This window comes from Alkalimonas mucilaginosa, assembly GCF_036327005.1.
Lineage (GTDB): Bacteria > Pseudomonadota > Gammaproteobacteria > Enterobacterales > Alteromonadaceae > Alkalimonas > Alkalimonas mucilaginosa.
Map to the genome: position 1 here is coordinate 54,696 of NZ_JAUGZK010000010.1, position 57,671 is coordinate 112,366.

Sequence of the window (57,671 nt, forward strand, 5' to 3'; positions counted from 1 at the left end):
CAGCCAATCCATGGCTTGTTCAGCGCTAAGTGGCCTGGCAAACCAGTACCCCTGGCCGTAATCGCAACCAAGGCGCTGTAAAACCTGTTGCTGGGCCTTGGTTTCAATGCCTTCAGCTACCACACTCAGTTGCAAACCTTTCGCCAGAGCAATGATGGTATTCACAATGGGATGATCGGTTGCATCATCCGTCATATTACTGATAAAACTACGATCAATTTTTAATACATCCAGCCTGAACTCACTCAGGTAGCTCAGACTGGAATAGCCAGTACCAAAATCATCCAGCAGAATACGAATACCGCGCTGTCGCAGCTGCCGCAAGCTGTCTTTGGCCTGGCTGATATTTTCGATCAGCGACCGCTCGGTCAATTCCAGCGCCAGGCAACTGCATGGAATGCCATATTGTTGAAACAACTCATCTAACCAGGTCACAAAGCCCGGCTCCGAGAGCGTGGCACCACAGACATTCACACTAAGGTAAAAGCGCTGACCGGCAGCAAACCAAAAAGCCGCCTGACGCAGGGCTTTTCGCAAGACATAATGATCGATGCGAATAATCAACCTGCTTTGCTCTGCAATAGGAATAAAATGATCAGGAGCAATCAATCCCCGCTCCGGATGCTGCCAGCGGATCAAGGCTTCAAAGCCTTGTATTGCCATGCCCTGCAAAGCAACAATGGGTTGATACATCAAATGAAACTGATCATCCAGTAAAGCAATGGTCAGCTCCTGCTCTATACTCCAGCCAGATGCAGTCTCCGCTTGCATGCTCTCATCGTACACACGGTAGACGCCACGCCCATCTTTCTTTGCTTGATACATAGCAATATCAGCGCGGCGAATTAACTCATCCGGTACCAACCCCGGTGCATCCAGCTCGCAAAAGCTGATACCAATGCTGGTCGAAGCCAGCAAAGACAGGGTGCCAACCTGCACCGGACATTGCAGTGCAGCCAGGATCCGCCGGGCAACTTCTTCGATGGTCGTCAGACCCTCTACATCTTCCAGCAAAATAGCAAATTCATCCCCTCCCAACCGGGCTAAAGTATCACTTTGACGCATGCAACTTTTTAACTGCTTGCCAACCGCAATTAGAAATGCATCACCGATGGTGTGACCATAGGTATCATTGACTGCTTTAAATTTATCCAGATCCAGATACATCACCGCCAGTTTTTGCTCCGGGAAACGTTGCATCCGTAAAAACGCATGATTCACCCGATCCAGAAACAGCGCCCGGTTTGGTAAAGCAGTCAGGCTATCGTGCAAAGCCTGATGTTGCAATTTTCGCTCGGAAAATACCCGCTCTAAGGCGTTGGAGATATGCTGTGCCACAAAGGTCAGAAGCTCCTGATCGCCGTGATCATAGTGAATTTGTTCAATGTAACTTTGCACTACCACCACACCATGCACACTATCGCCGGAATGAAAGGGAACGCCCAGCCAGCAAGCCGGCATTTTGCCGTACACTTTCAGCTGATGTTGTTGGTAAAAAGTGATCAGTTCATCCCGGTTGATCCGTAAGGGACGATCAGTGCGAAATACATAGCCGGTCAGGCTGCTCTTGAGGATCTCTTTGGGATACACCTTGTTAGGTGTTTCATCACCTCGCGTATCAACAAAGTACGGGAAATGCAGTTGATCTTTTTCATCATCGTACAAAGCGATAAAAAAGTTCGGTGCATACATCAGGGCGCTCACCACCTGATGAACATGACTGTAGAATTCGGACAAATCCTCTGCCAGGTAGGAAAAAGCGGCAATCTCATACAAGGATTTTTGCAGCTTTTCGGCATACTCCAGCTTATCGACCGACTCTTCCAGTTGCGCCATAGTGTGTAAGCTGCGCAGTTTACTGGCTAGAATGGAAGCTATGCTTTCCAGCAACCGTTGGTGACGCACGGTAAAGTAGTTTGCTTGCTGGTGTTCGGAATCAATCACCGCCAGCACCAAGCCTTCATCCACCACAGGGACAGCCAGCTCCGACAAACTGGGAGTAACATCCAGTAAATAATGCTCATTTTGACGCGTGTCATGGGCCAGAATAGTCCGGCGCTGCCTGGCGCAATAGCCCACGATGCCCTGTTGCATTGAAAGCTTGCGGTAACCACCATCATCGGTCAGGTTGCGCGAACCTGCTGCAGCGTAACGTACCAATTGCTGCTGGCTTGCATCGATCAGATAAATGGCGCAATCTTCAAAACCGAGCTCAAAAGCAAGCGTGCTGGCGACATAATCCGTCACCGCCTGCACATCATTTAGTTGATGCAGCTCTATGGCAAGCTGATTAATAATTTTGAGCTCATGATTTTGCTCAGTTAACTGAGCTAACTGGTGGTTTAGCTGGGTGACTTCAGGAGTATCCTGATAACGCTTCGTCATAGCTGCAGGGTCATCGCTCGCCGTTTCATTATTCTTTGTCTCGCTTATAACACAGAATAATGGCTTCATACCAGCGTAAAACCATGCCATGCACTACGTAAACCATGCTATGCACTAAAGGTGGCGCACTTTAGAGAAAAATTGGCCATCTGGCAAAGACGGCCAAACACACAACCTTTGCTTTAAAATGCCGCCCGATTTGCAGGCTTACTTAGCACCAAATGCACCGTGCTGGTAGCGCGCTCTAAAAAGCCGCCCTCACAATAACACAGGTAATAATGCCACAGACGAATAAAGTCGCGATCATAGCCAAGCTTTTGAACTTCCTCTTTCTGCTGTAAAAAGCGTTCACACCAGTGGTTCAGGGTTTTGGCATAATCCAGACCAATATCCTGCAGTTGGCGAATCACCAGGTCAGTCCGCTTAGTCACTGCCTCCGACATGCGGTGAATGGATGGCAAGCAGCCGCCCGGGAAAATATAACGTTTAATAAAATCGACTTCCCTGACGTACTGGCGGTAACGTTGATCGACCATGGTAATGGCTTGCAGTACCATGATTCCATCAGGCTTTAACAAAGAAGAACATGCCTGAAAATAAGTGTCCAGGTACTCATCCCCTACCGCTTCGATCATTTCTATCGACACCAGTTTATCGTAACTGCCAGTAAGATCGCGGTAATCCTGCAGCAAAAGAGTAATCTTATCTTGCAAGCCTGCAGCTTCAACCTGGCTTTTTGCATACAGGTATTGCTGCTCTGAAATAGTGGTGGTCGTCACTTTGCAGCCATAGTGCTGAGCCGCGTAAATTGCCATTCCCCCCCAGCCGGTGCCAATTTCCAGCAAATGATCATCAGCACACAACTGCAAGCGCTGACAGAGTAATTCCAGCTTGTGTTGCTGTGCTTGTTCCAGGCTTGCATCTGCAGTCGGGTAAACCGCGCTGGAATACATCATGCTCTCATCCAGAAACAAGCGGTACATAGCATTACCAAGATCATAATGGGCCGAGATATTTTTCCTGGCTTGCCGTTTCGAGTTGCTGTTACGTAGGTTTAATAATTTTAGCCAGGGGCGGCTAAGGCGGGTCCAGTTCGAGTCCATTTGATCAAGCACCGTCAGGTTACGGGCAAAAATACGAACCAAATCGGTCAGTTGATCGCAGCTCCAGGCGCCTTCAACATATCCCTCTGCCGCGCCAATAGAGCCACTGCTAAGCATTTTGCGGTAAAAAGCAGGGTCCTGCACCCGAATGGTTACATGCAAATCGGCTGACTTATCACCAAATTCAAGCAGTTGCGAGCCTTCAGTGATACGAATAAAGCCATGCTGAAGTCTGGCAATGAAGTTCAGTACCACACGACGGCTTAGTTTATCCAGCCAACTCAATTTACGGGCAACCGCCCCCTCCGTCAACGACATTGTCATTGGCATTATCCTTTTTTGCTATGGGCATACACTGGGGTTCTTTTCAGAAACAGCTTCAGTGCATGCCAGTAAATTCGTATTTTTACCAATACGTTAGGCCAGGGATTGCGGATCAGTACTTTCCATAGCTGTTTGCTGCACAGCAGCTGTCGCCGCAATGTCATCCAGGCACAAAATACCTGCTGCTCGTCTTTGTAATTCTGAATAGAGCAGCTCAATTGCTCTGCTGGTGCGTTAACACGCCAGTGATATTGCATGGCAATCGGATTAAATGGCGACACATGAAAAGTCTTGTCGTGCTGGAAACGACCATCAGGCCCGACCGGGATCAAATAGTGATGCCGTTCATTCCAGGGGGTATTGCTCACTTCAGCCAACAGATAGATCAACTGCTGGCTCTGATTGTAACAATAGTACAGAGTAAGCGGGCTGAAGTAATGCCCCCAGTTGGCCAAAGGGCTCAGCAAATAAACATCTGTAATGGCAGTTTGCCCACCCAACTGCTGCACTTTATCGCAGACCGCCTGGTACAAACAGGCAGCCCCTGTCAGGTAATCCTTGCGCCGGTAACTAAAAGCAGCAAAACCTTCGTACTTCAATAACCAACTACGGCCGAGGCTGGGTAACTGCTTGCTATTAAGCCAGAAGTAATGCACTCCATAACCAAAGCCATGTGATTTAGGTACGAAACGCTTGTGTCCTAACTCGCCCAGGTAGAAGGCGTGCCCGCAATCAGTCATCACCAAAAGGTACTCCCAGCGCCCGCGCCACATCAACAGCACTACGCACCCCGTCTTCATGAAAACCGTTGTACCAGTAAGCACCACAAAACCAACTGCGATTAACACCATTAATTTCAGCCCGCCGCTGCTGAGCAGCCATGCTGTAGCTGTTGAATACCGGATGATCGTATTGGAAACGTCGCAGGATCTTGTCACTGGCAATGGCAGCCGTATTATTCAGTGTCACACAAATGGTTTGCTTCGAATCCAACTGTTGTAAGATATTCATATTGTAGGTTAAGGTGGCTTTTTCGCTAGCATCCGCCGTCAGATTGTAGTTCCAGGCTGCCCAGGCAGCACGACGCTTTGGCAGTAAGGTACTGTCGGTATGCAACACTACGTCGTTGCGCTGATAAGCAATAGCCCCCAGCACCGCCTGCTCAACCGGACTGGCATCGGCCAGCAGCTTCAAAGCCTGATCGCTGTGACAGCCAAAAACTACCTGATCAAAGCATTCAATAGAGCCATCAGGCATCACCAACTCAACACCCGTGCTGGTGCGACGCACCGATTGTACCGGGCTGTTTAAGCGGATACTCTCTGCGGGTAGTAACTGCTGCAATCGACGGACATACTCACGTGAGCCGCCACAGATCACCGACCACTGCGGCCGGTCACTGACATTCAATAAACCATGGTTATTGAAAAAGCGCAAAAAGAACCGCACAGGAAAAGACGGCATATCGGACAACCCCGACGACCAGATAGCGGCCCCCATCGGCAGTAAGTACTGCTGCTGGACTGCCTCGCCAAAACGATACTTGGCTAAAAAATCTCCCAAGGTCAACTCCAAATCGGCATGATCATCAGCCAACAGCTTTTTCCCAAGCTTGTTAAAGCGCACAATATCAAGCAGCATGCCCCAAAATGAAGGGCGAAACAGATTACGTTTTTGGGCAAACAAAGTGGCCAGGCTATTGCCATTGTATTCCAGGCCAGATTGTTGATGTTTCACCGAGAAACTCATCTCTGTCGGCTGAAATGGCACAGAGAGCTCTGCCAAAAAACGGTTGAACAATGGATATGTCCAGTTATTAAAGACGATAAAACCAGTATCCACCGCTAGTGTCTTTCCTGCTACCTCGACATCCACGGTCGCAGTATGACCGCCCAGATAATCATTGGCTTCAAACAACACCACCTGATGCTGACGCTGCAACAAATACAACGACATCATACCGGCGATACCACCACCTATTACCGCAATTTTCATAGGATCCCTTCTCAGGCTTGCGCCATTCGTTGCTTTACTTGTTTGGTTGCCCAGCCAATCACTGGCAAATGGCGGTATACCAACTCAGTTAAATCATAATAGTCCCGATGAAAAACAATGCGCCCATCGGCATGCCAGCGCAGCTCTGTGCAACCATCGACTTGAATGGTCTTACCCTTGCCAATGGCTGGGTGAGCGAAGGTCATTTGCCAGCTGATAAAGCCACAATCCCCCTGTTCGCAGTGAGCTTTGGCTTCGAACTTGCAAAAACTCAAACGAGCGTAGGCGTGACTAAAGTAGCGCTCTAGTGCGGTACAGCCCTCCACCTCATGGACCGGATCGACAAAACGTATCTCCGGGTGATACAGATCCGACAGCCGGTGCAGTTCACTGCTAGTTAAACTATTATAAAAATTTAAAAAAGCTTCCAGTCGCTTCATACTATTATCCGTTCTGCTGCCTGGCTTGTTGAAACAATGCCAAAGTAACTTGCCGTGCCTGCGCATGGTCCACCACCGGTTTTGGATAGGACTTCACCATAGTGTCTGAATGCGGCCAGTGGATGTGTTTTGCCGGGCAAGCGGCCAGTGCCGGTAGCCAGGTACGGATAAAGGCACCATCGGGATCAAAGCGCTCACTTTGACTGACCGGATTAAAAATCCGGAAGTATGGTGCGGCATCGGTTCCGGTTGAAGCAGCCCACTGCCAACCGCCATTATTGGCAGCAAAGTCACCATCAATTAATTTGGACATAAAGTAACGCTCGCCCCAACGCCAGTCGATATGCAAATCTTTCACCAAAAAGCTGGCGACGACCATGCGCAAACGATTATGCATCCAGCCGCTTTGGTTCAGTTGCTGCATGGCTGCATCAACTAAAGGATAACCCGTTTTGCCATCGCACCAGGCCTGAAACAAGGCAGGATCATTGCGCCAGCGAATGGCTGCGGTATCAGCCTGAAACGGCTGGTGCTTGATAAGATCAGGCCAGGCTACCAAGACATGCTTGTAAAAGTCCCGCCAAATCAGCTCTGATAACCAAACCGAAGCACCTGAGTCAGCCTGCTGCAAGCTATCACCAGCTTCAAACTGCAACCGCGCAATGCATTGACGTACCGAAAGAGCACCTAATGCCAGATAAGGAGACAATCTGGAAGTGGCATCCAGGGCTGGAAAATCACGCCTCTTTTGGTAATCTTGCACACGTTGCTGGCAATAGTTACGCAATTGCGACAACAAGGTGTCTTGCACCACTGGCCAGGCGGCAGAACTGTGATCACCAGGCTGCATCACAGCCAGTGCTAATGAGGGTATGCGAAGCGTTGGCTGCGCCTTGGGCCTGGGCAGTACTGTGACACCTTGTTCGGCAAAACGCTGCAGCCAACGTTTTTTAAACGGAGTAAACACCTGATACATAGCACCACTACCAGTGACAAAGCTGCCCGGTGCAAAGCCACACTGACGATCGCACTGCCACCAGCCAACACCCTGCTCTGCCAGCCATTGCTGCAGCATCTGATCACGCTGCTGCTCCCGCAGTTCGTATTCCTGCTCACTGTATACGGTATCAATTCCCAGTGGTAATAATGCAGTAAATACCGATTGCAATGCCCGATAATCGGTACCCTCAACCAGCAGCAAAGGTACTCCCAAAGCTGCCAGTTCGAGCTTTAATGCCTCTGCGCGGCGCCGGATCAGATCTTGTTTCATCGGAGCCATATCATGCTGCTGCCAACTCTTGGGGCAAGCCACAAACAGGGCCATGGTTGGCCCCTGCTCCATTGCTGCCAACAGCGCAGCATTATCGTAGGTACGTAAATCTGAGCGAAACCATACCAACTGCACGTTTTGCGTCATATTACCCCCGCAAACCTAATGCTTCCGGATAGGGCTGCAAGTAGGTTTGCGCAGCCAGATACGGGTGTTCAAAACGAGTCAAATGGTGTTGTAACAATGTCAAGGGTGCCATCAATGGCAGATGACCTACTCGGAAGCGATCAATCAAACTGCTCAACTCCTGTCGCTCTTTTGCGGTTAAGTGCTTTTTAAAAAAGCCCTGCAGGTGCTGCAGCACATTGGCATGCGTTTTTCGACTGCAAGGCTGTTTCAAGGCATGCATCAAATCCAGCAGGTAACGTTGTTTCAGCGCTCCGGGTTCAAACAGCCGTGCCTGAGCGACCAAGCGACCAAGCTCACGGTAAGCTGAAGGGCTGTGCGCCATAATCAGGAACTTGTATCGGCTGTGAAAGGCCACCAGGGCACCGACGCTAAAGCCACTTCTGCACAGCTGCTGATAATCATGACAGGCAAAAATACGGGTGATAAAACTCTCTCGTAACTCCGTATCGTGCAAGCGACCATCTTCTTCCACCGGCAACCAGGGATAACGCTGCATCAGCTCACGGGTAAACAAACCTACCCCGGCTTTTCCCAGTTGATGGCCTTCTTCAGTGAATAGACGTACCCGCTCCATACCACAGCTAGGCGATTTAGCACAAACCACAAAGCCAGATAGCTGCTCCATCGTCGGCAGCACCTGATCGGTGTAGTCAAGCATAGCCTGGGTGTAATCACGACTTGCGTCTTTGACCTGTACCAGGTGAATATCACCGTGGCTTTTTTTCAGCAATCGAATAGGTGGCCTGGGTGTGCCAAGACCAATGGCATTTTCCGGACACACAGCCTGGTAACGCACAAACGGCTGCAACTGAGTCAAACAAAAATCTGAGGCTTTATGACCTCCGTCATATCGAACCTTTTGCCCCAACAGACAGGCACTGATGCCAATGGCTAATTGCATGCAGATTTCTCACTAAATTGGATAGATTTTGATACAGCACTGACCAAGTATTGGATCAGCGGCCCGGGAAAAAGAATAGCGACTGCTCAATCATTCAACAAGAAGGGAACTACCGTGACCAGCAACATAATCTCAGCCCAAATGATGAACATGCTGGCATAAAGCAAAGCCCTGATGAGTCAGGGCTTTGTGATGGAATACAATCAGAGCTTACTGGTACCTTCTTCAACCCTGGACTTTAACTTCTGTCCGGGACGGAAGGTCACCACACAACGGGCTGAGATAGGAATATCTTCACCGGTTTTCGGATTACGACCAGGGCGCTCATTCTTGACACGAAGATCAAAGTTACCAAAGCCAGACAACTTTACTTGCTCACCGGCTTCCAGAGCCGAGCGGATCTCTTCAAAAAAAGCTTCTACAATAAGTTTGGCATCACGCTTGCTCACCCCATATTTGGTAAACAATCGCTCTGCGATATCTGCTTTGGTCAGTGCCATGATTAATCCCTCAGCGTTGCATTGAACTCATTTTTCAGCGCTGCTACCACCTGATCAACAACCTGCTGGATGTCTTTGTCTTCAAGGGTTCGCGCACTATCCTGTAACGTCAAAGCGATGGCGAGAGACTTGTAACCATCGGCCACACCCTGCCCGCTATACACGTCAAATAATTTTAGGCCAACCAGTTGATTTCCGCCAACTTTTTTTATAGTAGCAAGAATATCAGCAAAACGCACATCCGATTTTACCACTACAGCCAAATCACGGCGGTTCGCCGGGTAACGGGAAAGCTCCTGGCTTTGCACGATGGCACGCCCACCAAGCGCGGACAGCTCAAGCTCAAACAGGTAACACTTGCCTTTCACACCCAGCTTTCGCTCGGCTTCTGGATGCAAGGCCCCAACCCAGCCAACATGCTGGCCCTGACAACGGATCTCGGCAGTTTGGCCTGGGTGCAGTGCCGAATGCTCACCCGGTACAAATTCAAAGCGTTCTGAGGCAGAAGTGCTGGCCAACAAAGCTTCTACATCGCCTTTGGCATCATAAAAGTCGTAAGGACGCTCCGTCATATTCCATTGCCCTTGACCGACAGAGCCCACCAGCACAGCACCCAGCACTGGTACCTGACGGATGCCATTTTCCGCAGCTGCATCCGGCACAAACTTCAGGCCTGATTCAAACAGCCGCAGCTGCAGTTGCTGCCTGTTTTGGTTTGCTAACACAGTTTGCAGCAACCCAGGCCAGGTGCTTAATCGCATCGCAGACATATCGACTGAAATAGGATTTGGCAGCACCAGGGCGCTGACCCCGGGATACAACAGCTGCTGCACTTTGGGGTCAACAAAACTGTAGGTGATGGCTTCCTGATACCCTCTGTCAACCAGCATCTGCCGCAACTGACTGAGTGAAATCTCAGCTTCAGAGAAACGGCGCATAGTTAAACGAGCATTTGGTGCCTCATTCGGGATCTGATTGTAACCATAGACCCTGGCTACCTCTTCAATCAGATCTTCGGCTATCGCCAAATCAAAGCGCCAGGATGGGGTCGAAACCTGCCAGCCTTCAGCCATAGTCTGAACATCAAGCCCCAACTGACGTAAAATACGTTCAACAGTGCTGGCTTCAATGGCAATACCCAGTAACTTGGTAAGGTGGGCAGCAGTCAGATTGATCTGATTAGCAGCTGGCAGATGCGATTCACTGACGGCCTCCACCACAGGACCGGCTTCACCGCCCACGATCTCAAGCAGTAAGGCGGTAGCACGCTCCATCGCCTTGCGCTGCAGCTGTGGATCAACACCGCGCTCATAACGGTGTGAGGCATCGGTATGCAAACCATATTGACGCGCTTTACCCGCCATCGCTGCAGGCGCAAAAAAGGCACTTTCTAAAAATATGTCACGGCTGTGTTCGGTAACACCGCTATGCAAGCCACCAAAAATACCAGCCATCGCCAGAGGCTTGTGCTGATCGGCAATCAGCAGCGTACCGGGCAATAAGGTTACTTCAGACTCATCCAGTAAAACCAGTTTTTCATCAGCCTTGGCATAACGGACTTGAATATCCCCTTCGATCTTGGCTAAATCAAAGGCATGCATCGGGTGTCCAAGTTCCAGCAGGACAAAATTGGTCACATCAACCACAGGGTCAATTGAGCGCACACCGCAACGACGCAATTTTTCTACCAGCCAGAGCGGGCTTTGCACTCCTGGATTGATATTGCGAATCACCCGGCCCAGATAACGTGGGCAGGCTTCCGGCGCCAACAGCTTGATCTGACGCTGCTCATCATGAGCTGGCGCCACTGCGTTGTACTCAGGAGTCTGAAAATCCAGAGCATTCAGCACCGCGACTTCCCGCGCCAAACCAAGTATCCCCAAGCAATCTGCCCGGTTAGGCGTTAAATCCACTTCGATGCTGACATCATCCAACTGCAGGTATTGGCGAATATCCTGGCCAATAGGCGCGTCGGCGGGCAACTCAAGAATGCCATCAGACTCTTCTGCCATACCCAGCTCAGATAAAGAGCACAGCATGCCCATGGATGGCTGACCACGCAGTTTGGCTTTTTTAATTTTAAAATCACCCGGTAATACAGCACCTACTTTAGCCACCGCGACTTTCAGGCCAAGTCGGCAGTTGCTGGCGCCACAGACAATATCCAGCAACTCCTCATCGCCGACATTCACCTTAGTCACCTGCAGCTTATCGGCGTCCGGATGCTGCGCACAGGCCACAACCTCGCCAACTACCACACCGCTAAAATCTCCCGCGACCGCAGTAACCGCATCCACTTCCAGCCCGGCCATCGACAACTGTTCAGACAGCAGCTCCGAACTCACTGCCGGATTGACCCATTCACGTAACCAACTTTCACTAAACTTCATGTCAATCGATCCTGCTTATCTGAACTGTTTAAGGAAACGTACATCATTTTCGAAGAACGAGCGCAAGTCTGTCACACCGTAGCGCAACATGGCTAAACGCTCTACGCCCATGCCAAAAGCAAAGCCACTGTATTTAGTTGGGTCAATGCCAACCGACTTTAGTACATTCGGATGGACCATGCCGCAACCCAGCACTTCCAGCCATTTGCCATTTTTGCCCATCACATCCACCTCTGCCGAAGGCTCGGTAAAAGGAAAAAAGGATGGCCTAAAACGTACCTGCAATTCTTGCTCGAAGAAGTTCTGCAAAAAGTCATGCAAAATACCTTTCAGCTCGGTGAAACTAACATCGGTATCCACCATCAAGCCTTCCACCTGATGGAACATCGGGGTATGGGTTTGATCGTAATCATTGCGATACACCCGCCCCGGTGAAATGATGCGCAGTGGTGGTGCTTCAACTTCCATCGTGCGAATTTGCACACCTGAGGTCTGGGTACGCAGCATTAATTTTGGATTAAAATAAAAGGTATCATGATCAGCACGTGCCGGGTGATGCTCCGGAATATTCAGCGCGTCAAAGTTATGAAAATCGTCTTCAATTTCGGGGCCTTGCTTGACACTGAATCCAAGCTCAGCAAAAAAGCTTTCAATGCGCTGAATGGTACGGGTCACCGGATGCAAACCACCCATCTCCAGGCTTCGGCCCGGCAACGTTACGTCGATGCGCTCATTGGCCAGCTTCTCGGCCAGTTGAGCTTGCTGCAACTGATCACGTTTGTCGTTGAGCGCCTGCTGCACTTGCTGTTTTAACTCATTAATGTGCTGACCGGCAACTTTACGCTGCTCTGGATCCATAGCGCCTAACGACTTCAGCAGCTCGGTGATCCGGCCTTTTTTGCCCATATAATCCACCCGCACCTGCTCCAGGCCAGCAATATCCTTGCTTGCCTGAATGGCCTGGGTGGCTTGTTCTAACAATGCATTCAGCTCCATCGTTTCCTCAGCTCACTCAAATCAAAATGGTTTCAATCGTCATCGGCCAGTACCGTCTTGACGAATGGAATAGTAATCTTACGTTGGTGCACAATGGATGCCTGATCAAGCTGATCCAAAATTGCCACCAAAGCACGGATGTCGCGTTGTTGCCGGTTTAGCAAATAACGTGCTACTTCACTGGGTAGTTCGATACCCCGCACATGAGCTTTCAGCTGCAACAGCCGTTGCTTTTCGCTGTCACTCAGCAACCGCAACTGAAAACTGGTGCAGGCCTGTAGTCTGGAAACCAAATCAGCCAACCGGAACCCCAGTTGCATCGGAGGCTCATTTGCTACAATAATCAGACACTTACCTTGCTCTGCCATCCGGTTGTACAAATCAAAGACTGCCGTCTGCCAACTCAAATCGCCGGCAATAGCCTGAATGTTGTCCAGACAGACCAAGTCCAGATGCTCCAGATCATCCAGCACCCTGGCATCCAGTTGCTGCACATGCTCCAGTGCCAGCAACTGGCTGGTTAAGCCCATCTCTTGCGCCTGCACACAGGCAGCATACAATAAATGCGATTTGCCACAGCCACTGGCACCGAAAAGGTACAAGGGGGCTTTACCGGCCGGTTCGGCCAAATAGTGACGAATGTAATCAACCGCCGGATGCGCTGTACTGCTGTAAAAGCTATCCAGTGTTTCATCTTCCGGCAAAGTGACCGGCAATGTAAATTGGGTTGGCTGCATCTATGGGGATTCAAACCGTAACAGAATCGCATCGGACGATTGTACCGCTGGCGGCAACAAACTCATGGCACCTGAAGCCGGGGAAGGTGTCAGCAGCGACAGTCTCGGCTCAAGCGCTAGTAACGCCATAAACTCCGGTCGTGCAATGGCTAATTGCAACTCCAGCTGCAACCACTGTCCGGACCACTGCTGCAAGTCCAGTCGTTCAACTCCTGGCAGCCGGCTCATTAGCCGCTGCAACTGCACCCAATCGGCCCAGCTTGCTACCCCACTTACTTGCAGGTTAAGCAGCTCACTTTGCTCTGTATAGCGCACAGCATAGCGCTCTGCCAATTGGTTGGCTAAATCATCTACCCATTGCTCAGCCAGATCGGTTAGCTCGGTAGCTTGCAACTCAAAGCGATCCACCCGCCCTTGCTGGTCCAACTGCCAGTACAGTTGGTACTGCACTCCAGATTCACCTTGCTGCTCACTCAACTGAGCTGTAATAATAAGATCCGCTTGATAACGCACACTGGCACTGCGTATTTGTTGCCAGAAGCCTGCCCAGACATCGGTTTCATTCAGGCTAAGTAAGTCTTCCATATCGTACAAAGGCCAGACCAACGGCAGCATCCGCTCTGTGGCCTGCTGCTGTACCGCAACAATCAATTCATGCTGACGCTGATTTACAAACTGTCGGCCACGACTATCCTGCGCCACTAACCAAATCAGGCTCTGTGGCCGCCGGCTGTCCCAAATAGGTAATTGATGTTCGCGAAACAGCTGCTGAATTTTTTGTTGATCTATCAACACCCGAACTCCAGCTCCCTGCTCTGTCCGTATGGCCTCAAATTGTTTCACATAGGTGTTAGCACGCTGACGCTCTTGCTGTATGGCCGGGTGAGACAACACCTGAGGATCCACCGAAACTCTTCGTACCACTTGCTCGAAAGCGGCCCGTTGCCATTGCTGGCGCGACTGCTCAGCAGAGACATCAGCACTGTACAGATGGTTTGTTTGCTCAGCCCAGGCGCTGCCATACCCTAGGCCTGACAGGCACAATAAGAACACCAGAGCCATGGTACGCCATCCACTGCGCTTTGCTTGAAACTGCATTGCCATTGGCTGCCTCATACGTGATAAAGCCACCAGACGGTGGCTTACGAATTAATCGAGTGGCACACCCAGGCGCTGGGCCACTTCTTCGTAGGCTTCTACCACCCCACCCAGACCTTGCCTGAAACGATCTTTATCCAACTTTTTGCGGCTGGCTTTATCCCATAACCGGCATCCATCGGGTGAGAACTCATCTCCCAGCACCACCTTGCCGTGGAACAGGCCAAACTCCAGCTTAAAATCCACCAGCATTAAACCCGCATCATCAAACAAACGACTTAAGACGTCATTTACCCGCAAGGTCAGTTGCTTCATCTCAGCCAATTGCTCTGCGGTAGCCCAACCAAAAGAGACCACATGCGAATCGTTGATCATCGGATCGTGCAACGCATCGTTTTTCAGAAACAATTCGAAAGTAGGCGGTGTTAATGCTTGGCCTTCCTCCACCCCGAGCCGCTTCACCAAAGAACCGGCAGCAAAGTTACGCACAACGCACTCGACCGGGATCATCGCCAGCTTTTTCACCAGCACTTCATCGTCACTGAGCAAAACTTCTGCTTGGGTCGGAATACCGGCTTGTTCCAACTTCTGCATGATAAAGAAGTTAAATTTATTGTTGACCATGCCTTTGCGAGCCAACTGCTCGATGCGTTCACCATCAAAAGCAGAAGTATCGTTACGAAAATGCAGGATTAGCTTGTCTGCATCGGTGGTGTGGTACACAGTTTTAGCTTTACCACGGTACAATTCGGTTGTTTTTTGCGCCATCTGCGACTCCGGCCTGAGCGAAAATTCAGGGCGCAAAGTATACGAGTCTTTGCGCCATTCTCAAATCTCTTTTTTGCAATCCTGCTTACGCTACAACTCCAAACGTATCTGGCTCACAACATCCACCAGTACTTGCTCAATGTCTGCCACTGTCTGCTCAGGCAACACCTGGCCACTGTTGTCACGGAAACTGATGCTGGTAAGCTGATCGGCCCGGCCAAGAACAACCTGATAATCGCCATTAGCCAATGGCAACACCGGCATGGCTTTGCGGCGGAATAAACGTGACAGCATGCCTTGGGTTGGACGCTGATAACGCAGGTAGTAAGTACTGGTTGAGCGGTTCAGATCGGTTACATCCAAACTAACCTCTTCAAACAAGGTTTCCAGCTGTGACCACACTACTTCTAAACTCTGCTCTGAGAGCAAAGCAGGCTGGCCCTGTGCATCGGTACCCACTTGCAGGCTGGTATCGGCAGGTCTGTTGCGTTGAGCCTGGGCTAGCTGAAACTCGTAGTCACCAACGAAGGCGGTAAAACTATTCAGAAAAGACGTTTCTTCCCGTTTAATGCCGGTTGCCAACAGTTGGCCATCCCGATGAAAAAACTGATGTTCGAGCATCTCTACCAAAACCGCAACGCTCCGGCCATGGGGTCTAGGCTCCATACTTACCCGAAAACGCGCTTGATCGCGCGGCTGCTCAGACTTCCAGAACCACATGCCTTTGGTGTCGGTTTGAACCACCCAGTCCGTTAGCCAAACCAGCTCGGACTCTTGCTGATAATTGATACGGTTGTCGGCAAAAAATTCACCCAGTTTTTGCTCTAAAAAAGGCAATAAATCACCCGTGTAATCGTTACGATCAAACCAGACTCTGGCACGAGTTTCTTCTTCATCGACCCGGCTGCTGCTGGATAAGGTCAACACCAGGCCCGGCGGTCGGGTGTCTACCCTCTGACTGGTGCCACTGAGTTGCGGAATGTCGTATTGCGCCGGCTGTGGCGGCGCTGTTAAATGTGCGGGCACTTCCAGTGCCTGCCCCGCCACCGCTTTAGGCTCTGACTTTGGTGATGAGAAAAATGAACAGCCGCTAAGCAGCAAACTGGCAATAACACAACTGGTTACCGAATAATGCACCTGGTAAACTCCTAAAAATCGATGGTGGCGTGATGTAATGCTTCTTCGATACCGGCCTGGTGAATTGGTTCCAGTGTCGTTAAAGGTAAGCGAACAAAATCAGAGGCTATTAAGCCTATTCGGGCCAATGCCCATTTCACCGGAATTGGATTGGCCTCAACAAACAACTGCTTATGCAGTGGCTGCAAAGTCGCATCAATGGCTCTGCAACGTTCATCCTCACCAGACGCCGCCGCTTGCACCATCTGGGCAATCGCAGCCGGGGCTACATTGGCTGTGACCGAGATCACGCCATGCCCACCTGCCAGCAAAAACTCCGTACTGCTGCCATCATCACCACTGAACAGTGAAAATTCAGCTGGGCAGCAGTCTTTTAGATCCTGCAACCGCTCCAACGAACCAGTGGCTTCTTTAATACCAACGATATTGGCAATTTTGCTCAGCTCAGCCACAGTTTCCGGCAGTAAATCTACCGCAGTACGGCCAGGAACATTGTACAGTAGAATGGGCTTATCCGTAGCTGCTGCTATGGCTTCAAAATGCAACCGCATCCCTTTTTGCATTGGTTTGTTGTAATAGGGTGTCACCGTTAAAAAACCATCGACCGGCAGGGTGGCAAACAATTTGGTTTTTTCAACTGCGGCTTTGGTCGAATTCGCTCCATTACCAACAATGACCGGCACCGCACCAGCGACTTGCTGACACACTGCCTGAATAATGGCCAGTTGCTCTTCTTGCTCCAGGGTGGCTGCTTCAGCCGTGGTTCCCAGCACGACCAGACCTTCAGTGCCCTGCTCAAGCTGAAAGCGAACCAAACGATCTAAGCTGGCATAATCCACCTCACCCGATGCAAGCATGGGGGTAATCAATGCCACATAACTGCCTTTCAACATGCGCAAACAATCCCAAATTCATTCCGGCCGCCTATGTTAAAGATTGCGTCTGCTAAACACAAGGTTCGCTTGTAAAACAAGTTTGCCCACTGTGTTGGCCACATGACAGTCCCGGGCAATATGCTACAATGCGCAGCAGTTTCTCAGTACAGGAATTCATATGACACAGCATTTAGTGGTTACCGCCATAGGCACCGACAGAACAGGGCTGGTCAGTCAGCTGGCCCGGCTGGTAACCGATTGTCATTGCAATATTCTCGACAGCCGTATGGCTATTTTTGGTCATGAGCTCACGCTGATTATGCTATTGGCCGGTGATCCATCCGCTATTAGCCGGGTAGAACACCTGCTACCCAGCCTGGGGCTGGAGCTCGACTTACTCACCATGATGAAACGAACCCCTGCTCACGAGCTACCTGCTGTGGCCAGCCATTATGTGTTGAGCTACCAGGGGCCAGATAAAGTTGGCACTTTACGCGCCATAACTGCCCTTCTGGCCCAGCATCAGGTATCCATAGCGGCACTGCGCTCAAAAACCATTACTAAAAATGGCACTCAGTGGATGGAAGCCAGCATGACATTGCAATTTCTCCAGGAGCAATCCGTCCCCGATGTTGAGCAAGCAGTATCCACCTTGCTGGCAGAGCTGCAACTAAGCGGCGAATTCAGCGCCCAAAATTAAGGAGCCTTTGATGATCCCCGCCCTACCTAAGTTGAATTTGCACGGCAAGGTGTCTGAAGCAGAATGGCAACTGCGGTTGGATTTAGCCGCCAGTTACCGATTGGTCGCCCACTTTGGCTGGGACGATTTAATCTATACCCATTTATCAGCCCGCCTACACGGTACCGATCACTACCTGGTCAATGCCTTTGGTCTGGCTTTTGACGAAGTCACTGCCTCCAACCTGGTAAAAGTGGATTTGCAAGGGAACATTCTGGATGACACCCCTTTTCAGATCAATCCAGCAGGCTTTACCATTCACAGCGCCATTCATGAGGTGCGCGAGGATGCTCACTGCGTGATCCACTTACACACCCCAGCCACCATCGCCGTAGCCAGTATCGAAGGTGGTTTACGCCCTTACAGTCAATACTCCATGTTTTCACTGCCGTCGTTGTCTTACCATCAATACGAAGGCCTGGCGGTGAATGCTGAGGAGAAAGCCAGGTTGCAGAAAGATCTGGGCCAGAACAATCATCTGTTATTGGTCAATCATGGTGGATTAACGGTAGGGCCTACAGTAGGCGATGCCTTTATGCGGATGTACGATTTGCAACGTGCCTGCGAAATTCAGTTGTTGTTGCAAAGCAGCGGCCAAAAAATCATCGAAGTCCCGCAAGCCATTCAGGATGGTATTTACCAGCAGGCGAAGGTAGTGCATAGTGGCAGTACAGGCGGCCAGAAGGCCTGGCCTGCCATGTTACGCAAAGCCTGGCGACTGGATCCTGGCTTTGCCCGTTAATCTGGTTTCTGCTTTAAAAGGAAGCGCTATGAAAGTTACCCGTGTTGAAGTGTTTGATATCCACTGCCCTGAGCGTCCGGCCTGGACCCCGGTCTTTGTGCGCATCCACACCGACGAAGGCATTCATGGCGTCGGTGAAGCGGGCCTGGCCTACGACTTGGGCCACAGCGCAGCAGCAGCCATGATCAAAGAAATGGCCGAAGCTTTTTTGATTGGTCACGACCCTTTCCAAACCGAAAAGCTCTGGTCGCGGATGCTGCGCGAAAGCTTCTGGGGCTTAGGCGGCGGCCCTGTGGTGTATGCGGCCATGTCGGCCATCGACACCGCCTTATGGGACATCAAAGGCAAAGCCCTGGGCGTACCGGTGTACCAATTGCTGGGTGGTAAGGTCAACGACAAGCTGCGTACTTATGCCTCGCAGCTGCAATTTGACTGGGGCCCGGAGTTCAAGGCCTTAGTTCACCCAGAGCAATACGCCGAAGCCGCTTTAAAGGCCATTGCCGAAGGCTACGATGCGGTCAAAGTAGACCCTATTCAGTACGACAAAGACGGCAACACCTATTACGATCGCACCAACATTATTTCCCGCGCCGAGATGAAACTGTACCGGGCCCGGATGCAGGCCATTCGCGAAGCTGTGGGCGATGAAGTCGACATTATTTTTGAGTGTCACAGCCTGCCCGGTGCTACCAGCGCCATTCAGATTGGTGAAATTGCCGAAGAGTTTGACTGCATGTACTACGAAGAGCCGGTCAATTACCTGAACCATTCTTTGCACGACAAAGTCGCCCGTAAAGTCAAAGTCCCGATTGCCGGTGGTGAGCGTTTGTACAACCGCTGGGGTGTGCGCCCCTATTTTGAAGATCAAAGCATCGATGTGCTGCAACCCGACATCGGCCTTTGTGGCGGCTTTACCGAAACCAAGAAAGTCTGTGATTACGCCGATATCTTTGATATCCGTATTCAGGCGCATGTCTGTGGTGGTCCGGTGGCAACAGCGGCTTCTTTGCATTTGGAAACCGCCATCCCCAACTTCCTAATCCACGAGCACCATACCTATGCATTAAAAGCATGGAACCGTGAGCTCTGCCTGCAGGATCCGCAGCCGGTGAATGGCTTTTTCCAGGTCTCCGAAACCCCGGGCATCGGCATTGAGCTGAACGATGACGTGGTGATGCGCTCGCAACGGGTTGAGATTAAGTAAAGCAATTGGATTTTCAGGAATGAAAGGCGCTGCGGCGCCTTTTTTATTGGCAAAAGCGTCAGGTGCGGACTTGGCATAACAACCACAGCTTGCTACTCTGATGCTACATGTAATTAGCACCGATGAACTTCTGTGACCTACGATGCATTCAATCAATTTTGTGGCGCTTTGCCTGCAACCACTTATGTGATGCAGTGGGGCGACGCTCATGTTTGGAAAGTTGGCGACAAGGTGTTTGCCATTGGTGGCTGGAGCAAGGATAAGCAACCTGCCTTCACCTTTAAAACCTCGGACCTGAACTACGAATTCCTCTGCCACAAGGATGGCTATATCCCAGCGCCCTACTTTGCCAATCGTGGAATGAAATGGATCCAGCAAATTGACACCAGCGGTGCTTTGGATGAGGAGCTTTGTTATTACCTGACCGAGTCTTACCGCTTAGTAGTGGCCGGCTTAAGCAAGTCCAAACGTCTGACGCTGGGGCTGATGACACCCTAAATGCCCTTGCAATGGTCAAAAAAAGCCCAATAACCGCAACTCAAACACAGAACGAGGCCTTATATGCTCACTAAGTCAAACATCTGGTGTCTGCTCCCGCTTTTAATCGCTGGCTTTTATCCAGCTACGGCAGAGGCCTGTCGCTGCTCCGATGTTACAGCACTGGACATGTTGAATGATTCCTATACCGCCTATATTTTCACCGGATTGGTAACAGAAGCCCGCTTAGAAAAGGTGAATGGCAACTACGTGAGCATTGAAATAGAGATTAAAGTAGAAGAGCGCTTTAAAGGCATTAGCGCAGAAACCCTGACATTTACAGCTGGTCAATCAAAGTTCACCGCTTCCTGCGGTGGCCCTATCTCCGTAGGTAGCCGCTATGTATTTGCCAGCAGTAAAGAGGGGGCGATTTTCTCTTGCACCAGTCGCCCCATTGATCGCTATGAAATAGACAACCATACCCGCAGATTATTGCAGGACTACCGTAATTTCGCCTCACTTTACAATTAATAGGCAGTCAGCCCATGCAGTGGTAAATAGTGCTAATGCTGCATGGCTGACATGCAGCGCTTAGCGCTGCATAAAACGATGGTTCAGTACCGGCAGTACCAGCAGCGTCAGCAAGGTCGCGCTAACAAGCCCGCCCAGCACCACCACCGCTAACGGGCGCTGAATTTCACTGCCTACCCCGGTTGCCAAAAGCAGTGGCAAGAGGCCCAGTGCCGTGGTACTGGCGGTAAGCAGCACCGGCCGTAAGCGCTGACTGGCACCAGCAAGCACTGCCCGTTTAATCGCCATGCCGCTGCCTTGCTGCTGATTCATCGCATCCAGCAACACCACTCCATTGAGCACCGCCAGGCCAAACACCATCATCAGGCCTATCAAGGCCGGCACCGACAGATACCAGTGCCCCAGCCAGAGCGCCAGCACCCCACCAAACAGTGCCATCGGAATAGCCGTTAGCAACAGCAGCAACTGCCGCACCGAGCGCACACTGGCGTAGAGCAGCAAAGCCATTGCCAGCAACGACAATGGGATCAACCATTGCAGCCGCTGCATCGCCTGTTGCTGCAGCTGATACTGCCCACCCAACTGCCAACTGTAACCGGCCGGCAGCTGCAGTTGACTTAAAGTCTCTTCCAACTGCTGAACGACCGAGCCGATATCCCGGCCTCGCACATTCGCCTGCACCATCAAGCGGCGCTGACCGGCATCCCGGCGAATGATGGCCGGAGCCGGTACAGCTTGAATATGCACCAGCTCCCCCAGCCGGATGCTTTGACCATTGGCGCGCCGCACCGGTAAAGCCGCCAGCGCATCCGCATCCTGCCGATAAGGACCGGCCAGACGCACCGCAATCGCATAGCGTGCATTGCCATCCAGCACTGTGCTGGCCGTGACACCGGCCACCCCCTGACGAATCAGCTGCATCAAATCCGCAACCGTGACGCCATAACGAGCCAGTTGCTCACGTCTGGGCTCAATCAGCAGCTGCATCTCTTGCTGAGTGACCTCGGTGGCTACATCGACTGCGCCAGGGATCTGCTGCAGCAACGCCGCCAGCTGCTCGCCCTGCTCTGCCAGCACCTGCAGATCGGGCCCCGCCAAACGCACCACCAGTTGGCCCTGCACGCCAGCTAGCAGCTCATCAACCCGGGTGGCAATCGGCTGGGAGAAATTGAGCAACAGCCCCGGAAACGCCGATAAGCGTTGTTGCATCTGTTGTTGCAATTGCTGACGATCGCCACCATTGTGCCAGGTTGCCATCGGTGTTAAGCCAACCAGGATTTCGATGTTGCTGACCGGCTCTGGATCACCACCCAGCTCTGCCGCACCAATTTTGCTAAGGGCATAGCGCACTTCCGGAAACTCCAGCAGCATGGCTTCCAACTGAGGGGCCACATATAAGGCTGTCTCCAGGCTGGCCGTTGGTGCCAGGGTCACCCGTACGTTCAACGTGCCTTCTTCCAGCTCGGGTACAAACTCTGTCCCCAACCGGGTCAGTAACACGACTCCTGCTACTCCCAGCAGCAGCACCAGCCCGGCCTGCCAGTAGGCAAAACGCAACAACCGGCGCAGTAAACGCCGGTAGCCCAGCTGCAGCAAGCGGAGCCCCCGTACAGGCCGGTAGCCGCTGGTTGGTTTTAACAGCACAACCGCAAGCGCCGGTACCAGCAAGAGCGCACAAAGCAGCGCTGCGCCAAGTGCCAGCAGAATGCTGATGGCCATCGGCTGAAACAACTGACCACCAACCCCCGGCAGGGCAAACAGCGGGGCAAATGCCAGCATCACCACAAGGCTTGCCAGCAGTACCGGCTTTGCCATCTGACGCAGCACCTGCTGCATCAGCGCTCGCATGCTTTGTTCTTGCGGGTGCGCTAACGCCATTCGACGTAACAGCGCATCCACCACCACCACAGCACCATCCACCAGAATACCAATGGCCAGAGCCAGCCCACCCAACGACATCAGGTTGGCAGTCATGCCCAACTGCTCCAACACCAGCAGTGCCAACAGCAAGGCAACAGGCACTGTGATCACCACCAGCAGCATGGCTCTCAGGTGACGCAACAACCACCATTGCAGCAGCACTATCAACAACAGGGCCAACAACAGCGCCTGGCTGACGGTACGAATGGCCTGATCCACCAAATCAGCCTGATCGTAAAATACCTCCAGCCGGACACCTGCAGGCAAAGCCTGTTGCACCCGCGGTAATTGGCGCTGCAAGGCGTCGATGGTGGCTTTGGTATTGGCGGTACGATGCTTAACCACGATGCCGGCGACCACTTCACCCAGGCTGTCGGCCTGTCCATCGGCACTGCGCCGCGTCATGCTGACCGCCCCCGCTCTTGGCTCAGCCCCCAAGGCGACAGTAGCCAGCATCTGCAGCTCTATGGGCCTGTCTTCCTGCCAGCCAATGGGGAGTTCACGCAACAGCTGCAGCCCGGACTCGCCGGCCGGGACCAGGCCATAACCTCGCACCACCCATTGTTCCATGCCCTGCGGCAGATACCAGCCACCGGCATTCTGGTTGGCGCTTTGCAAGGCCGACACCACATCATCCAGCGTGAACTGATAGCTTTGCAACCGGTAGGGATCGACCTGTACCTGGTACTGCCGAACCTCTCCGCCAAAAGACAGTACCTCAGTAACCCCAGCCACCGGCATCAACAGCAATTTCACCAGGTAATCGTTCAGACTGCGAAGTGCGGCTGCATCCATGCCACTATCAGCACTGGCGGTCAGCACATACTGAAACACCTCACCAAGGCCAGAGGTATCCGGGCCAATCTCCGGCCGGCCAAAGCCTGCAGGGATCTGTTCACTGGCCCGCTCCAGTTGCTGAAATACCAGTTGGCGTGCCAACTGGGCATCGCTACCCTCAGCAAACACCACAGTCACCACCGACAAGCCGGTGCGTGATAGCGAGCGGATATCGACCACATCGGGTAAGCCAAACATCGCGGTTTCAATCGGGTAACTGATAAACTGCTCCACCTCTTCGGCGGCCAGACCATCGGCCTGAGTATTGATAACAACCTGCACCGGTGTTACGTCCGGGAAGGCATCGACATTAAGCTGCGGCAAACGCCACAGACTGACAACCAACAGTAAACCAAAGCACAGCAGCACCAGCGCAGGTCGCTGCAAAGCGGCGCAAAGCCAGGAGTTCCACATGGCAACCTCCTAATGCTGGTGCGGGTCAAAGCCCGCCTTTTGCAGCTCGGAAGCCAGGAAAAAAGCGCCTTGCTGTACCAATAACTGGCCGGGCGTGATGCCCTGCACCAGATGCCAGCCCCGCTCGCTACGCAGCAACTCCACCGGATATGGCACAAAAAGCTCACGCTCCTGCACAAAAACTTGCCAGTGACCATCGGCATCACGACTGAGGGCGGCATCCGGCACCAGCACCCCAGAGACAGCTTCAGCACGCAGCACAATCTCCACAAAGCTACCGGGATGCCAGTGCAAGGCCCGATTATCCAGCCGGGCAAACCAGGGCTCGGTCCGGCTATGCAAGTCCAACTGATGTGAGCGGCCAATCAGCTCGGCTTCTGCCCATTGCTGCTCATAACGCACCAACAGCGTCGCTTTTGCATCAAGTAAGCCGGACTGACTGCTGGTTAACTCGGCCTGCACCCACAAGCTGGACTCATCTGCCAAGCCCAGCAAGGTACTGCCCGCCGCCAGTTGCTCCCCTGGCAATGCCTGCAACCGGCTGACCACGCCAGACTGCGGCGCCAGCAGTTCAAAACGCCCCAATGATTCCGGCTGCTGCTGCAATGAAGCAATCTGCGCACTGGTCATGTGCAGAGCCTCCAAATGCGCCCTGGATTGACTGGCCCGGACTTTGGCAATGAATTGCTCATTGGCACTGATGCTGTCGGCAGTAAGTTCAGCCAGACGTTGCCATTGACGCATCGCATCCAGATACTCTGCCTGCACATCAGCCAGCCGGGTGCCGCCCAGGGTTAACAGTGGCTGGCCGGCTTCCACCCATTGGCCGGGCCGGACATGCCGTTTCAGCACTTGCAGCTCAAAAGGGGTTGTCAGCAATTGGCTTTGCTCTGGATCGGCGATAAGGGTTGCCGTTGCCAGTTGTGTTGGCCAAAACTCGCTGATGCTGGCAGGCTGCACCAGGATCCCGGCCAACTGTTGTTGCTGCAAAGTAAGCTGCAACTCATGAGACTGGTGGCTGTGCTCCTGGCTGGCCGTCACTTTTGGATGACCGGCCAGCGGAAATGCTGTCCATAGCAGCTGCGCAGCCAAAACGGCCACGCGAATGGAATAAATACGCATAGAAACTCCTGAAAAAATACCGGGGTGCAGCCAGCTTCGCGGCCTGCTGCAGTTTAAGTGATATCAGGAGAGAAAAATGGGAGGGCGTAAATGCAAGGCAGATTGCGGCGGATAATACCAGAGCCGGTAATGACTATGGCCAAAGCTTGCGCTAACAGCAGATACACGAGGCAACCAGAACAAGGGCACCTGGCCACTGTGACAGTGACAATCCAGGCAAAGTTCGTCGCTCTCAGGCACCTGACTATCCGCCTGGAAGCGGCTTTCGGCCAGCCCGCTATCGCCAAGCGACAGATGCAGGTGATGACCAGTGCTGTCGCTCAACTCAGAAAAATGCCATGGATGCGCGCCAACCTGACCGGACAATGCTTGCCATAAAAAACAGCACAGCACCAGGGCGCTGATACGGACAGCACTTAAGCGGATACTACTCAAATGGGCACTACTGACACGGATAGCTCGCAAACTAAAGGCCGAATGAGATCTGAGGTGAACATGAGTAGCAGTATACAGGCTGGTGTTGGTCCAGAGTCAAGGATTTTCGTGAAACAACTCCATGACCGTTGTAACGGAAGTGCTTGATTATATTAGTGCCAGTCGATACCAGCTTTGAGCACTGTGGCGGCTTAATTGCTGCCAATCGGCCAGGCTTAATCCAAGCGCCTGGCCGCTGTCAAAATAACGCTGCCACAACTGTTGGTAACTGCCCTGCCATAAACAGAGCGGAAAATTACTGGCCAGCATCAGGCGATCTGTTGGTAGTAGCTCCAGAGCGGCGGCCAGCACCCGCTGAAACCAACGGCTATCAAAGGAGCTCGTTACCCCGGCCTGCTGCATTTCCCAGCCGGAGAGTTTCATCGCCATAGTCGGGTATTGGCCAAGCTGCTGCAGTGCCAGTTGCCAGTCACTGAACCGCTCTGACGTGACCAGCCCGGCATGATTGAGCACCAGTTGCAGCTTCGGCTGTTTCACTGCCAGTTCAGCAAGGCGCTGCCAGTTGCTGGCTTTACTGAGATCGCACTGCACTTCAAGCAGCAGTTGATGCTGCGCCAGCCAAGCAGCAATGGTCTCAAGTTCAGGCCGCTGCAACACAGCCTCATCCTCCCCTTCAAAGATATGACGTACCCCGGCAGGATGATAGGGCAGTAATGCCTGTAGCTTCCGCTCTACCTCACCAATCGGCGCGGCGCAATCCAAAAATGCCACGCTGCGATACGCAAAGGGCCAATGCTGCTGGCTTAACCAGAAAAGCTCCTGCTCTGGTTGCTGATTATTAAAACCTGCTTCAATGTGAACAACCCCCAGCAAGCGAAACGGCGACTGCAACGCTAAGTCTGCCGGCAGAAAATCCTGCTGCAGCACCACTTTTTTGGGCCAGTGAGGTGGATTATTTGGGCGCAGCCAGTGGTAATGACCAGCGCTTAATTGCCAGACATGCAGATGTGGATCGATGATACCAATGCATTGCTCACTCATTGCGCGGTATAACCACCATCAATTAGCTGCAAACTGCCGGTGATAAAGGCGGCCTCCGGGCTGGCCAGAAATGCCACCAGTGCTGCCACTTCCTCGGGTTTTCCCAAACGGCCAAGAGGCTGCTCAGCTGCTTCTTCGCGGTGCACCTCCGCGGTATCACGACCACTTTGTGCGCAATAGCGGGCTATGGCCTGCTGGTACAAGGGCGTATCAATGGTGCCGGGACAGATGGCATTGCAGCGAATATTAAAGCTGGCGTAATCAAGCGCGGTGGTGCGTGCCATCGACGCCAGTGCGGCCTTGGTCAGGTTGTAGGCAAAGGAGTTGCGTTTACCAATGACCGCTTGATCTGAGGCCATCAGCAGAATAACGCCATCACGCTGCGACTTCATCAGCGGCAAAACCGCCTGCACCGCAGCAAAGGCCCCTTTCACATTGAGCGCAAACAGCTCATCCAACATCGCCTCTGAAGTGTGCTCAATATCGGCCGACAGATGCCGGCCAGCATTGGACACCAGCACATCAATACGGCCGTATCTAGCTTTTATTTGACCGATCGCCTGCTGCACCGCTGCTACATTACTGACATCGCAAGCCAGATAGACACCTTCAGGGCCCGACTGAATATCCAGATTAATCACCTGATAGCCTTGCTGCAGCAACTTTGCCACCACAGCCGCCCCTATGCCGGCACTGCCACCGGTGACCACGGCAACCGGCTTTGAACCCTTGTTTTGCATGCTTACAAACCCCATAGGCCCATGGCCTGATCCAATCATTAAAACTCGTTGTATCATAACAGCTTTAGTCAGTCGCGGCTTGAGACTTCTGGCCGGGCTGTTACACTAAGACTCGTTTTCAATGCTCTAAGGATACCCTATGCAAACCCTGACTGCCGGACAAAGCGCACCTGATTTTACCTTGCAAGACCAAAACGGCCAAAGCGTCAGCCTGGCTGATTTTCGCGGCAAGAAAGTGCTGGTCTACTTTTACCCACGCGCGTCAACGCCTGGTTGTACCGTGCAGGCTTGTGGCCTACGTGATAGCAAAGCCGAGCTGGAGAAGCTGGGGGTTGTGGTGCTGGGTTTAAGCCCGGATACCCCGAAAAAATTGCTGAACTTCGCCACGAAACAGGAACTTAATTTTACCCTGCTGGCGGATGAAGATCACAGCGTGGCTGACGCCTTTGGTGTCTGGGGGCCAAAAAAGTTTATGGGCCGCGTCAGCGATGGTATTCATCGCACCAGTTTCCTGATTGATGAGCAAGGCACCATTGCCCATGTGTTCGATACCTTCAAGACCAAAGACCATCACCAGTTGGTGCTGGATTATTTAAGCCAATAAGCCATTTGCCCTGCCAGCTCTTGCTTTGATCGGATCCGACATGCAAGAGCCGTGGCTTTGTGCATACTAAATAACATACTCATCGTTGCATGGAGGTTTTATGCACTTGCTCCCAAAGCTATCGCTCACTGCTACAGCCATCTTGTTGGCAAGCCTGGTTCAGACACAAAGCCAAGCCCAAACCATTGACACCGAGCATGGCCCAATCCAACTGAATACCATCGCCGAAGGGCTGCAACACCCCTGGGGCATGACTTTTTTACCAGATGGCCGCATGCTGGTGACAGAGCGCACCGCCAATCTTCGCTATGTCAGCATGGATGGCAGCATCAGCGAGCCCATCGCTGGCCTGCCGGACATTCTGGTCGATGGCCAGGGTGGTTTACTCGACGTGGCGTTGCATCCGGAGTTTGCCAGTAATCAATGGGTTTATATCAGCTACAACGAGCCCACCCCGGAAGGTAGCAGCACCGCCGTTGCCAGAGCTCGCCTGAACGGGATGCAGCTGGAGCAACTGGAGGTCATTTTCAGTGCCCAGCCCAAGATGCGTAGTCGCCATCACTTTGGCAGCCGACTGGTGTTTACCGACGATGGCTATCTCTTTGTTACCCTGGGCGATCGCGGCTCACGCCGACACGATGCGCAAACGCTGGATACCCATCATGGTAAAGTGGTTCGTTTGTATCCGGATGGCACTATTCCACAAAGCAATCCTTTTGTTGGCCGCGATGGGCTGGATGACATCTGGTCCTATGGCCACCGCAATATTCAAGGCGCCGATTTGCACCCACAAACCCGGCAGCTCTGGACCCACGAACATGGTCCTCAGGGCGGCGATGAATTGAACTTAACCGAGGCCGCTAAAAACTATGGCTGGCCCACCATCACCTATGGCGAAGAATACGGTGGCGGCCATATTGGCCCAACAGCAAAAGAAGGCATGGAGCAACCGGTGCACCAATGGACGCCGTCCATAGCGCCAAGCGGCATGGTGTTTTATACCGGTGAGCTGTTCAATGACTGGCAAGGCAATGCCCTGGTGGGCGCACTGCGTTATCAGTTGATCGCACGCTTAGTGATGGATGGTAATACCGTGACCCACGAAGAGCGCATCGATATTGGTATGCGGGTACGGGATGTGCGCCAGGGCCCGGACGGTGCCGTCTATCTGCTGACCGACGAGCCCAATGGTAAGGTGCTGCAGTTAAAGCCTGCCTCTGAGTAACGGTTAGAAAAACGCGAAATCGGGCAAAGGGCTGTTGCAGCCCTTTGCTTTTTTACTCGGCTGCTTCCATCGCAGGCTGCACCCGGGCCGCCCAGGCCGTGATGGTTGCCTTGACCAAAGACGCCAACGGAATCGCAAAGAAAATTCCCCAGAAGCCAAACATACCGCCAAAAAACAGCACAGCGACAATGATGTAGACGGGGTGTAAATCAATAACCTCGGAAAACAACACCGGCACCAGCAAGTTACCATCCAGCGCCTGAATCACCCCATAAGCCAGCATCAGATAACCAAACTGCGGACTAAAACCCCATTGAAAAAGAGCCACTAAAGCAATCGGAAGTGTTACTACAGCAGCACCGATGTAGGGGATCAACACTGAAAAGCCGACCAGCACACCAAGCAATAAAGGATAATTTAAGCCAAACAGAGCAAAAACTGCATAACTGACCGCTCCGACAATTATGATTTCCAGAATTTTGCCCCGGATGTAATTCATGATCTGAAAGTTCATTTCCTGCCAGACCTGACTGATCAATTTACGCTCTGTTGGCAGCAAGGCCGAGAAGCGCTCAATCAGCAGATTTTTGTCTTTCAACATAAAGAACACCAGCAGCGGCACCAGAATCAGGTAAATCATCAAAGCCACTAAATCGACAATGGATGCCAGTGACAGCGACAACATATCCCGGCCAAAGGCCATAAGCCGCTCATCGACTGACTGCATAAAGATATTTACCTGCTCGGTACTGACCACGCCAGGAAAGGCCTCAGGCAGCTCCAGCAAATATTGCCTGCCCTGCTCGATCATTTGTGGCATATCACGAAGCAAGGTACGCCCCTGATGCCAAAATAGCGGCATGGTCCACATCAGTATCATGGTGCTCAGACCAATAAAGGTAGAGACCACCAGGCTGGTGCTGATAGTTCGGGATAAGCCAAGCCGGGTTAGCCGCGCTACCGGCCACTCCAGTAAGTAGGCAAAAGCGATGGCCACCAGCAAAGGTGCCAGAATACGCCCCAGCCAGTAAATGGATAAAAACCCCAGTAGCAGCATTAAAAACAGCACCACAACCTGAGGATCAGAAAACTTGTGGTGGTACCAATTTTTCAGCCAGGACAACATCGCAATGGGCTCCTTATCAACTTGCCTTGAGCAGAAGATACAGCAAACGCCTGAATCTGTCAGTTTTCTATGGTAGATTACCCGATATCCATGACAAGATAATTGCTGATTTCGCTTTGAACTTCAAAACAATTTCGCTGCCTAAAACGGCGATAGGTTTCCCGGACGGAATAGGCTGTACCCTGAATGATATCGAATACCCATAGTGCCCACTTAATTTTTTCAACGCGATTGAAATCGGCCTGTCTCTGGTTGCTGTTGAGTTGTTTCTCGCTCAGCGCCTATGCCAGCTCGAACTTACCCGACCTGGGCGGTACTGCCATGTCCACACTCACCCCAGAGAAAGAGAAGGTATTGGGTGATGTATTGATGCGCCAAGCCAAAGGCTCCTTGCCCATGGTGTTCGATCCCTTGCTGGATGAATACATTAATGCGCTAGGCAACCGCTTGGTGGCAAATGCCAACGATGTCCGCTTTCCATTTCGCTTTTACTGGGTGGATAATCGCAACATCAATGCTTTTGCCACCCTTGGTGGGCATGTAGCGTCCCACACGGGAACCCTGGCCATTTCGGACAGTGAAAGTGAATTTGCCTCTGTGATGGCTCACGAGATAGCACACGTCACCCAACGACACATTGCCCGCTTTGTGGAAGCTCAAAGCCAGCGGGCACCTTTAACACTTGCCGGACTGCTGGGAGCCATAGTGCTGGCCACAGTCAACCCTGAAGCAGGGATGGCAGCCATGATAGCGACCCAAGGTGCCAGCCAGCAAGCATCCATCAATTTCACCCGCAGCAATGAGCAAGAAGCGGATCGCGTTGGTATGCAAATCCTGGCCGATGCAGGTTTTGACCCCCATGCTGTGCCAGAGTTTTTCCGTAAACTCAGCGAGCGCAGCCGCTTTATGAATCAACAGTTGGCTTTTTTGCAAACACACCCGCTATCGCAGGCACGGGTAAGTGATACCCGATTACGGGCCGAACGATTCCCCAAACGCTTTGTACCAGACAGTCAGGACTACACCTTAGCCAAAGCCAGGGTGTTGGCGCGCTACCAACATAAAAATGAAGATGTGGTCGCCATTTTCCAGCAACGGTTACGCCAGCCAGGGGGCAATACCAAAGCAAATCAATACGGTCTGGCCATTGCCTACCTGGACAGCAATAACTATACCGAAGCGGAAACGCTGATCCTGGAGTTGCTGGAAAAAGATGAATACAATCTGTATTACCTGGATGTCTATACCGATGTGTTGCTGGGGCAAAACCGCGCGACTGAGGCACTGGAAATGCTGGAGCATCATTACCGGATCCGCCCAAACAACCAGGTCGTCACGCTCAATTACGCCAATGCGGCTATTAAAGCCGGTGGCAACCGGCTGGCGATTCATTTGCTCAAGGATATGCTGCATTACAAAGAGGATAATATTCTGGCCTATGATTTAATTGCCAAGGCGTACCAGAATCTGGAAGACTATGCCCGCTTTTACGAAGCCCGCTCAGATTTTCACTACCAATTGGCCAATTACCCCAGAGCTATTGATGACTTGCAAGAGGCGCTCAACCATTTATCCAGCAGCGATAAATTGGAAAACCGCCGCCTGGAAGCCAAAAGGCGGCAGATGCAAGCCGAATTTGATCGCTTGCGCCGCATGTAAACAGTCTATAGATAGCGCAGCCTGGACTTTGCGCCTGCGCCTGACTTTCTTTACAATAACCGTCTTTGCGAAAACGGAGCTGTTATGCTGACCATTCTTCACAACCCCCGCTGTTCCAAAAGCCGTCAGGCCCTTGAACTGCTGCAGCACCATCAGGTTGAAATCACTGTAGTGGATTATCAAAAAGCTCCCCTGACCAAAGCAGAGCTTGCCGCTGTACTGGAAAAACTTGGCATTCCAGCCAAAGCACTGCTGCGCAACAAAGAAGAGGATTACAAAGCCCTGCAACTGGACAATCCGGCTTTGACAGAAGATGATCTGCTGGATGCCATGTTAAGCCACCCCAAACTAATGGAGCGGCCAGTGGTGTTTGATCAACACAGAGCCGTGATTGGCCGACCTCCGGAGAAGGTACTGGAATTGCTGCCATGACCGTCAGAGTTTTGATTCTGTATTACTCAAAGCATGGTTCCGTAGCCAGGTTAGCCGACAAAATTGCCATCGGCGTGCAGCAGGCCGGTGCCGAGGTGATGGTGCGTTCAGTTGCTCCGCTGGATCCTAGCGAACAACCACGCCATCAGGTCCTGGATATCCAGGACCTGCCACACTGTGATGCACTGATTGTTGGCAGCCCGGTACGCTTTGGTGTCATGGCTGCCCCGCTAAAAGCCTTTTGGGACCAAACCAGCGAAGCCTGGATCCGCGGCAGTCTGATCGGTAAAGCGGCAGGAGTTTTTACTTCCTCCGGCAGCATGCACGGCGGCAACGAAAGCACTTTGCTCGGTATGATGCTGCCCATGCTGCATCATGGCATGCTGTTATGTGGCCTGCCCTACAGCGAACCTGAACTTAATAACACCAACCAAGGTGGCACCCCATACGGCCCAAGCCATGTCAGTGGCTTGAGTGGCGACAAAGCCTTTAGCCGTGATGAGCAGCAACTATGTTTAGCACTGGGGCAGCGGATTGCACGCGTGACACAACAACTCAAGACAGGAGCACAACGCTAAATGAATGCAGGTAAACCGGAGCAGCTCTCCAGTGAAACCGTAACCATGGCAGACAAAACCAAGCAATGCTTGCTGCTGGGCCGGATTGGTTTTTTTGGTCTTTTTGTGCTGATCCCAGTGTGGATACTCTGGTTGGCCCCTCCGAGTCTGGGTAATCCATACGTGCTGCTGGCACTGCTGTGGCTACCGTTGTGGTTTCCACTGCGGGGTATGATCAAAGGCGATCCCTACACCTTTGCCTGGGCTAATTTTATTGTGATGATTTACTTTGTGCATAGCCTGACCAACTTGTGGGTCGCATCCGGACTTTATTTTTGGCTATCTGTGCTTGAACTACTGCTGTCGTTGGCAATGTTTATTGGTTGTACCTATTACGCTCGTTTTCGCGGGCAAGAGCTGGGCCTGAAGATCCCAAGACTGAAAGATGATCCCAGACCCTGAGTTTTTGCAATGCTAACGGCTGGCATACTCCTGTGCTTGCAAGGTGCAGAGATTCTGTTGACAACTCGGTAGCGGCTCTGGCAACAACTCACAGGTGCTAATGGTGCCAAGCCGCTCATGCTGCCGCTGTCGCAATGAGCTAAACTGTTCATTGGTATGCAGCAGCATGCTTTCGTCGGTGCTAAGCACGGAATACGCCAGATACTGCTCCGGGCCGCCACAGGGGCGAACCCCTTTGGCCAGCACCCGACACTGTTGATCTTGCTGGCAGCTGCGGTCTTCCGTCAACCGATCCATCCGCCGCTCCAACTGACGCAGATTGACCTGCAGTTGAGCCAGAGAGCCATCCAGCTCACTTAATAAAGCAGCACGCTGTTGTTCTTCAGTCAGTTGCACACAGCCGCTAAAACACAACACAGCCCCTAAAGTGACCAGCCGATACCATGCTGCCTTTGTTGTCATGTTTTGCTCCTTTTAGCTCTCTACCTTCCAGGCAGACAACTAACTGTTGGTCGTAATACGGGCCATTTGCAGTACAGACACGTAAGCTCCATACTGAAAAGCATAATCAGAAAGCTCTGCTTCCACTTCAAAACCAAAACGTTCATACAGGGCTACCGCCGCTTCATTATTGCTGTATACCTGCAGCTCCAGTCGACGAATATTCAACCAGTTGTCTGCCATTTCCAAAGCGGTGCGCAGCAGCGCCGAGCCAATGCCCTGGCCCTGGAAAGGTTCCGACACCGCCATACCAATGTCGGCCGCGTGCCGGCGGCGCTGATTTTGGAACTGCTGCAGGCCAAGTTGCCCGACCACATCACCATCCAGCTCGGCCACCAGATTGTAAAAGCCGGGCCGGCTCTGGCATAACTGCTCCCAGTGATTCAGCGCCTGCAATGGCAATTGCAAGGTATTGGCGTATACACTGGGCTGCTGATAAATCTGCTGCATGGCTTTGGCATCAGCCTGTTCAGCATGACGGATTATAACCGGCATGAGTTCTTCCTTCTGTAAAAAAATGTATCAAGGTATTAACACTTCATCGTTAGCATGCAGTGCAGCAGGTATCAGGACACACCATAGCCAGGATCACATCAGGCAAATGCAATCATCATGCTTAGAATAATGAGGTATGCAGACAGGTACAAGTGAATTTGTACCTGTCCGAGCAAACTTAGAGTTGAGCTTCGAGCTCAGGGAGAACAGTAAAGAGATCGGCAACCAGACCATAATCGGCCACCTGGAAAATAGGGGCTTCAGCGTCTTTGTTGATAGCCACGATGACTTTCGAGTCTTTCATGCCTGCCAGATGCTGAATAGCACCGGAAATCCCGACAGCAATATACAGATCAGGCGCCACAATCTTGCCGGTTTGCCCAACCTGCATATCATTCGGCACAAAGCCAGCATCCACAGCGGCGCGGGATGCTCCGATGGCAGCCCCCAGCTTGTCGGCAATACCTTCCAGCAATTTGAAGTTCTCACCATTTTGCATGCCACGGCCACCAGAGATCACCACTTTAGCAGCTGTTAACTCAGGACGCTCGGAAACGGTCAGCTCCTCGTTGACAAAAGTGGAAACCGCCAAGTCTTTCACCAGGTCAAGGTTTTGGATCTGCGCCGCTCCCTCTTCAGACACGGCATCAAAAGCAGAGCTTCGAACCGTAATGACTTTGACCGTATCATCCGATTGCACGGTAGCAATAGCATTACCTGCGTAAATAGGGCGTACAAAGGTGTCAGCCGACTCAACAGCAATGATATCGGAGATTTGCGCTACATCCAGTAAAGCAGCCACTCGCGGCAGAAAGTTCTTACCGGTTGTAGTGGCTGCAGCCAAAATATGGCTATAACCTGCAGCCAGCTCCACCACCAAAGCTGCGATATTCTCTGCCAACTGATGACCATACACCGGGTGATCAGCCAGCAAGACCTTGCTGACCCCAGTTAATTTTGCCGCCTGTTCAGCAACCGCCTGGCAACCGGCTCCTGCGACCAGCAGTTGAATATCACCGCCAATTTGCTGTGCTGCCTGCACCGTTTTGTGGGTTTCAGGCTTTAGCTGTTGATTGTTGTGCTCTGCAATAATCAGGATGCTCATTGGATCACCTTTGCTTCATTCTTTAATTTGTCTACCAGCTCCGCCACCGACTCCACAGTAATACCACCTGTGCGACCGGCCGGTGTCGCCACTTTGACTACTTTTACTTTGGAAACCAGCGCCACACCCAGTTCATCTGCCGGGATCACATCCAAAGGCTTGCGCTTGGCTTTCATAATATTTGGCAGGGAAGCATAGCGCGGCTCGTTCAGGCGCAAGTCGGTACTGACCACCGCAGGCAGGCTTAGCTCAACGGTTTGTAGTCCACCATCCACTTCACGGGTTACCTGGACTTTGTTGTCTGTGGTAAGCTCCACTTTGGAGGCAAAAGTCCCCTGACCAATACCCGCCAGGGCCGCCAGCATCTGGCCGGTCTGATTGTTATCAGAGTCGATCGCCTGCTTGCCGATAATCACTAGCTCAGGTTGCTCTTTGTCCATCAGCTTGTGCAGTAACTTCGCAACTTGCAATGAGTCCAGATCTGCCTCGGTTTCCAGATGGATGGCACGATCCGCGCCCAGAGCCAGAGCAGTGCGCAGTTGCTCCTGTACTGCTTTGCTACCAATAGATACCACCACCACTTCAGTCGCTTTGCCTGCTTCTTTTAGACGGACTGCTTCTTCCACCGCAATTTCACAAAACGGATTCAGTGCCATTTTCACATTGGCTAAATCCACACCACTTTGGTCGGCTTTAACCCGCACTTTCACGTTGTAATCGATAACCCGTTTGACCGGCACTAAAATTTTCATAGATTCCTCACATTACCCAGGGAAAACATCCGACTGCTACTGGCAGCTTGATTGACGTGAAGGTAAACTTATCCAGCAGAACATGCTCACAATCTACTTACTGTTGACGTAAACGTCAACCTGCAATAGGCTTTACGGGCTGTTTCGTACTGAATTCGCTGTAAATAATAACATCCACTACACTTGCAGACGAGTAGCAGGCACGCCAAATAGGGCGCGATATTGATAATGATCAGGGTAACGATGCCTGCAATGAGGTATTCCTTTGTTTCCCTGCAAAACAACGACAACAACGAACGAGGTCAGCTGTGGACGTGCAAAGAGAATCGATGGAGTTTGACGTAGTAATCGTAGGTGCAGGCCCTGCCGGCTTATCCGCTGCGATTAAGCTGATGCAACAAGCACAGCAAGCCGGGCAGGAGCTGATGGTTTGTGTAGTCGAAAAAGGCTCAGAAGTGGGCGCTCATATCTTATCCGGTGCAGTGTTTGAGCCAAGAGCCTTGCACGAGCTGCTGCCTGACTGGCAGTCATTGGGAGCCCCGCTGAATACCCCGGTTGTACACGACGATATTTACTTGCTGCAATCCGACAGTCAGGCCAAAAAGCTGCCTGGCTTTTCCGTGCCTAAAACCATGCACAACAGTGGCAATTACATTGTGTCTATGGGCAATGTCTGCCGCTGGTTGGCTGCGCAGGCAGAGCAACTGGGGGTGGAGATATTCCCCGGCTTCCCGGCAGCAGAGCTGATTATTGAAGATGGCGTGGTCAAAGGTATTATTACCGGTGATATGGGGCTGGATGTCGATGGCACGCCCAAAGATAGCTTTGAACCAGGCATGGAGCTGCGTGCCAAATACACTATTTTTGCCGAGGGCTGTCGCGGTCACCTTGGCAAGCAGTTGCTGCAGCAATTTGCACTCGATAAAGACTGCTCGCCACAACATTACGCTATTGGCTTTAAAGAAATCTGGGATGTGGATGCATCCAGGCATCACCCTGGTTTGGTTGTGCACAGCGCAGGCTGGCCTCTGGATAAAAACACCTCTGGCGGTGGTTACCTGTACCATGCAGAAAACCAGCAAATTCTGGTGGGTTTAATCATCGATCTGAACTACAGCAATCCACACCTCAGTCCTTTTGAAGAGTTCCAGCGCTACAAGCAGCACCCGGTGCTAAAGCAATACCTCGAAGGAGGGAAACGCGTCAGCTATGGTGCCCGAGCTATCACCAAAGGAGGCCTGAACAGCTTGCCCAAAATGAGCTTTCCCGGAGGCCTGCTGGCAGGCTGTGAAGCCGGTACTCTGAACTTTGCGAAAATCAAGGGCAACCACACGGCCATGAAATCCGGCATGCTGGCCGCAGAAACCATCTTTGAAGCCTTGCAACGCGGGGATGAAGGTGGCAAGGATTTAAGCCATCACCAGCAACGCTTTGAGCAAAGCTGGCTATACGACGAGCTGTATCGCTCACGCAACTTTGGTCCGGCCATGCACAAATTTGGCACCTTCTGGGGCGGTGCCTACAACACCATCGAACAAAACTGGTTTGGCGGCAAACTCCCCTGGACGCTCAAAGACGAGTCGCTGGACCATGCCCAGCTCAAACCAGCCAGTGAGTGCCCGGTGATCAGCTACCCCAAACCTGACAATGTGCTGAGCTTTGACCGTTTATCGTCGGTGTATTTATCCAACACCAACCATGAAGAAAAGCAGCCTTGTCATCTGAAGCTGAAAGATGCCAGTCTTCCCATCAGTCAAAACCTGCCCCGCTTTGCCGAGCCCGCTCAACGGTATTGCCCGGCCGGGGTATACGAGGTTATCAAAGAAACAGATGGCCAGGCCCGTTTCCAGATCAATGCCCAGAACTGCATTCATTGCAAAACCTGTGATATCAAAGATCCGGCACAAAACATCACCTGGGTAACTCCAGAAGGCCCGGGGGGCCCAAACTACCCCAACATGTAACTTTTATTCAGGGAGCCAGGTGCTCCCTTTTTATTGATCTTAACCAGGTTCAGTGCAAGTCCCGCATTGTATTCAGCAGAAAAACGGTCTACTTTTAGTGCACAGTCGTATAAAAAACAGATGCAGGAAGAGGCTCTATGGCAACAAAAATACCGACCACCCAGCCGGACACAAATCAGGATGATCTGCATGATGAAGTGATTGCAGTGCGGCCTGCTGCCAGCAGCGTAGCCCGACAGCCAGTCGTTTCCTTTGGTGGGGAGCGTTATATGTATTTTACGGAGCGCGATCTCAACCGTATTCTGGCTAACCTGGATGCACTTCGCCAAACCGTTTTCCCAAACAGCGGTGTGGAACACGAAATCAGTGCTCCAAGACAGCAACACTTTCCTTCTGTTTGTTTGATTGGCCTTGGCCGTTGTGGCTCCAACATTGCACTGGATGTGGCGTCTCTGGTCTACAATGCCCGTAATTTTTACCTGAATGAGTTTAACAACGAAGAAAAGCAAAACCGCGAACAGGAATACCGGCCCATGCGCTGGATTAAGCGCAGCCTGCATTTAAAACAATCGAATGCGTTAAAACCGGTATTTCTGATAGAACCACTGGTGATGCTGGGTGATTTGGACAAAGACATCGAAGGCCGCATCCGCTTTTCCAACAAAGGTGAATCCAGCGGTTTCCTGCACGACTACACCAAAATGAAAATTATGGATTTGTCCGAAGTTCATGCAGGCGGCGCTGGCAATGCCCCTATTCTTGGCCAGTATCTGGCGAAAATTATTCTGAATAAAGACACACAGCGCTTTTCCAATGCGGACTGGAAGTTTATTCACTCCTACCTGATTGATTCCTGTGGTATCAAAGCCAACCAGTCGCGACTGTATTTTTATATTTTCAGTGCCGGCGGTGGTACCGGCTCTGGCATGGCTTCTGAGTTCGGCCTGGCCCAACAGTATGCCTACATGAGCAAAACCTTCGATACCCGAACCTTACCAGAGAACGAAGAAAACCGCGGTCACTCCTTTGTGTTTGAACCCATCTTTACCAGCGGCATCTGTATCCTGCCGAATATTTCTGACCATGGGGTGGAGATGTCCGAGGCGTTGCATATCAATGCCGGTCGTTTACTGTGCAAGTATCTGGCAGAAGAGTGGGACTTCTCCTACAACTTTGACCATGAGGATGGTAGCGACTCCAGTGTGATGCACCGCATCCGGCCCTGGAATGCGATGATGCTAATCTCCAACGACATCATGCGTTATGCCGAAGAAACCGATGACGGCGACATCCAGCACATTGATGTCAATGCCATGGAAAAATACGCCAATCAATACATTTCACAGCAAATATTCAATATCTTGACGGCCCAGGCTGTTACCACGGATTACGATGAAAACTATTTCCGCCGGGCCGGCATTGATATCGGCGAAACCATCCGTCTGGATGCCAATGATCTCTTTATGAGCCTGGCTGGGCCTGTTGCGGTAGCTTATGCCGAATCGGTGATCCCGGCTGAGAGCAGCAGCCTGGAAAAGGTCAAGCTATTCGACAAACAGGCTCCAAGTGGTTTGAACATTGACGATCTGTTTTTCCGCTCCATTGACTTGCCGCATTTTAACAAAGTCACTCAGGCCATTGAGGGTATCAGCTTACTGCCGATTGAGTCAGAACGCTACCGCGAGACACTGGCCAATTATCAGAAGAATAATTACAACGCGGCTGAGCTAAAGAACCTGCACTTTTTCAAAAACTGCTCATCCGTGGTGTCCATTGTTTCCTTGCCCAAAGACTACAAATTGTCGTACATCGATTTGAATAAGCTGAAGTCTCATCTGAACAACCTGTTCCCCAATACCACCTTAAAACGCTATGCTTTGGTAATTGGCGCTTCTGCCAACATTTCGCTGACCACGTTAATTGTGAAAAGCCCGTGCCTGAGTGATGATTTCCTGACACTGATTGTCGCCTATATCAAACGTTGCTTTGCCAAAGACAGTTACCGCTTTGATGAACAACTGGACGAGGCCATGCTGGAATTTATTCGTGATGAGCACTTCGATGAAGCGCTGCTGGATACCATGCTGAATGAGTTTGAGAATCCGGCCAAAATCCTGGATACCAACTGGTACGCAATCAAACCCATGTATGAGAAAAAATACCGCGAGCTGATTCATAGTAAAGATAAATTTATCTCGATCAACGATATCCGGTTATCGCGTGATAGCGTGAAAAAAGCCATCAAGTATCTGCGTGAAATTTACCGGCATAAGATCAGCAAAACCAGGGTGATTTCACTGAACCAGTTACCTGGCAAAAAAGAAAGGAAATCCAGTAGCAACGCTGCCAGCGAACCGGAAAAATAACGCCCGCAGACAGACAAGCTCTGCGCCTGTTCAGGGCAGCGCTTGTCCCCGCACCGCACAGTACAGCCGATACCAATGTTCCCGGCTAAGTTCTATTTGTGTGGCCTGCAGGCAAGCTTGTATCCGTGCCACCGACAAGCTGCCAATCACGGGTTGAATAGCAGCCGGATGCCGTAACAACCAGGCCAATACGATGGCTTCGGCTGACACCTGGTAGTCAGCCGCTAACTGCTGTACCAAAGTGGCGGTCTTGTGCTCGGCATCCGTTCGGGGCAAGCGCCCCCCGCTAAAGAGTCCCTGAGCCAGACTTCCCCAGGCTTGCAGTTGGATATCCCTGAGCTGACAAAACTCTACCGTCCCAGCCGAGAAGTGGCACTGACTGCCTGCTGGCATGCCAGTGAGAATGGTCTCTTCCAACCAGTGATAATTTGCCAGGCTCATTTCCAATTGATTGGCGATCAATGGTTGCTCCAGCGCCTGCTGCAACCACTGCAGTTGTGGCCAGGCCATATTCGATACCCCAAAAGCCCGTACTTTGCCCTGAGCATGCAAATCGGAAAAAACAGCAGCAACTTCTCTGGGTTGCATCAAGGGATCTGGCCGGTGCAGCAGCAACAGATCCAGATAATCACACCCCAGTCGTTGCAGGCTCGCATCCACACTTTGCCGGATGTGCGCCGCAGAGAAATCGTAATAGCCTGGTTGCTCACTGGTTGCCAGCCGAATGCCACACTTGCTCTGGATAAACAACTGCTCACGTTCAATACCAGACTGCCGTAGATAATCGCCAAACACCCGCTCAGATTTACCTAAGGTGTAAATATCGGCATGATCAAAGCAAGTGATACCGCCCTCAATGGCTGCATCCAAAGCACTGAAAGCGCGCTGATGCTGCAATGCGGTTGTAGCGCCACGATCCCAATCACCACCAAGCTGCATGCAGCCAAACACCAGACGGCTGGCTGCTGGAAAATGAGCCTGCAAAGGAAACTGCATAAAAAAATCCAGAAAAGCAACACAGACTTTCAGTATATACCCAAACATAATTGCGAATACAGTGTCTGCCACCTAGACTTGGCTTTATAACTCTTTCATTCACAGCGCTTTTATGACCAGCAAAAATACCCGCTATTTGCTTCCTTTGTTAGCTGGGCCGCTAAGCTTTCTGTTACTTAGCAGTCTGGAAATTCCCTTTACCGGTATGAGTCAGCACGCCTGGCTGATGGCAGCCTTAACACTTTGGATGGCAATCTGGTGGATCAGTGAAGCGGTGCCCATCCCGGTGACCTCTTTGCTGCCCATCGTGTTAGTGCCATTGCTTGGGTTGGACGCGCTTGGTGCTGTGACAGCACACTACGCCCATCCGCTGATATTTTTATTCCTGGGCGGCTTCCTACTGTCGATTGCGATGGAGCGTTGGGAGCTGCACAAACGCATAGCCCTGCATGTGATGTTGATTGTAGGTAGCAAGCCAAGCCAGCAAATTGCCGGCCTGATGGTGGTCACTGCTTTCCTCTCGATGTGGATGTCAAACACTGCAACTTCCGTCATGATGCTGCCGATTGCTCTGTCCATTCTGGCCTTGCAACAATCAGCAGCCAGTAAGGAGCAAGGATTTGACACCGCCATCATGCTGGCCATTGCCTACTCTGCCAGTATTGGCGGCATTGCCACTTTGATAGGGACCCCTCCCAATGCCCTGTTGGCTGCTTACCTGCAAAGCAACTACGACATTCAAATTGGCTTCGCTCGCTGGATGTTGATCGGGGTACCTATTGCGTCCTGTTTGCTGTTATTGTGCTGGTTTTGGCTAACCAAGCTTTCTTTTCAGTTGGATAAAGTGGCGTTAACCGATACCAAGGCGCTGTATCAACAGGAGTTGCAGCAACTTGGCCCTATGTCTGGTGGAGAAAAGCGTGTGATGGCGATCTTTTTATTCGCCGCCATCGGCTGGATCTCACGTGAGTTTGTCCAAGGCCGAACCGGCTTGCCGATTGACGACACCATCATCGCCATCACAGCCGCAACCTTATTGTTTATCCTGCCCGTCAACTGGAGAAGCGGACAACGTATTTTGCAATGGGAAGATACCAAAAAGCTGCCCTGGGGCATTTTATTACTGTTTGGTGGAGGTTTGGCGCTAGCCGGGCAAATTCAAAAATCTGGCCTGGCAGATTTTATTGCTTTGCAAGTCAGTGGCCTGGACGGTATTTCTATCTTGCTGTTGGTCTTGCTGGTCACCAGCATTATTATCTTTTTAACTGAAGTCACCAGCAATACTGCGACAGCAGCAGGCTTTCTCCCCTTGCTCGGGCCCGTTGCACTGGCACTGGATACCAGTGTCGCCATGCTGGTGGTGCCGGCAGCACTGGCAGCCAGTTGCGCCTTTATGATGCCAGTGGCCACCCCACCCAATGCCATTGTCTTTGCTTCGGGTAAGCTGAAAATCATTGATATGGTGAAAGCCGGCTTTGCACTGAACCTGCTGGCGATTGTGGTGATAACGCTGTTTTGTTATTGGCTGGTGGAAGTTATATTTAGCTTTTAACCGCTGAGCAGCGGGCGGTAACTCATAGAGTCCAACCAAAGACTGGCTGCTTCTGCAGCCAGTCTGGTACAACCCAGGCCCGAGCAAGCGTATGCCTTGCTCATCCGGATGTTATCAAGGGTTGTACTCGATGGCACCGATGTCTGGTGCTGCACCACTATAGCTCAGGCCAATATTCACACCACCATCAACCATAAAGCTGCCCGATTTGGGCCGCAGCAGATGGGTTACCGGTAAAGATCCATCCGGCTGACGCGGACTCTTAGCCAAAGCTGTGTTCAAACTTTCAAACATACCACTGGCTGGTGTGCCCTCTTGCCAGCTGTTACCACCTTGCGTGGCACCATTGGCAATGTCCACACTTCCATTCAGGCTCAGGTTGTTATAAAAAATATGACGCTTACCAGAGCTAGCAGGGTTATTTGGGAATACATAGTTCCGACCATTGTTAAAAGCGGTGTTATTTAACAGCGTTAACGCCCCGCTGTTATTATTGTGATCAAACCCTTTCGCATTGCCACTGCTGCCAAAATTATCAAAGGCTATGTTACGAACCACAATATGATCACCAGGATCGTTGTTGCCACCAAGCTTAAAGCCGTTGCCACCGCCCTCGAAATTGCTGGGATGACCAAATACTGCGGCATTACCATTACCAAATGCCCAGTTATTTTGTAGCACTATAGGATGAGGAGCGCGCCAAAAATCAAAGCCATCGTCTGAGTTTTCCCATGAGCGGTTGCCATAAAAGTGGTTGCCAGGCCCAAGATCTAACTGCTTAGCACCAAAACCATCGGCATTATTGCCAACCCGGTTGGTATAAATCGCCGAGTTAAAGTTATGATAGCTGTCACAATTCATAATCAGGTTGTGTGATGCCGAGCCTCCCAACAGAATACCAGTATCGTAGTTACCATGTGACACCAGTCGCTCCAGCCGATTATGACTGCCATCAACCCGCAAGCCATTATGACCGGCATAACGGATTGTCAACCCATACAGATGCCAATAACTGGCATTAAGACGTACACCATGAGCGTTGTTTTGAATGGTTTGCGGGGTAAAATCCAAAATCGGCCGCTCACCAGGGTATGCATAAACCCGAATCGGATGGCTAGCCGTACCACTGACACTGTTAATACGAATGGTATCATCGTGGTAATAAACACCACCACGCATCACAATCACATCACCTGGCTGGGCACTGCTGACTGCCCTGTTCAAGGTTGCATAGGGCGAGCCTATAGTCCCTGAGTGACTGTTATTGCCATTGGGCGCTACATAAAAAGTCCGGCTGCCTGCGGGAATACTAAGATGAGGACTTGGGGTAGGTGCAGATGGCACCAGGTGGGAAAGATTTTCCACAATAGGTGCTGAACCACTGCACGATGGCTGTGGCAATGCGGCCGACTGACGCTCTATCCAAAGATCGCTTATCGTTACCATTGCTTCGCTTTCAACACGCAGCTGTAAAAAGGACCTTGCCGTGCCTACGGCTGAGTCCACCACCACCCGCTGCCCGGCAGAGAGGCTATTGACAGTGGCATCATAAATACGCGATGCCCCACCATGGGCCGAGTTCGCCTGCCCGGTGGTATTGTTGTCCACATAGATCTGGAATTTCTTACTGCCATTGCCTGAAGTGCCCTTTACGCAAAAAGAAATACGGTAGGGCTGACCAAGATCCAACACGCCGGTTGTATTAGCAAGCATGTCACTGGATGACGTTTGCACCGTTGGCAAAGCATTACCGACACTGAAGCGAGCATTGCCAAAAGTAAACTGATTTCCAGCAACAGACATATTGTTTGAGCCGGCTAAAGCATAATAAAAAGGCGTATTCGAACTAGCAGTCACTGTTTTGTAACCAGAGCTAAAAAAGTGGTTTGCCCCAGCTGCACTGAAATGTTCCTGCACAGGCAAAGCTGCCCCAGCATGCTGTACTACTGCAAAAGTACCAGCCAATGATATAACTAAGGGCACCACCCCCAAACCGAATTGGTAGAAAATCTTTGTTAGTTGTCTCATCAGTTAACCTCTTGATGGTTTGACATTACCCAATAAAAAGCACCCTGGCTGAACTCAAATAAGCCATTGGTGCTTGCAGAGTATTAGACACACAAAGAAATAAACCAAAAAGATGAACGCAATATTTACTAATTTCACGCAAAAGTTTCAATAATGGATGGGAGACAGCAATGTGTCAGGCTGCTAACTAACCGGTGTGTCCTTGCAGCCCCCCGGAAGCATAGGCCTTGTTACAGCATAAGGCCTATATTCTGATGTGATGACGATGATTAAGCCAGGTTCTCAGCAAGTTGCAATTGATAATAGCGATTGCCATTGCGTTGATCAAAGCCTTGCGCTGCCATAAAGGCTTGTTGCGAAAAATACTCGCACAACTGCTGAGTAGAGTATTCACCTGCGGGATTAAACAATGCAAAACTATTCGGCAAGCGCAATACTAACGAAGTTTGCCCCTGCTGCAGCGCTTTGTTTAACACCATGGCGGCTCCCATCTGGAATTGCAAACGGCCCCCAGGATCCATGCTTGCTAACAACCAATCGCAATGACTCTGTAAACGCTCCAGACCAGTGTCAATCAGTGCTTGTTCAGCACAATATTGCATCTGCAGACCTATCTGGTACAGGAACTCTGGATTACTGCGAATTAGCTGATAGCCGGACGTTAAAAGAAGCGTACCAAGCTCTTTATTACCTAATCGACTTGTACTGCTAAGGAGTGCAGCAAAAGTCAGATGAGGTACTTCTGCACAGCCTTCATTTCCTTGTAAAAGAGGCTGAGCAGCTTGAATAGCTTCCTGATCGCGTTTTAACGCTACCAGTGCAGTCACAATAAAGTTTACTTCGCAGGCTGAGCAATCGGCAAAGCGATCTTTCTCCAGGCCGCGACTAATTTGCAGTTGCTGCAAGCAGTCTTCAAATTCGCCAGCGTATAGATGCATATGGGCACGCATGTAATGGACGGGACGCAAACTAAAACCGGCCTGCTCATAGTGACGATGCATGTTGGTTAGCAACTGTTCCAACGTTTCACGATTAATCGAATGAAAGCCAACAGCGCACGCAATAACATACTTATATTTCCACAAGATATCCGGCAGAGGGAATTGCTCGGGAAACTTTTCGCATTGAGCAATACACCAGCCAAAGTTCACCAGAACTTTTTCCGGATGGCCAGAAAATGCCGCGGCTTCCACCAAGGCAATACGACTTTTATATTGTAACCCAAGATCATTGCCCTGATCGGCCAGCGAAATAGCCTGCTCGTTTAACCGAATTTTCGCGGGCTCCCCATCCGGTAGGCGACGGGCCTGACTCAACAATTCGTTCACTGTGCTCATGCTGTTATCCTTGTCTTATAGCTTAGTGCTGGGTTTGGCTAGAACTTACTACATTCAGACTGTTGGCCATCATTGCCACTAAGCCTTCATTTAAAATTTCCATTTCATGGGCACTCAGCGGAAAGTGCCCCATCAAAAGTGACTGTACATAAATGATCTTTAAACACTTTGCCAACTGCATAGCATCATCACACTGTATCAGCGACATAACTAAGCTGTGATTGGCATTTAAGCATAACTCTGAAAATGCATAGCTTTCCAACGGCTCAATCACACTATCTATGATCTCAGACCAAAGATCGTCGCTTTGCTCCTTATTTTTGGTAGCCGCCCGGATAAAAAACTTTTTCTCACAACTAATATACAAAGCTGGCACTTGCGCTGGCAGAAATCGCTTAACACTGATATTTGGGCAAACATCATGCATCAACAGTTTTGCTTTGTTAATAAAGCGGGCCAACAGCAACGGATCCAGTTCAGTCTCGTTCAACTGTGACACTAAACTCTGTGGATCCAATGCTTCTATGTCAGTTTGGCTAAGATGGGCATACAAGGTGAGAATTTCGCGGCAATAGGAATAGCCAGCATTGATCAGACACTCTTGTTTTGCAGTCGATATCTGGGCAAACTGACGAAAACTGTCAACATGATCAACGAAGCGGATCTTTGGATACTTTTCAAGGTAGCAAGCCAGGGTCATAGTACCCAGATTTGTTTCAAAAGTAAGGTGAGGCGCAATTTTCAGGCAGAAGTAGTGGTTCTCCAATACCAGTGATTTCAAGGCCATTTGATGGCAACTGACAAAGTGCTGAAACTTCTCAGGCTCGTTTTCTGCCATACTTACCAGATAACCGATTAACTGCTCTGCCAACTCTTCTTTGGCTGCCAGTAAGTTTGCATCTTCATACAGCGATTCCCTTGATGCCGTTGGTCGCAAATCATCTGCATTCACAATGGTACGAACAAAGAAAGCCCAATCCGGCAAAAGGTTTTGGCTGCTTTTGGTGAGCCGCATGCCTTTCAGGTGGATCAGATGCTGCTGCTGATGCTCACTGCTGGTACAGGCGGTAATATAGCCCAACCCCTGCACCTTCCCAGCCCGGGTCTTTAATGGGATCGTATCAAAAAAAGGTCCCCGAAAATATTTTTCCCCAATCACTATGGCTTTATCTAAAAATGCTTTACCCGAATAATCAGACCATAACCAGGGTGCCGGTTGTGGATTAATGCGAAAACCCGTCTCACTGGCAGTATCTAATGTAATGCTATAAGGCAAATAGCTTGCGTAATACAGCATCCAGCGCTGCAAAGCATTATCGGTGAAGTATTCCTCGCCCTCTGGCTTTGCTGTTAAAATAACCCGTGTTCCGATAGCCATCGACTGCTCAATGGCTATTACCTGATAAGTCCCATCCGGCCTGCCGGTCCACTGCAGTACCCTATCCGCTTGTTTCACACTGCGGGTTTGTAAGCAAATCGAATCTGAAACCATAAAGCAAGCCAGCAGCCCAATACCAAACTGGCCGATGTAATCGTGTGTTGGGTTTTCTAAAAACTCTTTCTTTGAGGATTGACCGATAACGGCTAAAAACTGATGGATCTCATCTTCCGTTAAACCACAGCCATTGTCTTCGATGATGAGCTGCGATGGCTGCTGCTCTGAGCGCTTAGGCAGCAAGGTCACCCTGATACTTCCGGGAGCTTCTCCCTCCTTGCTATGATTCTTTCTGGCAGAAATAGCATCGGTGCTATTTTGTAGTAACTCACGGATAAACACTTGAGGGCCGCTGTATAAATGCTTTGATAAAATATCAATAATGCCAGCAAGGTTTACCAAGAACCTTTGTTCCACTTCAGATGAGGAAGAATCCATTGTCATCCCTAAACTTCCATTAACTGTCTTTAGTCATTTAACTTATGATGTGTTAGCGGTCTATTATAACGATAAGCGTTGGCTTGGCAAAAAAATAAGGTTATTCAGCATAGGAGCAACAGTGCGGCACCATGCCGACTTTGAAAACAGGCTCGACGGGCATGAACTTAAGGATAGAAAGCAAAAAAGCAGCCATTCGGCTGCTTTTTATGAAATTTGGAGCGAGTAACGAGGTTCGAACTCGTGACCTCGACCTTGGCAAGGTCGCGCTCTACCAGCTGAGCTATACTCGCAAATCTTATTTACTGCTCTGGTTGCAGTAAATGGTGCCCGGGGCCGGACTTGAACCGGCACGAGGTTTCCCTCGAGGGATTTTAAATCCCTTGTGTCTACCGATTTCACCACCCGGGCAGACAACTTGTGTTACGTATCAAACTATGGAGGCGGGTCCCGGAGTCGAACCGAGGTGGACGGATTTGCAATCCGCTGCATGGCCACTCTGCCAACCCGCCAATGTGAGGATGCATTACTTCACGTAATTGGAGCGAGTAACGAGGTTCGAACTCGTGACCTCGACCTTGGCAAGGTCGCGCTCTACCAGCTGAGCTATACTCGCATTGTCCTTCACTGTGCCTGAGCACGTGACGCATTCTACTGGTTTCAGGCATTCAGTCAACAATAAATTGTCACATTGTTGATCGACTGCTTATTTTTTTAGCTGCCAGTCAGGCGCCCTGCTCTGGCTCGGTACCAAAGTCATTGCGGGACGCATACACATACTGCACCATAGACGTTATCGTCAGTACCGTCGCAATATACAGCAACCCCCAACTAAGCGGCATAACCCAGCTTAGCCAGGCAGCGGCGGGTTGCCAGATCAGGCCAATCAATGCCAGCATCTGAAAAATGGTTTTCAATTTACCACTGCCAGAAACCGCCACACTGGCGCGGCGCCCTAACCCGGCCATCCACTCGCGTAAAGCCGAGATAATGATTTCCCGGCTGATCATAATCAATGCAGGAATGGTCATCCAAAGCAACTGCATATCCACCGTTACCAAAACCAGTGCCATAACCACCATCACCTTATCGGCCACAGGATCTAAAAAAGCGCCAAAGGGAGTGGATTGCTCCAGCTTTCGGGCCAGATAACCATCCAGCGCATCAGTGATGGCGGCCAGCACAAACACTAGAGCGGCCCAAAAACGCGCCGATTCAATCCCTGAATAAAACAACCATAAAAAAACCGGGATCAGCAACAGCCGAAACAACGTCAGAAGATTGGGAATATTGATCATGCGGGACATCTCTTTGCTGAATTCATTGTATGCTACTTGCTATGCAGCTGCTGGTAAATGGTTTCTGCCTGTTGCCGGGATATTCCCGGCACCTTGCTCAATTCTTCAACGCTGGCCTGCTGTACTCCTTGCAAACCACCCAAAAATTGCAACAAAGCTTGCCGGCGTTTACTGCCGATGCCGGGGATTTGCTCCAGAGGGCTTTTGAGCATGGCTTTGCCGCGTTTTGTGCGATGCCCCGTAATGGCAAAGCGATGCGCTTCATCACGTATTTGCTGAATTAGGTGCAGCGCCGGGTGATCAGCCGCCAGATTGATAGCTGGCTGGCCAGGGATCACTAAGGTTTCCAGACCAGGTTTACGCCCTTCGCCTTTGGCCACTCCCATCAACAGCGGCACCCGGGCAAAATTTTTCCCACGGAAAAAATCAATGGCGCGCTGCAATTGGCCCTTGCCACCATCGATCAAGACCAGATCGGGCAATAAGCTTTCGTCAGTCAAATTGCCATAGCGCTTGTGTAAGGCAAAGTCCATAGCTGCATAATCATCGCCTGCAGTAATACCTTTGACATTATAACGCCGATACAGAGTTTTATTGGCCCCATGTCCATCAAACACCACGCAAGAAGCAATGGTTTCCTGGCCCATGGTGTGGCTAATATCAAAGCATTCCATCTGGTTTATTTCAGCATTGGGCTGGAACAGCGTATTCAGTGCCTGATAACCAAACTGCACTTTCTGGCTCTGGCTAACTTTGCCATCACAGGCGGTCCGGGCATTTTTGCTTGCCAGTTCCAGGTAACGGGCTTTTTCACCTCGCCGGGCCAGGCTCAGCCGTACTTTACGGCCGGCCAGCTCACTGATGGCGGTTTGCAATGCCTCGGCACCTTCCGGTAGCTCACTAAGTACAATGTCTTTCGGCACTTGCTGGCCTCCCATGCGCTGCAGGTAAAACTGCATCAGAAAAGCCGGTAAGATGTCCACTGCCATGGTATTGGCCGGTAATTTAGGAAAATAGGTTTTGCTGCCAATTACTTTGTGCTGGCGAATAAAAAGCACATGAACAGCCGCAACACCATGTTGGAAACAAAAACCAATGACATCCATTTCTTCATGATCACCACTGACCGACTGCTGCTCTTGCACACGCCTGAGAGCCTGAACCTGGTCGCGCAGTTGGGCAGCTTTTTCAAAAGCCAGTTGCTGACTGGCCTGCTCCATCTGCTGCACCAAATCTGCAATCACTTGCTGATCTTTACCGGTTAAAAACAGCCGGGCCAACCGAACTTGCTCTTGGTAATCGGTATCGGAGATTTTGCCAACACAAGGCGCAGAGCACAGCTTCAGCTGATATTGCAAGCAAGGCCGGGTGCGGGACTGATAAAAACTGTCTTCACACTGGCGGATTGGGAAAATTTTCTGCATCAGCTTCAGACTTTGCCAAACAGCACCAGCATTAGGGTAAGGGCCAAAATACTGGCCAGGCACAGAGCGCGCTCCACGGTGTGACATTAAACGTGGATGTTTGTGGCTGGTCAGAATGATGTAGGGATAGGACTTATCATCCCGTAATAAGATATTGTACTTGGGGCGGTGCGCCTTGATCAGATTGTTTTCCAGCAACAGAGCTTCTGTTTCACTGTGCGTCAGTGTCAATTCGACCTGAGCAATCTGACTGACCAAAGCTCTGGTTTTGATGCTGTCGACCTGGGCACGGAAATAGCTGCTAAGCCGCTTTTTCAAGTTCTTGGCTTTACCAACGTAGATCACCACACCTTTGGCGTTCAACATCCGATAAACGCCAGGTTGCTGCGGCACGCCCGACATAAAACTTTTGGCATCAAACATTACAATCTACCACCAACGGCAATCAACACCGCATGCTGTCAGGCTTTGGCTATATCAATCATGCCGTGCCGTAAGGCCAAATGCGTTAACTCGACATCGCCATTGATTGATAGCTTTTCAAACATTCGGTAACGATAAGAATTGACCGTTTTGGCACTGACATTCAACTGAGTAGCGATATCATTCACTTTCTCACCACGAGTAATCATCAACATGATTTGCAGCTCACGGTCAGACAACTCATCGAAAGGATTCTGCCCCTGATGGTTTAGTTTACTCAGCGCCATCTTCTGCGCCACCTCATCCGAGATATGACGCACACCAGAATGCACCTTACGGATCGCAGAAACCATTTCTGATGGTGCGGCATTCTTCGAAATAAAACCCGCCGCACCAAGCTGCATCACTTTGGTTGGCACCGGTTCTTCACAGGTCACTGAAAGCGCCAGCACTTTGACATCCGGACAAAAGTGCAAAATACGCTTGGTTGCTGTCATCCCCCCCATACCGGGCATGTTCATATCCATCAACACAACATCTAGCGTATGTTGGCGACAAAAATGCAGAGCTTCTTCGCCGGTACCAGCTTCGCCTATCACCTTGATACCACGCTCATCCTTTAGTATGCGACTGATGCCAGTCCGAACAAGCTCGTGATCATCGACAATAAGTACGTTAATCAAGCTGCTTCTCCGCTTCACTGGTTTAGTTATTATTTATAGGCATAGCATAGCCGAGAACAGCTATAAACTCGACCAATTCACCACTTTGGATACAACAATTCGGTGCTGTAATAATGCGGAGGCTAGTCTGCCAGATTGGTGAACAAGATGGAATCAAAAATTGGGGTAGGAACTGCAATGGGTAGAAAAAATGGCGGAGGGAGAGAGATTCGAACTCTCGGTGGGCTATTAACCCACGCCGGTTTTCAAGACCGGTGCATTCAACCGCTCTGCCATCCCTCCGGCATAATCCAATACGGCATTGGAGGCTAATGTACACTTCACTTTTCCAAACTTAGCCAATCAGGAAAAAGTGGCGGAGGGAGAGAGATTCGAACTCTCGGTGGGCTATTAACCCACGCCGGTTTTCAAGACCGGTGCATTCAACCGCTCTGCCATCCCTCCAGCGAGGCGTATACTAATCAGTTTGCTGCTGAAAGAAAAGTTCTTTTTGTCATTCTTGCCTCTAGCCAGCCAATTTTTAGCCAATTTGCTTTTTTCAAGCATGCTTTGCAACGGAATCACTAGAGGTTCGGGAACTTAGCAGGTATGATAGTTATCAAAGCATTAACTCAATCTGGTTCTGTTCTATCACACAACCAAATGTAAGGAGACCTGTATGTCGTACAGAGAAACCCATACCATTAGCTCGGCGAGCCGTGGTGTTGAAATTAATAAGGTACTGCGCAATACCTATTTCCTGCTCGGCATGACGCTGGCAGTCAGCGCCATTGCTGCGGTGTTTGCCATGGCATTAAATATTTCGCCTATGGCATCGCTGGTCTGCATGATTGCTGGCTTTGTGCTGCTGTTTGTAGTCAACAAACAAGCAGATAAAGCCAGCGGTATTATCTGGGTATTTGCCTTCACCGCTCTGTTTGGCGCATCGTTAGGCCCAATGCTGAACTACTACGTTGGACTGGCCAATGGCCCAAGCCTGATTATGCAAGCTTTAGCAGGTACGGCAGTGATTTTCTTCTCACTCTCTGCCTATGCCCTGACTACCCGCAAAGATTTTTCCTTTATGGGTGGCTTTCTGTTTGTTGGCTTGATTGTGGTGTTGCTGGCGATACTGGCGAATTTGTTCCTGCAAATTCCGGCGATCTCACTGGCCATCAGCTCAGCGGTAATCCTGATCATGTCGGGTCTGATTCTGTTTGACACCAGTCGAATCATCCATGGCGGTGAAACCAACTACATCCGCGCCACCGTTGCGCTTTACCTGAACATCTTTAATATTTTTGTTCACTTGCTAAGCCTGCTTGGTGTGCTGAATAACGACTAAAACACAGCCAATACAGACGCTTTGTCGTTGGCTTATTTTCCAGTAAAATGCCTCCCTGATGTGAGGCATTTTTTTTGAGGCCGTGATGACTACCTTTGCCCTGCTGCTTACTGAGTCCCCTTTTGCCGGCCAGGCCTTTCAAAGCTGCCTGCGCTTTGCCAAAGCAGCCGTTCTAGCAAACCATCAGGTGGAACACATTTTTTTGTACCAAAATGCTGTACTGGCTGCCAGTGCGGCTATCGACTTACCCTCGGATGAGCCCAACGCAGCCGCTTTGCTGGCAGATTTTTGCCAGCAACAGCGCATTCCTTTATTGTTCTGCAGCACTGCGGCAGAAAAACGAGGCCTCAGTCTGCAGCCAGGCCAGTTGAACGCTGGTTATCAACTGGCTGGCCTGGCCGAGCATGCCATGCGGCTAAGCCAATGCCACCAACTGGTGCAATTCTGATGAGCCAACCAACGTTAATCTGGTTACAAAGCAGCCCTTACAACAGCAGTGCGGCCCGTGAAGCACTGGATTATACCCTGGCACTGGCTGCGGTCGATTGCCCGGTGCAGCTGCTACTAAGCGGCCCGGCTGTCTGTCTGCTGCTGCCCAATAACGATTTTAGCGCGGCGCTGCAATTAAAAGACTGTAGCAAATTGCTGGGTTTATTGCCGCTTTACGATTTAGCTGCCCCTTTAGTCTGTCAGGATAGTCTGCATCAATACCAAATCGATCCAAAGCAGCTCCATCATGCGATCACACGACTTTCCAGGCAGCAATTGGCTGAGCGGTTGGCGCTGTGTCAGCAAGTCGTCACTTTTTAACAGGATATTCCCTGCCATGAAATTAGTGCACTGGATCTACCCCGAGCTACCAGCACAGGCCTTGCTATCACAGCTGGCCCCGCAGGATCTGTTGCTGCTGCGCCAGGATGGCTGTTACTCTCTGTTGCTGGACTGGCCCCAATTACCTTGCCGTTCATTGGTGCTGGCTACGGATCTTAAAGCGCGAGGCCTTAACGTAAAAGCAGCATGGCAGTCTATTGAAGATAGTGTCTGGGTGGAACTGGCGGCTCAGGCTTCACAGGTGGTGCTATGGCCGAAGTAATGCTAAACGGGCAACAGATCCCATTGGATAAACACGGCTACCTGGCTGATTTATCACTTTGGAGCCATGCACTGGCCGAATACTTTGCCAATGAAGAAGGCATTGAGCTGACTGAAGCGCACTGGGAGGTGCTTCATTTTGTGCGGGATTTTTATCAGGAGCATCAAACCTCACCTGCCATCCGGCTGCTGGTGAAAGCCATGGCACAACACTATGGGCCTGAAAAGGGTAGTAGTAAGTATCTGTTTATGCTGTTCCCGGATGGCCCTGCTAAACAGGCAACCCGAATTGCCGGCCTGCCCAAGCCTGCCCGCTGCCTTTAGTTGTAGCGCAAACAAACTGTGTTATCTGTGCGACCGGGCCAGTGCTGCGACACTTTAAAAGCTGTCGCGCACTATACCAATCACCGCTTCAAGGAAAAACAAGGCGGCAATCAATACCACTCCAAGCAGCAGCAAGCGATACAACCAAAAACGGATCCGGGCAGGCGTTTTCAAATCAGGTGCTGTCGGCCGCAGTCGCCTTGAACTGCTGGCCTTTATAGGATGCTCCTTAACCGACTTGGAGGGCATGCTAAGCTAGCCTCTACTACCCTTTAGCCTTTAGCACCGCCTGCCCTTGCATATAAGGCTGCAGTGCCGTAGGTACCCGAATGGATCCATCGGCTTGTTGGTAGTTTTCCAAAATAGCCACTAAGGTTCGGCCTATGGCCAGACCCGAGCCATTTAAGGTATGCAGCAGCTCTGGTTTTTTACCTTCAGCCAGCCGGAAGCGAGCCTGCATACGACGGGCCTGGAAGTCTCCCATATTGCTGCAGGATGAAATTTCACGGTAGGTATTTTGTGCTGGCAACCAGACTTCCAGATCGTAGGTTTTACAGGCTCCAAAGCCCATATCACCGGTGCAGAGCAGCATCACCCGATAAGGCAACTCGAGCAGTTGCAACACCCGCTCGGCATGCGCAGTAAGCTCTTCCAGCGCCTGCATCGAGTGATCCGGGTGCACCAATTGGACCAGCTCAACTTTATCAAACTGATGCTGACGAATAAGGCCACGGGTATCCCGGCCATAAGAGCCGGCTTCACTGCGAAAACACGGCGTATGGGCGGTCATTTTAACCGGCAATTCAGCCAAATCAAAAATGGTATCGCGAGCCAGGTTGGTCAGCGGTACTTCCGCCGTTGGGATTAAAGCCATGCCCTGACCTTCTTCGGTGGCAGGCTTGGTATGAAACAAATCACCACCAAATTTTGGCAGCTGGCCGGTACCATAAAGGCTGTCATGATTGACCAGGTAAGGCACGTACATTTCGGTGTAGCCATGTTCATTGGTATGCAAATCGAGCATAAATTGCGCCAGTGCACGATGCAGCCGCGCCAGTTGACCACGCATCACCACAAAGCGTGAACCAGCCACCTTGACTGCACTTTCAAAGTCCAGCCCCTTATCCAGTGCTTCGCCTAAATCAACATGATCTTTTGGCTCAAACTCAAATGAGCGTGGCTCAAGGTGACGACGTACCTCAACATTGGCCGCTTCGTCTGCTCCCACCGGCACGGAGGCGTCCGGCAAGTTGGGAATACTCAGGCTGATTTGCTCCAGCTCGGCCAATAACTGATCCAGCTCGGTTTTGGCGGTATCCAGTTGCTCGCCCAGGCCGGAGACCTCCTGCAGCAAAGGCGCAATATCTTCGCCACGGGCTTTGGCCTGACCAATCTCTTTCGAGCGGCTGTTGCGTTGATTTTGTAACTCCTGGGTCCGCACCTGCAAGTCACGCCGGCGCTCTTCAAGTTGACTAAGCGCAGCCACATCCAGGCTAAAGCCCCGGCCGGCCAGGCGCTCTGCCGTGTGAGTTAATTCGGTTCGTAAAAACTTAGCATCCAACATAATGGTTCAAACTTCCCATTAAAAGGCCAGTCAGGCCAACCAAAAAGAGATAGGTTATTGTATCATTCCCGATACCGTTTGTTCGGACTTTGTGCATCTAACTGCTGCAAATAACGCATTTTTTCAGCCAGTTGCTTTTCCAGTCCGCGCTCGGTCGGCTGATAGACTTGCAGCTCGCTCAATGCCGCAGGCAAGTAATTTTCGCCAGCGGCATAGGCACCCTCTTCATTGTGTGCATAACGATACTCTGCACCCAGCCCCATTTCCTGCATCAATTTGGTGGGGGCATTTCTCAGATGATACGGCACCTCATGATCCGGCTGCTCACGCACCAGACGTCGCATTTGCTTAAACGCTGCATACAGCGCATTGCTTTTTGGGGCCAGTGCCAGATATACAGCAGCCTGAGCGATAGCCCGCTCCCCTTCAGCCGGCCCTACCCGCTGAAAGGTATCCCAGGCATTCAGTGCCAGGGTTAGGGCTCTGGGATCGGCATTGCCGATATCTTCACTGGCAATCGCCAGCAAACGCCTGGCAACATAGAGCGGATCGCCGCCGCCCTCCAGGATACGGCAATACCAGTACAAAGCAGCATCTGGGGCAGAGCCGCGCACCGACTTATGAAAAGCCGATATCAAGTCATAAAACTGATCACCCTGATTATCAAAGCCTGGCAGCTTGCGCGGTACCAGTTGACGCACCAGCTCCGCTGTAACCGGCTGTTGAACGCCAGCAGCTGAGCTGTACTCGGCTATCAATTCCAGCAAGTTTAATAACTGCCTGGCATCACCACCGGCCAACAACAACAATATGGCTTCCGCCTCGTCGCTCAGGCTCAGTTTCAAGGCCCCTAACCCCAAAGCAGTGTCGGTTAAAGCACGCTGGATCAGTGGCTTTAAATCCTCGTCAGTCAATTTGTTCAGTATGCAAACCCGGGCCCGGGATAAAATCGCATTGTTCAGCGCAAAGGACGGGTTTTCAGTGGTCGCACCGATAAACACTATGGTACCGTCTTCAATGAAAGGTAAAAACGCATCCTGCTGGCTTTTGTTAAAGCGGTGCACCTCATCCACAAACAGCAAGGTACGCTTTTGCCATTGCAATTGCCGCTCTTTGGCTTGCTGAATGGCATCGCGGATCTCTTTGATGCCCGATGTGACAGCCGATAACTTACACAGCTCCGCTTCTGCGTGGC

Annotated in this window: 53 protein-coding genes and 6 tRNA genes (2 of these 59 cut by a window edge); 19 read left to right on the forward strand and 40 right to left on the reverse strand. The window is 51.2% G+C overall.

Annotation, left to right across the window (positions count from 1 at the left end; all coding sequences use genetic code 11):
• From QWF21_RS13155 to dapA, 15 genes are all read right to left on the reverse strand, one after another.
• On the reverse strand, positions 1-2,385 hold the 5' portion of the coding sequence (locus QWF21_RS13155) for a bifunctional diguanylate cyclase/phosphodiesterase (protein WP_330088513.1). 27 nt of this gene lie to the left of the window's left edge; the window shows 2,385 of its 2,412 coding nt (coding positions 1-2,385); its start codon is at positions 2,383-2,385; its stop codon lies beyond the left edge, outside the window.
• Between the two features lie 182 nt (positions 2,386-2,567).
• Positions 2,568-3,812 carry a cyclopropane-fatty-acyl-phospholipid synthase family protein gene (locus QWF21_RS13160; protein WP_330088514.1) on the reverse strand — a complete coding sequence of 415 codons (1,245 nt, stop codon included), beginning with the start codon at positions 3,810-3,812 and terminating at the stop codon, positions 2,568-2,570.
• Between the two features lie 5 nt (positions 3,813-3,817).
• Positions 3,818-4,552: a DUF1365 domain-containing protein gene (locus tag QWF21_RS13165; RefSeq protein WP_330088571.1), complete on the reverse strand. Its 735-nt coding sequence runs from the start codon at positions 4,550-4,552 to the stop codon at positions 3,818-3,820.
• Positions 4,545-5,807, reverse strand: a complete 1,263-nt coding sequence (locus QWF21_RS13170) for an NAD(P)/FAD-dependent oxidoreductase (RefSeq protein WP_330088515.1) — start codon at positions 5,805-5,807, stop codon at positions 4,545-4,547. Before QWF21_RS13170 ends, QWF21_RS13165 begins: the two co-directional genes overlap by 8 nt.
• Before the next feature lie 11 nt (positions 5,808-5,818).
• On the reverse strand, positions 5,819-6,247 hold the full coding sequence (locus QWF21_RS13175; RefSeq protein ID WP_330088516.1) for a nuclear transport factor 2 family protein: 429 nt from the start codon (positions 6,245-6,247) through the stop codon (positions 5,819-5,821).
• A gap of 4 nt (positions 6,248-6,251) precedes the next feature.
• Positions 6,252-7,652, reverse strand: coding sequence for a deoxyribodipyrimidine photo-lyase (gene phrB / locus QWF21_RS13180; RefSeq protein WP_330088572.1), 1,401 nt, complete (start codon positions 7,650-7,652; stop codon positions 6,252-6,254).
• Between the two features lie 13 nt (positions 7,653-7,665).
• A complete protein-coding gene (locus QWF21_RS13185; protein ID WP_330088517.1) occupies positions 7,666-8,607 on the reverse strand; it encodes a YbgA family protein in 942 nt (313 codons plus the stop codon).
• A gap of 203 nt (positions 8,608-8,810) precedes the next feature.
• Positions 8,811-9,107, reverse strand: a complete 297-nt coding sequence (gene ihfA, locus QWF21_RS13190; protein ID WP_091341292.1) for an integration host factor subunit alpha — start codon at positions 9,105-9,107, stop codon at positions 8,811-8,813.
• A gap of 2 nt (positions 9,108-9,109) precedes the next feature.
• On the reverse strand, positions 9,110-11,497 hold the full coding sequence (gene pheT, locus QWF21_RS13195) for a phenylalanine--tRNA ligase subunit beta (protein ID WP_330088518.1): 2,388 nt from the start codon (positions 11,495-11,497) through the stop codon (positions 9,110-9,112).
• Between the two features lie 15 nt (positions 11,498-11,512).
• Positions 11,513-12,493 carry a phenylalanine--tRNA ligase subunit alpha gene (gene pheS / locus QWF21_RS13200; protein ID WP_330088519.1) on the reverse strand — a complete coding sequence of 327 codons (981 nt, stop codon included), beginning with the start codon at positions 12,491-12,493 and terminating at the stop codon, positions 11,513-11,515.
• 32 nt (positions 12,494-12,525) lie between these two features.
• A complete protein-coding gene (gene hda / locus QWF21_RS13205) occupies positions 12,526-13,230 on the reverse strand; it encodes a DnaA regulatory inactivator Hda (RefSeq protein ID WP_330088520.1) in 705 nt (234 codons plus the stop codon).
• Positions 13,231-14,334 carry a DUF2066 domain-containing protein gene (locus tag QWF21_RS13210; RefSeq protein WP_330088521.1) on the reverse strand — a complete coding sequence of 368 codons (1,104 nt, stop codon included), beginning with the start codon at positions 14,332-14,334 and terminating at the stop codon, positions 13,231-13,233.
• 45 nt (positions 14,335-14,379) lie between these two features.
• Entirely contained in the window at positions 14,380-15,096 is a 717-nt protein-coding gene (gene purC / locus QWF21_RS13215; protein ID WP_330088522.1) for a phosphoribosylaminoimidazolesuccinocarboxamide synthase, read from the reverse strand.
• Between the two features lie 90 nt (positions 15,097-15,186).
• Positions 15,187-16,233 carry an outer membrane protein assembly factor BamC gene (bamC, locus tag QWF21_RS13220; protein WP_330088523.1) on the reverse strand — a complete coding sequence of 349 codons (1,047 nt, stop codon included), beginning with the start codon at positions 16,231-16,233 and terminating at the stop codon, positions 15,187-15,189.
• 11 nt (positions 16,234-16,244) lie between these two features.
• On the reverse strand, positions 16,245-17,126 hold the full coding sequence (gene dapA / locus QWF21_RS13225) for a 4-hydroxy-tetrahydrodipicolinate synthase (RefSeq protein ID WP_330088524.1): 882 nt from the start codon (positions 17,124-17,126) through the stop codon (positions 16,245-16,247).
• A 160-nt stretch (positions 17,127-17,286) separates the two neighbouring features.
• Here dapA and QWF21_RS13230 point away from each other — a divergent pair, with 160 nt between their 5' ends.
• From QWF21_RS13230 to QWF21_RS13250, 5 genes are all read left to right on the forward strand, one after another.
• Positions 17,287-17,808, forward strand: a complete 522-nt coding sequence (locus tag QWF21_RS13230; RefSeq protein ID WP_330088525.1) for a glycine cleavage system protein R — start codon at positions 17,287-17,289, stop codon at positions 17,806-17,808.
• 10 nt (positions 17,809-17,818) lie between these two features.
• Entirely contained in the window at positions 17,819-18,589 is a 771-nt protein-coding gene (locus QWF21_RS13235) for a class II aldolase/adducin family protein (protein ID WP_407935293.1), read from the forward strand.
• Between the two features lie 28 nt (positions 18,590-18,617).
• Positions 18,618-19,793, forward strand: coding sequence for a mandelate racemase/muconate lactonizing enzyme family protein (locus QWF21_RS13240; RefSeq protein WP_305944964.1), 1,176 nt, complete (start codon positions 18,618-18,620; stop codon positions 19,791-19,793).
• A gap of 132 nt (positions 19,794-19,925) precedes the next feature.
• Positions 19,926-20,291: an MmcQ/YjbR family DNA-binding protein gene (locus QWF21_RS13245; RefSeq protein ID WP_330088526.1), complete on the forward strand. Its 366-nt coding sequence runs from the start codon at positions 19,926-19,928 to the stop codon at positions 20,289-20,291.
• 168 nt (positions 20,292-20,459) lie between these two features.
• Positions 20,460-20,801, forward strand: coding sequence for a hypothetical protein (locus QWF21_RS13250; protein WP_330088527.1), 342 nt, complete (start codon positions 20,460-20,462; stop codon positions 20,799-20,801).
• Positions 20,802-20,861: 60 nt separating this feature from the next.
• Here QWF21_RS13250 and QWF21_RS13255 read toward each other — a convergent pair whose 3' ends face one another.
• From QWF21_RS13255 to QWF21_RS13275, 5 genes are all read right to left on the reverse strand, one after another.
• On the reverse strand, positions 20,862-23,972 hold the full coding sequence (locus QWF21_RS13255; RefSeq protein ID WP_330088528.1) for an efflux RND transporter permease subunit: 3,111 nt from the start codon (positions 23,970-23,972) through the stop codon (positions 20,862-20,864).
• Between the two features lie 9 nt (positions 23,973-23,981).
• Positions 23,982-25,094, reverse strand: a complete 1,113-nt coding sequence (locus QWF21_RS13260) for an efflux RND transporter periplasmic adaptor subunit (RefSeq protein ID WP_330088529.1) — start codon at positions 25,092-25,094, stop codon at positions 23,982-23,984.
• Between the two features lie 63 nt (positions 25,095-25,157).
• The gene (locus QWF21_RS13265; protein ID WP_330088530.1) at positions 25,158-25,529 is read right to left on the reverse strand and encodes a hypothetical protein; all 372 of its coding nucleotides are present in this window, start codon (positions 25,527-25,529) and stop codon (positions 25,158-25,160) included.
• A 147-nt stretch (positions 25,530-25,676) separates the two neighbouring features.
• Positions 25,677-26,570: an amidohydrolase family protein gene (locus tag QWF21_RS13270; protein ID WP_330088531.1), complete on the reverse strand. Its 894-nt coding sequence runs from the start codon at positions 26,568-26,570 to the stop codon at positions 25,677-25,679.
• Entirely contained in the window at positions 26,567-27,310 is a 744-nt protein-coding gene (locus tag QWF21_RS13275) for an SDR family NAD(P)-dependent oxidoreductase (protein ID WP_330088532.1), read from the reverse strand. The genes QWF21_RS13270 and QWF21_RS13275 overlap by 4 nt, the downstream gene beginning before the upstream one ends.
• 139 nt (positions 27,311-27,449) lie before the next feature.
• Between QWF21_RS13275 and bcp the strand changes: the two genes are divergently transcribed.
• Positions 27,450-27,914: a thioredoxin-dependent thiol peroxidase gene (bcp, locus tag QWF21_RS13280; RefSeq protein WP_330088533.1), complete on the forward strand. Its 465-nt coding sequence runs from the start codon at positions 27,450-27,452 to the stop codon at positions 27,912-27,914.
• Between the two features lie 100 nt (positions 27,915-28,014).
• Complete coding sequence (locus QWF21_RS13285) at positions 28,015-29,139, forward strand: PQQ-dependent sugar dehydrogenase (protein WP_330088534.1); 1,125 nt, start codon at positions 28,015-28,017, stop codon at positions 29,137-29,139.
• A 52-nt stretch (positions 29,140-29,191) separates the two neighbouring features.
• On the opposite strand, the gene QWF21_RS13290 is transcribed toward QWF21_RS13285, so the two are convergent.
• Complete coding sequence (locus tag QWF21_RS13290; protein ID WP_330088535.1) at positions 29,192-30,265, reverse strand: AI-2E family transporter; 1,074 nt, start codon at positions 30,263-30,265, stop codon at positions 29,192-29,194.
• 186 nt (positions 30,266-30,451) lie between these two features.
• Between QWF21_RS13290 and bepA the strand changes: the two genes are divergently transcribed.
• The 4 genes from bepA (at position 30,452) to QWF21_RS13310 (ending at position 33,375) form a co-directional block, all read left to right on the forward strand.
• Entirely contained in the window at positions 30,452-31,924 is a 1,473-nt protein-coding gene (bepA, locus tag QWF21_RS13295) for a beta-barrel assembly-enhancing protease (protein ID WP_456237616.1), read from the forward strand.
• 84 nt (positions 31,925-32,008) lie between these two features.
• Positions 32,009-32,356 carry an arsenate reductase (glutaredoxin) gene (gene arsC, locus QWF21_RS13300; protein WP_330088537.1) on the forward strand — a complete coding sequence of 116 codons (348 nt, stop codon included), beginning with the start codon at positions 32,009-32,011 and terminating at the stop codon, positions 32,354-32,356.
• Positions 32,353-32,934: an NAD(P)H:quinone oxidoreductase gene (wrbA, locus tag QWF21_RS13305; protein ID WP_330088538.1), complete on the forward strand. Its 582-nt coding sequence runs from the start codon at positions 32,353-32,355 to the stop codon at positions 32,932-32,934. Before arsC ends, wrbA begins: the two co-directional genes overlap by 4 nt.
• Positions 32,935-33,375, forward strand: a complete 441-nt coding sequence (locus QWF21_RS13310) for a DUF2069 domain-containing protein (protein WP_330088539.1) — start codon at positions 32,935-32,937, stop codon at positions 33,373-33,375.
• A gap of 12 nt (positions 33,376-33,387) precedes the next feature.
• Here QWF21_RS13310 and QWF21_RS13315 read toward each other — a convergent pair whose 3' ends face one another.
• The 4 genes from QWF21_RS13315 to QWF21_RS13330 form a co-directional block, all read right to left on the reverse strand.
• Positions 33,388-33,837: a hypothetical protein gene (locus QWF21_RS13315; RefSeq protein ID WP_330088540.1), complete on the reverse strand. Its 450-nt coding sequence runs from the start codon at positions 33,835-33,837 to the stop codon at positions 33,388-33,390.
• A gap of 39 nt (positions 33,838-33,876) precedes the next feature.
• The gene (locus QWF21_RS13320) at positions 33,877-34,371 is read right to left on the reverse strand and encodes a GNAT family N-acetyltransferase (RefSeq protein ID WP_330088541.1); all 495 of its coding nucleotides are present in this window, start codon (positions 34,369-34,371) and stop codon (positions 33,877-33,879) included.
• A gap of 178 nt (positions 34,372-34,549) precedes the next feature.
• Complete coding sequence (locus tag QWF21_RS13325; RefSeq protein WP_330088542.1) at positions 34,550-35,476, reverse strand: electron transfer flavoprotein subunit alpha/FixB family protein; 927 nt, start codon at positions 35,474-35,476, stop codon at positions 34,550-34,552.
• Positions 35,473-36,228 carry an electron transfer flavoprotein subunit beta/FixA family protein gene (locus tag QWF21_RS13330; protein ID WP_330088543.1) on the reverse strand — a complete coding sequence of 252 codons (756 nt, stop codon included), beginning with the start codon at positions 36,226-36,228 and terminating at the stop codon, positions 35,473-35,475. The genes QWF21_RS13325 and QWF21_RS13330 overlap by 4 nt, the downstream gene beginning before the upstream one ends.
• A gap of 314 nt (positions 36,229-36,542) precedes the next feature.
• On the opposite strand from QWF21_RS13330, the gene QWF21_RS13335 reads away from it, so the two are divergent.
• Both QWF21_RS13335 and QWF21_RS13340 read left to right on the forward strand, forming a co-directional pair.
• Positions 36,543-38,192 (forward strand): electron transfer flavoprotein-ubiquinone oxidoreductase, encoded by a 1,650-nt coding sequence (locus QWF21_RS13335; RefSeq protein ID WP_330088574.1) that lies wholly within the window; start codon positions 36,543-36,545, stop codon positions 38,190-38,192.
• Positions 38,193-38,329: 137 nt separating this feature from the next.
• Positions 38,330-40,558, forward strand: a complete 2,229-nt coding sequence (locus tag QWF21_RS13340; RefSeq protein ID WP_330088544.1) for a hypothetical protein — start codon at positions 38,330-38,332, stop codon at positions 40,556-40,558.
• Between the two features lie 30 nt (positions 40,559-40,588).
• Here the strand turns inward: QWF21_RS13340 and QWF21_RS13345 are convergent, their stop codons facing one another.
• On the reverse strand, positions 40,589-41,554 hold the full coding sequence (locus tag QWF21_RS13345; RefSeq protein WP_330088545.1) for an aldo/keto reductase: 966 nt from the start codon (positions 41,552-41,554) through the stop codon (positions 40,589-40,591).
• A 112-nt stretch (positions 41,555-41,666) separates the two neighbouring features.
• Between QWF21_RS13345 and QWF21_RS13350 the strand changes: the two genes are divergently transcribed.
• Positions 41,667-43,106, forward strand: coding sequence for an SLC13 family permease (locus QWF21_RS13350; RefSeq protein WP_330088546.1), 1,440 nt, complete (start codon positions 41,667-41,669; stop codon positions 43,104-43,106).
• 114 nt (positions 43,107-43,220) lie between these two features.
• On the opposite strand, the gene QWF21_RS13355 is transcribed toward QWF21_RS13350, so the two are convergent.
• The 12 genes from QWF21_RS13355 to QWF21_RS13410 form a co-directional block, all read right to left on the reverse strand.
• The gene (locus QWF21_RS13355) at positions 43,221-44,909 is read right to left on the reverse strand and encodes a right-handed parallel beta-helix repeat-containing protein (RefSeq protein WP_330088547.1); all 1,689 of its coding nucleotides are present in this window, start codon (positions 44,907-44,909) and stop codon (positions 43,221-43,223) included.
• Between the two features lie 494 nt (positions 44,910-45,403).
• Entirely contained in the window at positions 45,404-46,471 is a 1,068-nt protein-coding gene (locus QWF21_RS13360; RefSeq protein ID WP_330088548.1) for a hypothetical protein, read from the reverse strand.
• A 22-nt stretch (positions 46,472-46,493) separates the two neighbouring features.
• Entirely contained in the window at positions 46,494-48,350 is a 1,857-nt protein-coding gene (locus QWF21_RS13365) for an HSP90 family protein (RefSeq protein ID WP_330088549.1), read from the reverse strand.
• 211 nt (positions 48,351-48,561) lie between these two features.
• Positions 48,562-48,637: transfer RNA gene (locus tag QWF21_RS13370), tRNA-Gly, on the reverse strand.
• Between the two features lie 31 nt (positions 48,638-48,668).
• Positions 48,669-48,755, reverse strand: a tRNA-Leu gene (locus QWF21_RS13375).
• A 27-nt stretch (positions 48,756-48,782) separates the two neighbouring features.
• A tRNA-Cys gene (locus QWF21_RS13380) sits at positions 48,783-48,856 on the reverse strand.
• Between the two features lie 28 nt (positions 48,857-48,884).
• Positions 48,885-48,960, reverse strand: a tRNA-Gly gene (locus tag QWF21_RS13385).
• A 109-nt stretch (positions 48,961-49,069) separates the two neighbouring features.
• Entirely contained in the window at positions 49,070-49,642 is a 573-nt protein-coding gene (pgsA, locus tag QWF21_RS13390) for a CDP-diacylglycerol--glycerol-3-phosphate 3-phosphatidyltransferase (protein WP_330088550.1), read from the reverse strand.
• Between the two features lie 32 nt (positions 49,643-49,674).
• A complete protein-coding gene (uvrC, locus tag QWF21_RS13395; protein ID WP_330088551.1) occupies positions 49,675-51,489 on the reverse strand; it encodes an excinuclease ABC subunit UvrC in 1,815 nt (604 codons plus the stop codon).
• Positions 51,490-51,527: 38 nt separating this feature from the next.
• Positions 51,528-52,172 (reverse strand): UvrY/SirA/GacA family response regulator transcription factor, encoded by a 645-nt coding sequence (uvrY, locus tag QWF21_RS13400; protein ID WP_330088552.1) that lies wholly within the window; start codon positions 52,170-52,172, stop codon positions 51,528-51,530.
• A 191-nt stretch (positions 52,173-52,363) separates the two neighbouring features.
• Positions 52,364-52,454 (reverse strand) — tRNA-Ser (locus tag QWF21_RS13405).
• Positions 52,455-52,525: 71 nt separating this feature from the next.
• Positions 52,526-52,616 (reverse strand) — tRNA-Ser (locus tag QWF21_RS13410).
• A 214-nt stretch (positions 52,617-52,830) separates the two neighbouring features.
• Between QWF21_RS13410 and QWF21_RS13415 the strand changes: the two genes are divergently transcribed.
• The 5 genes from QWF21_RS13415 (at position 52,831) to QWF21_RS13435 (ending at position 54,912) form a co-directional block, all read left to right on the forward strand.
• Positions 52,831-53,496 carry a Bax inhibitor-1/YccA family protein gene (locus QWF21_RS13415; RefSeq protein ID WP_330088553.1) on the forward strand — a complete coding sequence of 222 codons (666 nt, stop codon included), beginning with the start codon at positions 52,831-52,833 and terminating at the stop codon, positions 53,494-53,496.
• Between the two features lie 85 nt (positions 53,497-53,581).
• The gene (locus QWF21_RS13420) at positions 53,582-53,944 is read left to right on the forward strand and encodes a DsrE/DsrF/TusD sulfur relay family protein (protein WP_330088554.1); all 363 of its coding nucleotides are present in this window, start codon (positions 53,582-53,584) and stop codon (positions 53,942-53,944) included.
• A complete protein-coding gene (locus tag QWF21_RS13425) occupies positions 53,944-54,306 on the forward strand; it encodes a DsrE family protein (protein ID WP_330088555.1) in 363 nt (120 codons plus the stop codon). Before QWF21_RS13420 ends, QWF21_RS13425 begins: the two co-directional genes overlap by 1 nt.
• Before the next feature lie 16 nt (positions 54,307-54,322).
• Complete coding sequence (locus QWF21_RS13430; protein ID WP_330088556.1) at positions 54,323-54,589, forward strand: DsrH/TusB family sulfur metabolism protein; 267 nt, start codon at positions 54,323-54,325, stop codon at positions 54,587-54,589.
• A complete protein-coding gene (locus QWF21_RS13435) occupies positions 54,577-54,912 on the forward strand; it encodes a TusE/DsrC/DsvC family sulfur relay protein (RefSeq protein WP_330088557.1) in 336 nt (111 codons plus the stop codon). The genes QWF21_RS13430 and QWF21_RS13435 overlap by 13 nt, the downstream gene beginning before the upstream one ends.
• A gap of 265 nt (positions 54,913-55,177) precedes the next feature.
• Here QWF21_RS13435 and serS read toward each other — a convergent pair whose 3' ends face one another.
• Positions 55,178-56,476, reverse strand: coding sequence for a serine--tRNA ligase (gene serS / locus QWF21_RS13440; RefSeq protein WP_330088558.1), 1,299 nt, complete (start codon positions 56,474-56,476; stop codon positions 55,178-55,180).
• 62 nt (positions 56,477-56,538) lie between these two features.
• On the reverse strand, positions 56,539-57,671 hold the 3' portion of the coding sequence (locus QWF21_RS13445; protein WP_330088559.1) for a replication-associated recombination protein A. 211 nt of this gene lie beyond the right edge of the window; only the last 1,133 of its 1,344 coding nucleotides appear in the window; the start codon falls outside the window, past its right edge; the stop codon is at positions 56,539-56,541.

What these genes read in the sequence shown, in the direction of transcription:
- pheT (WP_330088518.1), bottom strand. Translation starts at nt 11,497, where the DNA reads ATGAAGTTTAGTGAAAGTTGGTTACGTGAATGGGTCAATCCGGCAGTG.
- QWF21_RS13430 (WP_330088556.1), top strand. Translation starts at nt 54,323, where the DNA reads ATGAAATTAGTGCACTGGATCTACCCCGAGCTACCAGCACAGGCCTTG.
- QWF21_RS13345 (WP_330088545.1), bottom strand. Translation starts at nt 41,554, where the DNA reads ATGCAGTTTCCTTTGCAGGCTCATTTTCCAGCAGCCAGCCGTCTGGTG.
- bepA (WP_456237616.1), top strand. Translation starts at nt 30,452, where the DNA reads ATGATATCGAATACCCATAGTGCCCACTTAATTTTTTCAACGCGATTG.
- pheS (WP_330088519.1), bottom strand. Translation starts at nt 12,493, where the DNA reads ATGGAGCTGAATGCATTGTTAGAACAAGCCACCCAGGCCATTCAGGCA.
- arsC (WP_330088537.1), top strand. Translation starts at nt 32,009, where the DNA reads ATGCTGACCATTCTTCACAACCCCCGCTGTTCCAAAAGCCGTCAGGCC.
- QWF21_RS13350 (WP_330088546.1), top strand. Translation starts at nt 41,667, where the DNA reads ATGACCAGCAAAAATACCCGCTATTTGCTTCCTTTGTTAGCTGGGCCG.
- QWF21_RS13425 (WP_330088555.1), top strand. Translation starts at nt 53,944, where the DNA reads ATGAGCCAACCAACGTTAATCTGGTTACAAAGCAGCCCTTACAACAGC.
- QWF21_RS13275 (WP_330088532.1), bottom strand. Translation starts at nt 27,310, where the DNA reads ATGCAAAACAAGGGTTCAAAGCCGGTTGCCGTGGTCACCGGTGGCAGT.
- ihfA (WP_091341292.1), bottom strand. Translation starts at nt 9,107, where the DNA reads ATGGCACTGACCAAAGCAGATATCGCAGAGCGATTGTTTACCAAATAT.
- serS (WP_330088558.1), bottom strand. Translation starts at nt 56,476, where the DNA reads ATGTTGGATGCTAAGTTTTTACGAACCGAATTAACTCACACGGCAGAG.
- QWF21_RS13340 (WP_330088544.1), top strand. Translation starts at nt 38,330, where the DNA reads ATGGCAACAAAAATACCGACCACCCAGCCGGACACAAATCAGGATGAT.
- QWF21_RS13260 (WP_330088529.1), bottom strand. Translation starts at nt 25,094, where the DNA reads ATGCGTATTTATTCCATTCGCGTGGCCGTTTTGGCTGCGCAGCTGCTA.
- QWF21_RS13185 (WP_330088517.1), bottom strand. Translation starts at nt 8,607, where the DNA reads ATGCAATTAGCCATTGGCATCAGTGCCTGTCTGTTGGGGCAAAAGGTT.
- QWF21_RS13175 (WP_330088516.1), bottom strand. Translation starts at nt 6,247, where the DNA reads ATGAAGCGACTGGAAGCTTTTTTAAATTTTTATAATAGTTTAACTAGC.
- QWF21_RS13235 (WP_407935293.1), top strand. Translation starts at nt 17,819, where the DNA reads ATGATCCCCGCCCTACCTAAGTTGAATTTGCACGGCAAGGTGTCTGAA.
- QWF21_RS13315 (WP_330088540.1), bottom strand. Translation starts at nt 33,837, where the DNA reads ATGACAACAAAGGCAGCATGGTATCGGCTGGTCACTTTAGGGGCTGTG.
- uvrC (WP_330088551.1), bottom strand. Translation starts at nt 51,489, where the DNA reads ATGTTTGATGCCAAAAGTTTTATGTCGGGCGTGCCGCAGCAACCTGGC.
- wrbA (WP_330088538.1), top strand. Translation starts at nt 32,353, where the DNA reads ATGACCGTCAGAGTTTTGATTCTGTATTACTCAAAGCATGGTTCCGTA.
- dapA (WP_330088524.1), bottom strand. Translation starts at nt 17,126, where the DNA reads ATGTTGAAAGGCAGTTATGTGGCATTGATTACCCCCATGCTTGCATCG.
- QWF21_RS13365 (WP_330088549.1), bottom strand. Translation starts at nt 48,350, where the DNA reads ATGACAATGGATTCTTCCTCATCTGAAGTGGAACAAAGGTTCTTGGTA.
- QWF21_RS13230 (WP_330088525.1), top strand. Translation starts at nt 17,287, where the DNA reads ATGACACAGCATTTAGTGGTTACCGCCATAGGCACCGACAGAACAGGG.
- QWF21_RS13310 (WP_330088539.1), top strand. Translation starts at nt 32,935, where the DNA reads ATGAATGCAGGTAAACCGGAGCAGCTCTCCAGTGAAACCGTAACCATG.
- QWF21_RS13330 (WP_330088543.1), bottom strand. Translation starts at nt 36,228, where the DNA reads ATGAAAATTTTAGTGCCGGTCAAACGGGTTATCGATTACAACGTGAAA.
- QWF21_RS13160 (WP_330088514.1), bottom strand. Translation starts at nt 3,812, where the DNA reads ATGACAATGTCGTTGACGGAGGGGGCGGTTGCCCGTAAATTGAGTTGG.
- QWF21_RS13420 (WP_330088554.1), top strand. Translation starts at nt 53,582, where the DNA reads ATGACTACCTTTGCCCTGCTGCTTACTGAGTCCCCTTTTGCCGGCCAG.
- QWF21_RS13165 (WP_330088571.1), bottom strand. Translation starts at nt 4,552, where the DNA reads ATGACTGATTGCGGGCACGCCTTCTACCTGGGCGAGTTAGGACACAAG.
- hda (WP_330088520.1), bottom strand. Translation starts at nt 13,230, where the DNA reads ATGCAGCCAACCCAATTTACATTGCCGGTCACTTTGCCGGAAGATGAA.
- QWF21_RS13435 (WP_330088557.1), top strand. Translation starts at nt 54,577, where the DNA reads ATGGCCGAAGTAATGCTAAACGGGCAACAGATCCCATTGGATAAACAC.
- pgsA (WP_330088550.1), bottom strand. Translation starts at nt 49,642, where the DNA reads ATGATCAATATTCCCAATCTTCTGACGTTGTTTCGGCTGTTGCTGATC.
- QWF21_RS13255 (WP_330088528.1), bottom strand. Translation starts at nt 23,972, where the DNA reads ATGTGGAACTCCTGGCTTTGCGCCGCTTTGCAGCGACCTGCGCTGGTG.
- QWF21_RS13240 (WP_305944964.1), top strand. Translation starts at nt 18,618, where the DNA reads ATGAAAGTTACCCGTGTTGAAGTGTTTGATATCCACTGCCCTGAGCGT.
- QWF21_RS13325 (WP_330088542.1), bottom strand. Translation starts at nt 35,476, where the DNA reads ATGAGCATCCTGATTATTGCAGAGCACAACAATCAACAGCTAAAGCCT.
- QWF21_RS13210 (WP_330088521.1), bottom strand. Translation starts at nt 14,334, where the DNA reads ATGGCAATGCAGTTTCAAGCAAAGCGCAGTGGATGGCGTACCATGGCT.
- QWF21_RS13320 (WP_330088541.1), bottom strand. Translation starts at nt 34,371, where the DNA reads ATGCCGGTTATAATCCGTCATGCTGAACAGGCTGATGCCAAAGCCATG.
- QWF21_RS13270 (WP_330088531.1), bottom strand. Translation starts at nt 26,570, where the DNA reads ATGAGTGAGCAATGCATTGGTATCATCGATCCACATCTGCATGTCTGG.
- QWF21_RS13355 (WP_330088547.1), bottom strand. Translation starts at nt 44,909, where the DNA reads ATGTCTGTTGCTGGAAATCAGTTTACTTTTGGCAATGCTCGCTTCAGT.
- QWF21_RS13415 (WP_330088553.1), top strand. Translation starts at nt 52,831, where the DNA reads ATGTCGTACAGAGAAACCCATACCATTAGCTCGGCGAGCCGTGGTGTT.
- QWF21_RS13360 (WP_330088548.1), bottom strand. Translation starts at nt 46,471, where the DNA reads ATGAGCACAGTGAACGAATTGTTGAGTCAGGCCCGTCGCCTACCGGAT.
- QWF21_RS13170 (WP_330088515.1), bottom strand. Translation starts at nt 5,807, where the DNA reads ATGAAAATTGCGGTAATAGGTGGTGGTATCGCCGGTATGATGTCGTTG.
- QWF21_RS13290 (WP_330088535.1), bottom strand. Translation starts at nt 30,265, where the DNA reads ATGTTGTCCTGGCTGAAAAATTGGTACCACCACAAGTTTTCTGATCCT.
- QWF21_RS13250 (WP_330088527.1), top strand. Translation starts at nt 20,460, where the DNA reads ATGTTGAATGATTCCTATACCGCCTATATTTTCACCGGATTGGTAACA.
- bcp (WP_330088533.1), top strand. Translation starts at nt 27,450, where the DNA reads ATGCAAACCCTGACTGCCGGACAAAGCGCACCTGATTTTACCTTGCAA.
- QWF21_RS13285 (WP_330088534.1), top strand. Translation starts at nt 28,015, where the DNA reads ATGCACTTGCTCCCAAAGCTATCGCTCACTGCTACAGCCATCTTGTTG.
- purC (WP_330088522.1), bottom strand. Translation starts at nt 15,096, where the DNA reads ATGGCGCAAAAAACAACCGAATTGTACCGTGGTAAAGCTAAAACTGTG.